This is a genomic window from Streptomyces sp. ATCC 21386 (genome assembly GCF_018728545.1).
Taxonomy (GTDB): domain Bacteria; phylum Actinomycetota; class Actinomycetes; order Streptomycetales; family Streptomycetaceae; genus Streptomyces.
On record NZ_JAAVVL010000001.1, the window covers coordinates 5,326,479 to 5,372,827 of the forward strand.

A 46,349-nucleotide genomic window follows, 5' to 3' on the forward strand; every position below is an offset into this window, starting at 1 on the left:
CGGTACGCGGACATCCGGGACGTGTACCAGAACCCGGCCGTCTTCAGCTCCGCCCGGGGCGTGCTGCTACGGCCGGCCGAGCTGGGGGAGGACCCCGGCAGCGGCCTCACCATGGCCCTCACCGACCCGCCCCGGCACCGCGCCCTGCGGGGGCAGCTGGCCGACCGGTTCAGTGAGCGGTGCGCCCGCTCACTGGCGGACGAACTGCGCGCCGAGATCCGCTCGGTGGTGACACGCGCCGTCGAGTCGGGCACCTGCGACGTCGTCCACGACATCGGTGCGCGGCTCTCCGGCCTCAACATCGGCAGACTCCTCGGCGTGCCGCCACGGGACCGGGAGCGGTTGCTGACCTGGACCACGGAGGCGTTCGCATCCGGCAGGCCACTCACCAGCCACGTCCCCCTCATGCGGTACTTCATCGATCTGATGTACGCGCGGATGGAGGAGCCCGCCGACGACGCGATGAGCAGGTTCGTCACCGAGGAGGTGCAGGGCGAACTGTCGACCGAGACCGAGATCCTGCTGGGTGTCGAGAACCTCGTGGGAGCCTCGGAGAACGCCGGTCTGTCGATGGCCGCCGGGATCCTCGCCCTCGCCGCGCATCCACGGCAGTGGGAACGGCTGGTGCGGGAGCGGGACGACGGACTCGTCAGGACCGCCGCGGAGGAGGTGCTGCGATGGACCAGCAGCGCCACGCACAGCATGCGGACGGCCACCGTGGACACGGTCCTCGGGGGCCGGCGGATCGCTGCCGGCGACCGTGTCGTGCTGTGGATCCCGTCCGCCAACCGGGACGAGTCGGCCTTCCCGGACCCGGACCGGTTCGACCTCGGCAGACAGCCCAACCGCCATCTGGCCCTGGGCACGGGCGAACACGTCTGCATCGGCAGCACCATGGCGCGCCACCAGACCCGGATGCTCCTGGAGACGCTCGTGGAGCGGGTCGCCGTCGTGGAACTCGTCGGTGACGCGGAGCCGCTGCGTTCGATCACGGTCAACGGCCCCGCTCACGCCGACGTGCGCCTGATCGCCCGCTGAGGTCACACGGGCCCGGTAACCCGCTGAGGTCACACGGGCCCGGTCGCCGGCGCGTTCTCCGTGGGGCCGGGCTCCGTCCACCGGGCACGCTGCCGGTGTTCCGCCCAGCGGACGGCGAACGGCGCGGCCAGGCCGGTCAGGGCGAACAGGACCCCGACGACGTACCACCCGGGGCGGCCCCAGGTGATGCAGAGCGAGATGATGAGGGCCGGTCCGAGGGCGTCGGCCAGCCCCGCGCCCAGGCCGAACACGCCCAGGTACTGGCCCGTGGCGTGTCGCGGGGCGAGGGCGAAGGACACCTCGAAGCCCGCGGCGGAGTACCACAGTTCGCCGATCGTGTGGATCACCGCGGCCGTGAGGAGCAGGGCCACGGCGGCCCACGCCGGTACGTCCGCCGCCGGCGAGATCAGCGAGCAGGAGACGAGGAAGGCCGCGCCCGCCCGGCGGTAGGCGTCGCCGCCGGCGGCGGGGGAGACGACGCTGCGGCTGGCCCGCACCTGGAACGCGATGACGATGACGGTGCTGGTGAGGATGGTGCCCGAGATCAGCCAGTGCGGCGCCGTGGTGGCGCCGACCAGCCAGAGCGGGATGCCCACGGTGAGCACCTTGAACTGCACGGCCATCACGCCGTCCAGGGCGGTGAGCAGCAGATAGGGGCGATCGCGCAGCGCGGTCCAGCGCGGCCCGTCGACGGCGGGGAGCGGCGCGACCGGCGGGAGGAGGACCAGGACCGCCGCCGCGAACACGAACGCGATCGCGTTGCCGACGACCATCAGCTGGTAGGCGGTGAGCGTGCCCACCTGCACCACCCAGCCCGCCAGCACGGCGCCGAGGGAGATGCCGAGGTTGGTCACCGCGCGCAGATAGGCGCGGAACTCCTGCGGCCGGTCCCCTCCGTAGTGCCTGATGAGCGGGGAGCGGGCGGCGGTCCCCGCCGTCTTCGCCCCCGCCGCCGCGCAGACCGCGAGCACGAACGGCCAGAAGCTGTCCGCCAGTACGAAACCGGCCGTCGCCGCGGCCTGCACCGTGAGGGTGACCGCGAACACGCCGCGCGCCCCGAACCGGTCCGCCAGATGACCGACCGTGACACCCAGGGCCAGCGCGACCAGACCCGCCAGCCCGAGACCGAGTCCCACCTGGTCCGCCGGAAGGCGCACCGCCTGCGTGAAGTACAGGACTCCGGCGGTCAGATAGAGGCCGCTGCCGATGGTGTAGACGAAGTTCGAGGCCGCGAGCACGCGTTGCGGGCGGGTGTCCGGGATCAGGCGGGGCACGGCGCGACTCCACATCACGGTCGGCGAGTACGGGCCCGGCAAGCTTTGTTGTGCAGTACCTGCCAAAGCAAGGGTGCCGTGCCGCCGGGCCGAACCATACCGCGCACGGCGCGGAAACCCGCTCGCGAGCCCGACGTCCGCCGACGACAATGCTGACCGACGACATGGCCGGCCGACGACATCGCCGGCCGACAGCATTGTTCCGGCCTACAGCATTGTTCCGGCCACTCCACCACTGACAGGAGCGTTCCGATGACCAGCCCGCAGCACGCCCACGCCGGCCTGGACGGCCTCGTGATGGGTGACGCGTTCGGCGACAGCTGGTTCACGCGCTCCGACGAGAACGCCGAGGAGCTCTGGACCGCACGCGCGCTCCGCCCCCGACCCTGGCCGTGGACGGACGACTCCGCCATGGCCTTCGTCCTGTTCGCCCATCTGACGGCCCACGGCGAGATCCGGCCGGACGCCCTCGCGGAGGAGTTCGCCGCCGAGTACGACCGGGACCCCGGGCGCAAGTACGGGCCGTCGATGCACGGTGTGCTGCGGGGCATCCGCGAGGGCGGTGACTGGCGGGCCGTCACCACCGCACGGTTCGGCGGGCAGGGCTCCTACGGAAACGGCGCCGCGATGCGTGTGGCACCGCTCGGCGCGTGGTTCCGCGAGGACCTGCCCGCCGCACGCGACCAGGCCACGCTGTCCGCGTTGACGACGCACGCGCACCCCGAGGCCGTGGCGGGCGCCGTCGCCGTGGCGGTCGCGGCGGCGCTGGCGGCTGCCGGCGAGGGCCAGGAGGCCCCGTCGCGCCCGGAGTTCCTGCGGGAGGTCGCCGACCACGTGCCGGACAGCGACGTGCGCTCCCGGCTCCTGGTGGCCGCCGGCTTCCCCGAGCGCACATCGGTCCGCCACGCCGCGACCGTCCTCGGCTCCGGGACACTGATCTCGGCCCCGGACACGGTCCCGTTCGCCCTGTGGTCCGCCGCGGGCCACCTGGACGACCTGACCGAGGCACTGTGGCAGACCGTCGCCGGCTGGGGCGACCGCGACACCACCTGTGCCATCGCGGGCGGCGTCGTCGCGTCCCGCACCGGCACGGCAGGCCTCCCGGCGTCCTGGCACGACGCCCGCGAGCCCATCCCCACCTGGAGCCGCTGGACTCCCCGGCGGCGATGACGACACGGCCCCGCCCCCGACGGCCGCGGCGAGTACTGACGGCTGCGGCCCTTGCCGCGGCCGTCAGCCCAGCCACACCCCGTCGCGCATGACGACCCTCCCGCGGAGTTCCGGCTCGCCACGCCAGGCGCGTACGGTCTCCGAGACCGCCCGACCTGCCCGCCCGCACGGCAGAGGGTGGCGCACCGCAACCGCAGTGGCCGAAAATGTGTCTCTCATCGCGCGCGGCGATTCGCCGGGGGGCGGGGCTTCGACGCACGGCGGCCTTGGGGGGCTGGAATGAACACATGGACACTGCCCGGATACACAGAGTCCCTCGAGCTCGGGTCCGGAGCGAGCGGGCGGGTGGTCCTCGCCGTGCACGAGGAGACCGGCGTGCCGGTGGCCGTCAAGTACCTCAGCGAGTCGCTGCGCGGTCGGCCGGGCTTCGTACGCGACTTCCGTACCGAGGCGCGGCTCCTCGGCGGGCTGGAGAGCCCCTTCGTCACCGAGCTCTACGAGTACGTGGAGGGCCCGGACGGTGCCGCCATCGTGATGGAGCTGGTGGACGGCGTCTCGTTGCGCGCCGTGCTGAAGCGGGAGGCCCCGCTCGGCCCCGAGGCCGCGCTCGTCATCCTCAAGGGATCACTGCTCGGCCTGGCGGACGCGCACCGCGTCGGCGTCGTCCACCGCGATTACAAGCCGGAGAACGTCCTGGTCGCGCCGGACGGATCCTCCAAGCTGGTCGACTTCGGCATCGCGGTGGACGCGGGGACCAGCCGAGGCGTGGCGGGAACCCCCTCCTACATGGCCCCGGAGCAGTGGACCGGAGCGCCCGCCTCTCCCGCCGCCGACGTGTACGCGGCCGCCGCCACCTTCTTCGAATGCCTGACCGGCCACAAGCCGTACCGCGGCGACAACCTCGCGGCGCTCGCGTTGCAGCACGTCGACGCGCCCGTTCCCGCCGACGAGGTGCCGCAGGCGGTGCGTGAGCTGGTGCGCCGGGGGCTGGCGAAGGATCCGGAGGATCGGCCCGCGGAGGCCGAGGCGTTCGTCAGGGAACTGGAGGCGGCCGCCCTCGCGGGCTACGGGCCCGAGTGGGAGGAACGCGGCCGTGGGCGGCTCGCCGCGCTGGTGGCCCTGCTGCCGTTGCTGCTGCCCTCGGCCCGCAGCAGCCCTCGAACCACCACCGACACCGCCCGCACGGTCCTGCACCGGGAACCGGGCCCCGGCGGCGCCCGGGCATGGCTGCCCGGCCGGTCCGGCATGCTCGTCTCCGGTGCCGCGTTGCTCCTCGGAGGCGTTCTCACCTTCGGACTCCACCACACCCCCGGCGACAGCACCGGTCAGGTGGCCCAAGCCCTGGCCACCACCAGCGCCGAAGGGAGTACGGGCACGGCGGCGCCGCCCCCGACGGACTCCGCCTCCCCGTCCCCGACACCCTCCGACTCGGCCGATGAGTCGCCGTCGCCCAGCCTGTCGCCCTCGGACGACACCCCCACCCCCACCGACGAACCCTCGCCCTCCGCCACCACGGAGGCGACCACCCAGACGACCGAGCCCGGCGCGGCGACCACCACCCCGGCCCCGACGACGACCTCCCCGACCCCGGTCAAGGACCCCGCCGTCAAGGATGTGGCGGTGTCGGGCTTCCGGCAGACCGGTCCGGCGACCGCCACGGCGACCATCGACGTCGTCACGGACGGCACCGGACCGATCTCCCTCACCGTCTCGTGGTTCGTGGGCGAGTCGAGCGGACAGTACGGCGCACAGGACGGCACGTCCCAGATCTTCCGACGCAGCGGCGCCACGCGGTACACGCTCACCGTCGACCACGCCTTCCGGGGCAGCGGTTGCTACTGGGCGGTGCAGGCCACGACCACCCCCGCCGCCGCGGACGGTGGCGCCTCGCAGCAGCTTCTGACCAGACGGTGTGTCATCGGATGACCCGGCACGACGACACCACACCTGCTTCGACGGGGGCCGACGAGCCCACGATGATGCTGCCTGATGCGCTGGCGCTGGTGGAGGACATCGACGCCGTCACGCAGGTGCCGGGGCGCCAGGCGTCCGACGAGCCGACCCAGGTTCTCCCGACCGCCGGCCGGTCCGCCCCCACCCTGGACCTCGGCCCGGCATCCACCGTGCGGCTGGGCCCCGCCACCACCCTTCACCTCGGCCCCGTCGAGGACGCCGTCCCCGATGCCGATGCCGATGCCGAAGCCGAAGCCGATGCCGAGGCGGACGCCGCCGAGTACAGCGCCACTGTCCTGGCCAGCCACTGGATCCAGCGACCCGAGACCGACGACACCCTCCCCGAGGCGACGCTCGCCGAGACGACCGTCGCCGAGAAGACCGTCGAACAGCCCGCCACAGCCGCGGTGAACGGCTCCACGCCGCCCGACCGTGTCGACGGCACGCTGCTGCGTTTCGGCCCCGGCGTGACCAATGTCGTCGCGCAGCGAACCCACCGCACGCTCCCCGCCCTGCAGCCGGCCCCCGTACCCCGGCGTCGACGGCTGCGCCGGCACGCCCTGCCCGTGCTGGTGCTCCTCTGCGTCCTCGCGTTCCTCGCCTGGCAACGGCTCGGGCCGCCCCTCCAGGTCGAGGCGGTGACGGTCACGGCCCGGCCCACGGTCCTGCGGTGCGACAGCACCGCGGACATCGTCGCCGTCGTCGCGACGAACGGCCGTCCGGGCACGTTCTCGTACCGTTGGATCCGCAGCGACGGGACCCGCTCGGGGGTCCTGCACGAGGTGGTGGTCCGGGGACAGCGTCAGGCACGCCTGCACCTGCGGTGGACCTTCCAGGGCGAGGGAGACCGCACGGCCCGGGCCGAACTGCGCATCCTCACCGCCGGCCCGCACACGGCCACCACCCGCTTCACCTACGACTGTTCCTGAGACGGTCCCCGACCGGCCGTGCGACGCGTCAGTCGCAGCTGGAGGCGCTCTGGATCATGACGCCGGTCACGGTGAAATAGGAGGGGTACTGGCGTCCCGTGCTCGGCTCGATGCATTCGTAGCCGGTCACGCCGTTGCGGAGGTACCTGAGCATCACCCGGTCGTCGTTGCGGGTGTTGAACACATAGGCCGAGCCCCGGCTCCTCGATCCCAGGTTCTGGTAGTGGTCGGTGACGTCCTGGTACGCGGCGGTCGGCGACTGCGACTCCCAGTGGGCGGCCGTGAGGTAGAAGCACACGCGAGGGTACGCGCACCCCTTGTAGGAGTCGGCGTGGGCCTGGGGCGCGGCGAAGATCGCCGAGCCGGCGACCATGGCGCCGACCATGGCGAAAGCGCGCTTGCTGAGGGAAAGGCGCATGTCTGCTTCCTTCTGTCGATGGGATGCCACGGGTCCCTGGCTCCGGTGATCGCGGAGAGGCCCGGTGGGCACCAGACATTGCCGACGATGATCCTTCTCAGCAAGGCGAACCGGGGTCCGGGGGACGGTGGGACACCGCGGTCGCCGCTGCCTGCCAAGTTCCAGGGACGCTGGGACGCCCGTGGGACGCCCGGCGGCCCCACTGCGTGGCGCTGCCGGCCATCCGCCTCACCATCGGGTTCCTCCTGATCGGCCGTGGCCGTCCCCGGCCGTATCGCCGCCGATCGCTTCCTGCCCTTCCTGCGCGCCCACCGGCTGGCACGGAGTGGGCGCCGCCGCCCGCACCCGCGCCCGTGAAGGGGAACCGCGAAAGGCAGACTGTCCGCATGACCCTCCACTGCATCGTGCTGGACGACTACCAGGACGCCGCCCTGACCCTGGCGGACTGGAGCCCCCTCGACGGGCACGTCGAGGTGCGCGCGCTCCGCGAGCACATCGCCGACCGGGACCGGCTCGTGGCCGAACTCGCCGACTGCGAGATCGTCGTGGCCATGCGGGAGCGCACCCCTTTCGACGCCGACCTCCTGCGCCGACTGCCCCGGCTCCGCCTGCTGATCACCACGGGCATGCGCAACGCCTCCATCGACCTCGCGGCGGCGCGGGCCCAGGGCGTGACCGTCTGCGGGACGGCGAGCAGCCCCACCCCGCCCGTCGAACTGACCTGGGCGCTCCTCCTCGGCCTCGCCCGGCAGGTCACCGTCGAGAACCGCGCCCTGCGCGAGGGCGGCCCCTGGCAGTCCACCGTCGGCCAGGACCTGCACGGCCGCACCCTCGGCCTGCTCGGACTCGGCAAGATCGGCACCCGGGTGGCCCGCGTCGCCACCGCCTTCGGCATGGAGGTCCTGGCCTGGAGCGAGAACCTCACCGCCGAGCGGGCGGCCGAGGCGGGAGCTCGACTCGCCGCGGACAAGATGGATCTCCTGGGCCGCAGCGACTTCGTCTCCGTCCATCTCGTCCTGTCCGACCGCACCCGGGGCCTGCTGGGGGAGCCGGAACTGCGCGCCATGCGCCCGCACGCCCACCTCGTCAACACCTCCCGCGCCGCCGTCGTCGACCGCACGGCACTGCTGCGCGCCCTGCGCGAGGGCTGGATCGCCGGCGCCGGCCTCGACGTCTTCGACAGCGAGCCCCTCCCCGCGGACGACCCCTTCCGCACCCTCCCCAACGTCCTCGCCACCCCGCATCTCGGCTATGTCACCGAGCGCAACTACCGCACCTTCTACGCGGAAGCGGTGGAGGACATCACCGCGTTCCTCGCCGACGCCCCCGTCCGGCAGCTGACGGGCGCGTAGCCACCGGCGCGTCAAGTCTCACGGAACGTCAACATCATCGGAGAGCAAGGCTGTTCGCCTGTCTCATGACCCGCCCGGACACATCCCTGATCCAGCAGCCGACCCCGAGGCCCACTCGGTGAAACCCCGTTGCCGACGGTGATCTCTCTCACTACGGTCGGCCCATGGCGGACGACGAACCCACACGCGCGGCACGGCTGCTGGACGCCCAGGCGAAAGCGGTACGGCTCTTCGCGGAGTTGGAGGAGCGCGGTCTCGTCGCCCCCGGCGAGGGCGAACGCGCGGTCAGCGACCGGATCCGGGACCTGGCGAACGAACTGTTCGGCACCACCCGGCACTGGCACAAGAGGATCGTGCGCTCCGGCCCGAACACACTGAAGCCCTACCGGGAGAACCCGCCGGACCGGGTGATCGCCGCGGACGACATCGTGTTCGCCGACTTCGGTCCCATCTTCGAGGAGTACGAGGCCGACTTCGGCCGGACCTTCGTCCTCGGCGACGACCCCGTCAAACACCGCCTCCGCGACGACCTGCCCCGCGTCTTCGCGGCGGGCCGGGCGTACTTCGAGGCCGACCCGGACATCACCGGGGCGCGGCTGTACGCCGAGGTGGAGAGGCTCGCCACCGGGGCCGGGTGGGAGCTGGGCGGCTGGCACGCCGGCCATCTGGTCGGCGAGTTCCCGCACGAGTGGATCGACGGCGCGGACGTGGAGTCGTACATCACCCCCGCCAACACGACACCGCTGCGCCGCACCGACAAGGCCGGGCGCCGCTGCCACTGGATCCTGGAGATCCATCTCGTCGACCCCGTACGCGAGTTCGGCGGCTTTCACGAGGAATTACTCACCCTCTGACCGGGCCTTTCATCCCCTTCGCGAACCTCGATGGCAGATCGGGGCAACCATCCGTGCCACTCGCGGGTCACATCCAGTGAGAGCAAAGCGCTCTCATGGCTACAAGGGGGAAATATGCGAAAGGTACGCAATGCCGTGACGGTGGGGGCGTTAGCCGCTCTGGCGGTGGGCGCCTCGACCGCGTTCGCCACGACGGCCTCCGCCGCGCCGAACGTCACCCCGCAGGGTGTCTGCGGCAAGGCCTACAAGACGGTGAACTCGGCGCCCGTCGGTTCGCTGGGCACCGTCTACCTGACCTACAACTCCTCGAACGGCGAGAACTGCGTCGCGACCATCCGTAAGAACCCGGGCACGCTCAAGCCCATGTCCACGTGGATCTACGTCCCCGCCACCGACGAGTACGCGGGCGACGCCGACGACTACTCCTCGTACGCGGGGCCGGCCTACGTCTACGGCAAGGGCTTCTGCGTGAGCTGGGGCGGCAGCATCGACAACGTGTACGTGTCGGTGGAGAACTCCAACTGCAGTTCCCTGAAGGAGACGCGGGTCACCGAGATCCGCTGACCCGGCTGACGCGCTGACTCGACCGGTCAGCTGATCAGCCTGTCACCGAGCCGTGAGTTCCCGAACCGGCCGCCTTTCCTGAGACGGACCCGGCGCGGGGACTCACGGCGCGTTGTTGAACGCGTTCAAAAAGAGCTACCCTGAGGTCGAGTCGATCGAGGGGGTTCAGATGAAGGTCGTACTACCCGGGGGAACCGGACAGGTCGGTGCCCTTCTCGACCGCGCGCTGACAGCGGCCGGCCACCAGGTCACCGTGATCACCCGACGCCCCACGCGGGCCCACGACATCGGCTGGGACGGGGCCACGCTCGGTCCCTGGGCCAAGGCGATCGACGGCTGCGACGTCGTGATCAACCTGGCCGGACGCAGCGTCTCCTGCCGCTACACCCCCGAGAACCTGCGGGCCATGATGGACTCCCGGGTGGATTCGACGAGGGTCGTCGGCGAGGCGATCGCCGCCGCCGCGCGGCCACCGCGCGTCTGGCTCCAGATGAGTACGGCGACGGTCTACGCCCACCGCTTCGACGCACCCCACGACGAGGCGACCGGCACCGTCGGCGGTTCCGAGCCCGGTGTGCCCGACTACTGGGCGTACAGCGTCGAGATCGCGAGGAACTGGGAGCGGGCGCAGGCAGAGGCGCCGACCTCCGCGACCCGCAAGGTGGCCCTGCGCTCGGCCATGGTGATGAGCCCGGACCGGGGCGGTGTGTTCGACGTGCTGTCACGACTGGTGCGGCTCGGGCTCGGCGGCCCGGTGGCCGGTGGCGCGCAGTACGTCTCCTGGATCCAGGACGAGGACTTCGTGCGGGCCGTGGAGTTCCTGATCGCCCGGGACGACCTCGACGGACCGGTGAACCTCGCCTCGCCCGGCCCCCTCCCGCACCGCGCGTTCATGCGACAGCTGCGCACGGCCTGGAACGTCCCGGTGGGACTGCCGGCGACCCGCTGGATGGCGGAGCTCGGCGCGTTCGCCCTGCGCTCGGACACGGAACTGCTGTTCAAGAGCCGCCGCGTCGTGCCGGGCCGGCTGCTCACCGCCGGGTTCTCCTTCACGCACCCCGACTGGGAGAGCGCCGCGGCGTCCCTGGTGCGGCGGGCCCGATCGGGACGACCCGCCGTGCCCCGCCAGGAGTCGTGACGGGGACGCGGCCGGTCGGCTCCGCTCCCGGTACCGCTGGTCGGACTCCCACGATCCGGGAGCGGATCGCCGCGCACGAGGGCCGACGGCACCCCGAATATCGCGTGCGGTGGCGTCGGCCGGCGTAGCAGACTCCCAGCCATGGTGGACATGCGCATGTTCCGGGACGAGGTCACCCGCTGGGCGGGCGGTGGCTCCGGCGGAGCCGCGAGGGAACTGGCGGAACCGCTCGGGGTGCACACGGTCGTCCTGCTGGAAGGGCTGAGCGACCTCGCCGCCGTCGAGGCGCTGGCCGAGCGACAGGGCCGGGACCTGACCGCCGAGGGGGTGTGCGTCCTGTCGATGGGCGGTGCGATGAGCGTCGGCCGCTATGCCGCGCGCCTCGGACCCTCCGGCCTCGGCCTGCGTCTCGTGGGTCTGTGCGACGAGCGCGAGAAGCCGTTCTTCGACCGGGGCCTCGCCCCGGACTCGACTCCGTGCCACGCCGTCTTCGTCTGCTCGGCGGACCTGGAGGACGAGCTCATCCGCGCGCTGGGCCCCGAGCGGGTCGAGGAGATCGTCCACGCCGAGGACGAGTCGCGCCCCTGGCACACCTTCCTGCAGCAGCCCGCCCAGCACGGCCGCCCCCGGCACCAGCAGCTGCGGCGGTTCATGAGCACCAGGAAGGGGCGCAAGATCCGCTACGGCCGCCTCCTGGTCGAAGCCCTCGCGCCCGAGCAGGTACCCGCCCCGCTGGACGATCTCTTCGCGCGCCTCTGAGACGGGGCACCGCGGTCCGCCGACCGGTCCCGGCCTGCTCGCGCGCCCCGGACCTGCTGTGACTTCGCCCACCTGCCCTTGCCCGGGCACGTGGCGCCTACCTACGTTCGGTCGCATGTCCCCCCTTCACCGAGCCCTTCCCGGCGGACCGGACGAGCCCGAACCGGACGAGCCCGAGGCGGCGGGCCCTCCCACCGCGGACGGCCCCGACGCCTCCCCGACGGTCGATCTGGACATCGATCTGACCTCGCACGAGATGCTCCGGCGCGCTCACGTCCTGGAGGCACTCGGCCCGGACTGGGACCCCGTCGCGGCCCTGCGCGACGAGCAGGCGGCGAACCGACTGCTCTACTCCGGTCTCGACGCCGATCAGCGGCGCGTGTACGACGAACTGGTCGCGGCCGGTGTGCTGCCGGGCGACGGGCCGGAAGACGGCGGCCGTCATGCTGCCGCTTGACCCACAGGCCGACATCGGGCGCCGCGCCTGGGTCGCCTGCCCGAACTGCGCCGACCACCAGGGATGCGCCACCTGCGAACAGGGCCGCACCTGCACCGCGCACTGGCGCTATCTGCTCTCCAACGTCGGCAGCCTGCTGCATCTGCAATGCCCGTCGTGCACCCACATATGGGCCCACGAGACCCACTTCGGCGCCACCCGCACCCCCTGGGAGCGCATCCGCAGCGGACTGCGACGCCACTGACCCGCCCCCGCCGCCGAGCCGACGCGACGGGGGCGGCCCGATGAGGCCGGACGGCGCAGGGGCGCCCGCTTTCGGATGACCTCACCGTCTGTCGCCGGGGACGGCGCAGGGCCGTGGCCGAGGATCTCGGTCGGCGGACATCCCTGCCTGCCGTTCGTCCGCCCGGAGGCAGCCGTGCACATCCTGCTCCTAGCCAGCGCTTTCAACAGCCTCACCCAGCGCGCCCACGCCGAGCTGCGCGACCGGGGCCACACCGTGGCGGTCGAACTGGCCCTGCCCGGCAACCCGTTGCCGCAGGCCGTACGGCGTCACGCGCCGGACCTCGTCGTCGCGCCCATGCTCAGGACGGCGATCCCCGACGAGGTGTGGTCGGCACACACCTGCCTCGTCGTCCACCCAGGGCCCGTGGGCGACCGGGGACCGTCCTCCCTGGACTGGGCGATCCACGAGGGCGCCGACCGGTGGGGCGTCACCGTCCTCCAGGCCGACGCGGAGATGGACGCCGGTGACGTGTGGGCCTCCGTGCCCTGCCGGGTTCCTCCGGTGGCCAAGAGCGAGCTGTACCGGGGCGAGATCGCCGACGCCGCGATCGAGGCCGTGCTGCTCGCGGTGGAGCGCTTCGCCGACGGCACGTACGTACCCCTCAAACAGGCCGGGTCGGGCACCTCCGACGCCCGCACGTGTACCGGGGCCGGTGCCGACGCGGACGTAGCGGCAGAGGGCGGAGCGGACGCCGAGGCCGAGGTCGGTGTCGCCCCGCCCGCCGGCCCCCGCACCCGTCCCTACCTCGACCAGACCGTCCGCCGGATCGACTGGGACGAGGACTCCACCCAGGACGTCCTGCGCAAGCTGCGGGCGGCGGACTCGCAGCCCGGCGTCCTGGACGTGCTGCTCGGCGGGGAGTGGTACCTGCACGGCGGCCATGCCGAGGGAGCACTGCGCGGGCGCCCGGGGGAACTGCTGGCCACGCGTGCCGGGGCGATCTGCCGGGCCACCAGGGACGGTGCCGTGTGGATCCCCGAGCTGCGGCCCCGGCGGATGCCCGGACAACCGCCCACCTTCAAGCTGCCCGCCGTACTGGCTATCGGCGGCCGGTTGCCGCCGCTGCCCGAGCACGCCCTGCCCCGCCTGCCCGAGAACCCGAGGCGGACCTGGTCGGACATCCGCTACCGGGAGGAGGGGAACGTCGGGCACCTGTCGTTCTCCTTCCCCGGCGGAGCGATGAGCACCGAGCGCTGCCGCCGTCTCCTGGACGCCTACCGCGAGGCATGCGCACGGCCCACGACGGTGCTGGTGCTGGGCGGTCAACGGGACTTCTTCTCCAACGGCATCCACCTGGGCGTCATCGAGGCCGCCGACGACCCAGCCGCGGAGTCCTGGGCGAACATCAACGCCATCGACGACCTGGTCGAGGCGGTCCTGACGACGACCGACCGGCTGGTGGTCGCGGCGGTCGCGGGCAACGCCTCCGCCGGAGGCGTGATGCTCGCCCTGGCGGCAGACGAGGTGTGGTGCCGCTCGGGCGCCGTACTGAACCCGCACTACCGGCTGATGGGCCTGTACGGCTCGGAGTACTGGACCCTCACCCTGCCGCGCCGCGTGGGGGCCGCGACGGCCGGACGGCTCATGGACGAGGCCCTTCCGGTGAGTCCGGCGAGCGCACTGCGACTCGGGCTCGTCGACCGGATCGTCGACCGAGACCCCGACGCCTTCGCGGGCGAGGTCGCCGGACTGGCGGCCCGGCTGGCCTCCCTTCCGGCGACGGCAGCACGGATCTCCGCGAAGAAGACCGAGCTGGACCGGCTGGAGAGCACGACCCCCCTGGCCGGCTTCCGCGAGCGGGAGCTCGCCCTGATGCGCCGGACCTTCGACGACCCGGACGCCCCCTACCACGCGCTGCGCCGCTCCTTCGTCCACAAGGAAAGGCCGTCGCACACCCCGTCGCATCTCGGCACGGCCCGGGTTGCGCGAACCCCCGCGATGCCCTCCGCCCCCCTCGTCACCGGAACGGCCCCTGCTGTCGTCCCCTCGCGGCCCCACGGCTGATACGAAGAAGAGCGACGGCCGAAATACAGGCTTTCATCCCTTACCTCCCCAGGAGGCTGTCCCATGACTGAGGCGACGCCGGGCACGATCGATGCCGCAGACGCGGGCGCTGCGCCCGCCGAAGAAACCCCCACGATCCACATCCTCTGGATCAACGCGGGCCTGAGCTGCGACGGCGACTCGGTCGCGTTGACGGCGGCCATGCAGCCCAGCATCGAGGAGATCGTGCTCGGTGTGCTGCCGGGGCTGCCGAAGGTCGCCGTGCACTGGCCGCTCATCGACTTCGAATGCGGGCCCATCGGCGGCTCGGACACATTCATCGAGTGGTTCTTCAAGGGCGAGCGCGGCGAGATCGACCCGTTCGTGCTGGTCGTGGAGGGCTCCATCCCCAACGAGTCGATCAAGCCCGAGGGCTACTGGTGCGGCTTCGGGGACAACCCGGAGACCGGTCAGCCGATCACCACCAGCGAGTGGATCGACCGACTCGCCCCCAAGGCACTGGCGGTCGTCGCCATCGGCACGTGCGCCACCTACGGCGGCATCCACGCCATGGCGGGCAACCCGACCGGCGCCATGGGCGTGCCGGACTACCTCGGCTGGGACTGGAAGTCCCACGCCGGCATCCCCATCGTGTGCGTCCCGGGCTGTCCGATCCAGCCGGACAACTTCTCCGAGACCCTCACCTACCTGCTCTACCAGGCGGCCGGCGCCGCCCCCATGATCCCGCTGGACGACAAGCTGCGCCCCACCTGGCTGTTCGGGGCGACCGTGCACGAGGGCTGCGACCGGGCCGGCTACTACGAACAGGGCCAGTTCGCGATGTCGTACGACTCGCCGACCTGCCTGGTCAAACTCGGCTGCTGGGGTCCGGTCGTCAAGTGCAACGTGCCCAAGCGCGGCTGGATGAACGGCATCGGCGGCTGCCCCAACGTCGGCGGCATCTGCATCGCCTGCACCATGCCCGGCTTCCCCGACAAGTTCATGCCGTTCATGGACGAACCCCCCGGCGCCAAGGTGTCCAGCGGCGCCAGCGGGGCGTACGGCGCCGTGGTCCGCAAACTGCGGTCGATCACCGCCAGGACCGTGGACAAGGAGCCCAAGTGGCGCCGTACCGGAGAGAAGATCACCACCGGCTACCGGCCCCCGTGGTGAGCGACCCCCAGGAGCGGCCGGTTCCCCTCCCCGCGCACCCCACCCCAACTCCCGCGCAGTGACGCAACGAAGGGCATCCACCCAGATGGCACCGAAGACGAAGACGGCCGACGACGGCAGTGGCCTGGTGGAGATGGCCTGGGACCCGATCACCCGGATCGTGGGCTCCCTGGGCATCCACACGAAGATCGACTTCAAGCAGAAGCGGGTCGCCGAGTGCTACAGCACATCGTCGGTCTTCCGCGGCTACAGCGTCTTCATGCGCGGCAAGGACCCCCGCGACGCCCACTTCATCACCAGCCGCATCTGCGGCATCTGCGGCGACAACCACGCCACCTGCTCCGTGTACGCCCAGAACATGGCGTACGGCGTGAAGCCCCCGCACCTCGGCGAGTGGATCATCAACCTCGGTGAGTCGGCGGAGTACATGTTCGACCACAACATCTTCCAGGAGAACCTGGTCGGGGTCGACTACTGCGAGAAAATGGTCAAGGAGACCAACCCCGGTGTGCTCGAACTCGCCGAGCGCACCGAGGCCCCGCACGCCGCCGAGCACGGCTACCGCACCATCGCCGACATCATGCGCTCGCTCAACCCCCTGGAGGGCGAGTTCTACCGCGAGGCGCTCCAAGTCAGCCGCTACACGCGCGAGATGTTCTGTCTGATGGAGGGCCGCCATGTGCACCCCTCCACGCTCTACCCGGGCGGCGTCGGCACCATCGCCTCCGTCCAGCTCTTCACGGACTACATGAGCCGCCTCATGCGCTACGTGGAGTTCATGAAGCGCGTCGTCCCTCTGCACGACGACCTGTTCGACTTCTTCTACGAGGCCCTGCCCGGCTACGAGGAGGTCGGCCGCCGCCGCGTCATGCTCGGCTGCTGGGGTGCGCTCAACGACCCCGAGTACTGCGACTTCACCTACGCCAACATGACCGACTGGGGACGGAAGATGTTCGTCACCCCCGGTGTCGTCGTGGACGGCAAACTGGTCACCAACGACCTCACCGAGATCAACCTCGGCATCCGCATCCTGCTCGGCAGCTCCTACTACGAGGACTGGCAGGGCCAGGAGCAGTTCGTCACCCACGATCCGCTCGGCAACCCGGTGGACCCGCGCCACCCGTGGAACCAGCACACCATCCCGGCCCCGCAGAAGCGGAACTTCGACGACAAGTACAGCTGGGTCATGTCCCCGCGCTGGTTCGACGGCAAGGACCACCTCGCCCTGGACACCGGCGGCGGCCCCATCGCCCGCCTGTGGTCCACCGCCCTGTCCGGGCTCGTCGACATCGGCTACATCAAGGCCACCGGCCACAGCGTGGTCATCAACCTGCCCCGCACCATGACCAAGCCGGAGACCACCTTCGAGTGGAAGATCCCGAAGTGGTCCAACGCGCTGGAACGCAACCGCGCCCGCACCTACTTCCAGGCGTACGCCGCCGCCGTCGCCCTGCACTGCGCGGAGAAGGGCCTCGCCGAGGTCCGCGCCGGACGCACCCAGACCTGGGAGAAGTTCGAGGTCCCCGACCAGGGCATCGGCGTCGGCTTCACCGAGGCGGTCCGCGGCGTCCTCTCCCACCACATGGTCATCCGCGACGGCAAGATCGCCAACTACCACCCGTACCCGCCGACCCCCTGGAACGCCAGCACCAGGGACACCTTCGGCACACCCGGCCCGTACGAGGACGCCGTGCAGAACACGCCCATCTTCGAGGAGAACACCCCGGAGAACTTCAAGGGCATCGACATCATGCGCGCCGTCCGCAGCTTCGACCCCTGTCTGCCCTGCGGCGTCCACATGTACGTCGGCGACGGCAGGACCGTGAAGTCGATGCACGTGCCCACCGGCCTGAGCGGACTGGGCGGATGAGCGCGCCGACGGCGACGGCGCCGGTGAACGCGGAGCAGACCGGACGCAAGGTCGAGGAGGTGCTCGACCGGCTCGCCGAAAGCGGCGACCCGGCCGTCACCGCTGCCGCCGAGGAACTCGTCCGTTGCCTCATGGACTTCTACGGGGCCGGCCTGGCCCGCATTCTCCACCTGCTGTCCTCCGCACCGGGCGACCCGTCGGCACGGCTGCTCGGTGACGAACTCGTCGCGAGCCTCCTGGTCCTGCACGACCTGCACCCCGAGGACCGCGACACCCGGATCGCCCGCGCCCTGGACACCGTCCGGGAGCACGCCCTGGACGTCATGGACCTGGACGAGACGACGGGCACGCTGAGGGTGCGCGCCCGGGCGTCCGGCGGCTGCGGCTGCGGCTCCGACGCGGACGCCCGGCAGGCGGCGGAGACGGCACTCGCCTGCTTCGCGCCCGAGGTCAGGGCCGTCCACGTGGAGACCGCCCCCGTGGAACCCCCGCTCCTGCAGATCGGCTCGGCGCCGACGGGGGCCCGATGACCACGACGACCGCGCCCACGCCGAACGCCGGTCCCGGGGCGGGCCTGCGGCGGTTCCTCACCGAACGTCCACCGCGCCAGGAGAGGTGCGAACTGTGCGCGGTGGTGGTGCCCGAGGACCACCGCCACCTGGTGGACACCGAAAAGCGCGCCCTCGTCTGCGCCTGCGGCGCCTGCGCGCTGCTGATGGAACAGCCGGGCGCCGCCGCGGGCCGCTTCCGCGCCGTCCCCGCCCGCTACCTCACCGACCCCGCACATCAGTTGGACGACACGGCCTGGGAGGCGTTGCAGATCCCCGTCGGCGTCGCCTTCCTCTTCCGCAACGCCGCGCTGGACCGGCTGGTCGCCCTCTACCCGAGCCCGGCCGGAGCCACCGAGAGCGAACTGGAACCGGCGACCTGGGAAGCCGTCCTCGGCGGCAGCCGCCTCGCCGGACTCCTCGAACCCGACGTGGAGGCACTGCTGCTGCACCGCACCGACGGCGGCGGCGAGTGCCACCTCGTCCCGATCGACATCTGCTACGAACTCGTCGGCCGCATGCGCCTGTTGTGGCAGGGCTTCGACGGCGGAGCCGAGGCCCGCGCCACCCTGGACACCTTCTTCGCGGACGTCGCACGGCGCGCCCGTCCCGTGGACGAGGCGGTGCGCCCATGACGGAGTTCTCCTTCGCCTGCACCGGCGTCCGCGCCGACCGGTACGCCGCCGGACCCACACTCGTGTTCCGGCTGCGCGTCACCGCCGCCGACAACGCCCATGTGCACGCCGTCGCGCTGCGCTGCCAGATCCGCATCGAACCGGCCCACCGGACGTACGAGCCGGCCGAGGCCGACGGGCTGACCGACCTCTTCGGCGAGCGCTCACGCTGGGGCAGCTCCCTCCAACCGGTGCAGTTCGCCCAGGTCGCGCTCATGGTGCCCAGCTTCACCGGGGAGACCGACGTCGACCTCGTCGTGCCCTGCACCTACGACATGGACGTCGCCGCCACCCGCTACCTCACGGCCCTCGCCGACGGTGAGGTCCCGCTGCTGATGCTGTTCTCCGGCACGGCGTTCACCGGCACCGGCGGGTTCCGGGTCGAACCCGTCCCGTGGGACCGCGAGGCCGCCTTCCGCATGCCGGTCGCCACCTGGCGGGAGATGGTCGAGCAGCACTTCCCCGGCTGCGGCTGGATCCGGCTGCCCCGCGACACCATGGACGCCCTCCTCGCCTATCGCTCCCGGCACGCGCTGTCCTCCTGGGAGGCGACCCTCGCGTCCTTGCTCGACGAGAGCCGCGCCACGGACGTGCCCGCGACAGACCCGTTCCGTGCGCTCACCGGCACCACCGGAAGGACCGACACGTGACCCTCACCGCGTTCGCCGCCGAGACCGAGGAACGGTTCGCCCTCGCCCGGCAGGTGGCCGACGCCGTCCTCTTCGAGGGCTATGTGCTCTACCCCTACCGCGCCTCGGCGGCCAAGAACCGGCTGCGCTGGCAGTTCGGGGTGCTCGTGCCGCCCGCCTGGGGCGCCGAGTGCGACGAACACGACTTCCAGCACACCGAATGCCTGATGGAGCCGAAGGCGGGCGCGACCCTCTCGGTGGAGGTGCGCTTCCTGCACGCCCGGCGGCGCACGGTGCAACGGGCGCGCCCGGACGGCGGCTTCGACACCGTCCCCGAACTCGACCTCGACGACCGGGTGCTGGTGCCCTGGGACGAGGGCGTCGAGGAACGCGTGGAGGTGATCGCACCGGTGGACCGACTCCTCGGCGACGGCGTCACCCACCCCTTCCACCTCCCGGCCCGGGAGGACACCGCGCCGGTCCTGGACGCGGCAGGCCGTACCGTCGGCCGACTCCTCCGGCGCCGCGAGGAGATCCACGGGACGGTGCGGTTGTCCGCCCGCGAACTCGACGGCCCCTACCGGACGTTGCGCCTGACCGCCGTCGTCGAGAACACCAGCGGCTGGACACCGCCCGAGGGACACGGCGCCGACCGGGACGCCGCGCTGCCGCACTCCCTGGTGGCCACCCACCTGCTCATGGCCCTCAGCGCCGGATCGTTCCTGTCGATGACCGATCCCCCCGAGTGGGCCAGGGACGCGGTCGCCGCCTGCCGCAACCTGCACACCTGGCCCGTACTCGCGGGGGAACCCGGCCGCGCCGACCTCGTGCTGTCCTCACCGATCATCCTGGACGACCACCCGGCCATCGCCCCGGAGAGCCCCGGCGCGCTCTACGACGCCACCGAGATCGACGAGATCCTCGCACTGCGCACCGCGGCCCTCACCGACGAGGAGAAGCGTGAGGCCCGGGGCACCGACGAACGGGCCGCCGCCGTCATCGAGTTGGCGGACTCGATGCCGCCCGAGGTCCTGGAACGGCTGCACGGCGCGGTACGCAGCCTGCGCGAGGTCACCGGCCCCGACCCCGCCGCCCCGGGCCCCGGCTTCACGGCAGTCGCCCCCGGTCTCGGCGTCGGCGGCGACGGTTTCCCCGACGAGTACGGGGTGCCGCGCCCGGACACCCCGTGGTGGGACCCGGCGAGCGACGCGGGCTTCGACCCGACGCGGGACCGCGTGGTCGTCGACGGCCGGTCGGTGGGCAAGGGCAGCCGCGTCGAACTGCGCCCGGGGCTGCGCCGCACCGACGCACAGGACATCTTCCTGCGCGGCCGCACCGCCGAGGTCGAGGCGGTGCTCCACGACGTCGACGGCGGGGTGCACCTCGCGGTCACGGTCGAGGGCGACCCGGGCGCCGACATCCGGCGCGAGCAGGGACGGTACCTGTACTTCCAGCCCGACGAGGTCACCCCGCTGGAGGACGACGCATGAGTCCCTCCCCTCTGCCGGGGCTCAGGACCCTGGTCGCCGGCATCGGCAACATCTTCCTCGGCGACGACGGCTTCGGCGTGGAGACCGCCCGCCGCCTCGCCGAGCGCGACCTGCCCGGCCACACCGAGGTCGTGGACATCGGCGTGCGGGGGGTGCACCTCGCCTACCAGCTCCTGGACGGCTACGACACCCTCGTCCTCGTCGACGCCACGGCACGCGGCGAGGCCCCCGGCACGCTGTACATGATCGAGCACGACGACACGGCGCCGGACCCGTCGCCGGGCACCCCCGCCCTCGACGGCCACCGGATGACCCCCGACACCGTCCTGGCGCTGCTGCACACCCTCTGCGCCGGGACCGGCGGCGACCCACCCCGCCGCGTCCTGGTCGTCGGATGCGAACCGGCCTCGGTGGACGAGCGCATCGGACTGAGCACACCGGTGTCCGCCGCTGTGCCGGAGGCCGTCCGGCTGATCGAAGAGCTGCTGCGGAACGGCGAGCCGTCCGTGGCGCGGGCCTCAACCGCTGAGGCCCCGACATGAGGAGAGACGGGATGAAGAAGATCGTCATCGGAGGAGCGGCCATGGCCGCCCTGGTCGCCGTCGCCGCCGAGGTCCTGCCGGACCTCAGGCGCTACCTGCGCATCCGACGGATGTGAGGGCACGGCCGTCGGCGGGTGTGCCGAACGGTTGCGTCGAACGGCGTACCCGCCGTGCCGTGACGGCGCGGCGGGCCGCGGGAGCGGCGCACGCACACCTGTAATGAACCCCGGCGCAAGGCAGGCGGCGGAAGGACCACAGACCCATGCACGAGATGTCCGTCGCGCTGGCCGTCGTCGACCAGGTCGCGGAGGCAGCCGGCCGGGCCGGAGACGTCACGGCGGTGCGTGCGGTCCGGCTCCAGGTGGGTGAACTGGCCGGTGTCGTCCCCGACTCACTCGCCTTCTGCTTCGAACTGGCCTGCGCCGGAACCCTGCTGGACGGTGCCGAACTGGTCACCGAGGCGGTGCCGGGGCGGGCCCGCTGCACCCCCTGTGCCCACGAGTGGGCCGTCGGCATGCCGCCCCGGCTCACCTGTCCCGTGTGCGGCGGTACCCGAACCGAACTGCTGGCGGGCCGCGAACTGCAGATCGTCGACGTGCGCTGGGAGGACGGCGGCCCCGCGCGTCCGGCCCCCCGCGAACCGATCTCCGAGGAGAGCTGAACCATGTGCCGTGTCGCCGACCTGCGCCAGGCCGTACTCGCGAAGAACGACGCGAGCGCCCACGAACTGCGCGCCGCCCTCACGGCCCGGGGCACCGCGGTCGTCAACCTGCTGTCCAGCCCGGGCAGCGGCAAGACCGCGCTGCTGGAACAGGAACTGTTGCGGGCCCGCGAGCGGTCGATCCCCGTGGCGGCGCTGAGCGCCGATCTCGCCACCGAGAACGACGCGATGCGCCTGGCGCGCTCGGGCGTGCCGGTCAAACAGGTACTCACCGACGGACTGTGCCATCTGGAGGCGGGGATGCTCGCCGGGCATCTGGACGGCTGGCTGCCCGACGACGTCCGGCTGCTGTTCGTGGAGAACGTCGGCAACCTCGTCTGCCCCGCCTCCTACGACCTGGGGGAGACACTCCGGGTCGCCCTCGCCGCCGTCACGGAGGGCGAGGACAAGCCGCTCAAGTACCCCACCGCCTTCGGTCTGGCCCAGCTGGTCGTGGTCACCAAGACGGACCTCGCGGAGGCCGTCGAGTTCAACGAGGTCGCGTTCCGCAAGAACCTGGAACAGGTCAACCCCGGCGTCGAGGTGATCCTGACCTCGGCCCGCCGGGGGTGGGGTGTCGGCGCACTGCTCGACCGGGCGCTGGCCACGGCGGACGGCTCACCGGCCCACGCGCCGGTCATGGCCCGGCAGTCCCACCACCACGGGCACACACACAGCCACGGCCACAGTCACAGCCACGACCACGCTCATGGTCACAGCCACGGCCACGGCCACGCGCACGGCCCTACGCCCACGCACCCGGAGGCCCCCGAAGCCATGGCCCACCCCCAGTCGTGAGCGCTCCGCAGGCCCAGGCCGTCGTCACCGAGGACACCCGGCTGCGGCGCCGCGTCACCGTCCGGGGCGTCGTCCAGGGCGTGGGCTTCCGGCCCTACCTGTACAGCCTCGCCACCGACCTCGCCCTGACCGGCCACGTGACCAACACCCCGGAGGGCGTGGTCGTGGAGGTCGAGGGCACCGCCTCGGCCGTGGCCCGGTTCTGCGACCGGATCGCCGCCGAGGCACCCCCGCTGGCCCGCGTCGACTCCGTCGACCATCGCGAGGTGCCTCCCGTCGGCGGCACGACGTTCACCATCCTCGCCTCCCACTCCGGGGGACCGGCCCGCACCCTGGTCTCCCCGGACACCGCCACCTGCGCCGACTGCCTCGCCGAACTGGCCGACACCACGAACCGTCGGTACCGCCACCCGTTCGTCAACTGCACCCACTGCGGCCCGCGCTTCACGATCGTCACCGGCGTCCCCTACGACCGGGCCCACACCACGATGGCCGGCTTCGCGATGTGCCTCGACTGCGCCCGTGAGTACGGGGACCCGGCCGACCGACGTTTCCACGCGCAGCCGGTCGCCTGCCCGGCCTGCGGCCCCCGACTGCGGCTGCTCGTCGCCGACGAGGGCGGACCGAGGAGCGCCGACGGCGGGGACCCGGTCGTCGAGGCGCGCGCCCTGCTGGCGCGGGGCGCGATCCTCGCCGTGAAGGGCCTGGGCGGCTACCACCTGGCCTGCGACGCCACCAACCAGGCCGCCGTCGACCTGCTGCGACGCCGCAAGGCGCGCGGCGACAAGCCGTTCGCCGTCATGACCGGGGTGACGGACGACATCCGGCACCTCGTGCGGCTCGGCCCCGAGGAGCAGCACCTGCTGGAGAGCCGGGCCAGACCGGTGGTCCTGCTGAGGCGGCGGCCACGACCGTCGTACGCCGTCGATGCCGTGCGGCCCGCCGACGCCGTCGCGCCCGGCAGTCCCGACCTCGGCGTGATGCTGCCGTACACGCCCCTGCACCATCTGCTGCTCGGCCTGCCCGGCGACGCGGACGGCTCTCGGCTGCTCGTCATGACCAGCGGCAACGTCTCCGGGGAACCGATCGTCACGGACGACACCGAGGCACTGCAGAGGCTCGCGCACCTGGCCGACGCCTGGCTCACCCACGACCGGCCGATCCACGTCCCCTGCGACGACTCCGTGGTCAGGGTCTGCGACGGCGAGCCGCTCGTGCTCCGCCGCTCCCGCGGCTACGCGCCGCTGCCGCTCACCCTCCCCCTGCCCGTACGGCCGGCCCTCGCCGTGGGCGGCGACCTGAAGAACGCCTTCTGCCTGGGCTCGGGCCGCCAAGCCTGGCTGTCGGCCCACATCGGCGACATGGACGACCTCGGCACCCAGCGCGCCTTCGAGCACGCGACGGCGCAGCTGGAGTCGCTCACGGGGGTGCGGCCCCGGACACTGGCGTCCGACCGGCACCCCGGCTACCGCTCCGCGCGCTGGGCCGAACGGAACGCGGCCGACCGGCCCCTCGTCCGTGTCCAGCACCATCACGCGCACATCGCCGCCGCGATGGCCGAGCACGGGCTCGACGGCACCCGGCCCGTCATCGGCGTCGCCTTCGACGGCACGGGCCACGGCGACGACGGCGCCGTGTGGGGCGGGGAGTTCCTGCTCGCCGACTACGACCGCTTCACCCGGTTCGGGCACCTGTCCTACGTCCCGCTGCCCGGCGGCGACGCGGCCGTACGGCGGCCGTACCGCATGGCGCTGGCCCATCTGCGGGCGGCCGGGATCGGCTGGGCCGACGACCTCGCCTGCACCGCGGCCTGCCCGCCCGACGAACTGCCGTTGCTCGAAAGGCAGTTGGAGCGCTCCCTGAACTGCGTCCCCACGTCCAGCATGGGCCGGCTCTTCGACGCCGTGTCCTCCCTCGCCGGGGTCTGTCACCGCGCCGGCTACGAGGCGCAGGCCGCCGTCGAGTGGGAGGCGGCCGCCCTGATCGCACCGGTCGAGGACACCACGGCGTACGCCTTCGCCCTCCACGACCCGGAGAACGGCAAGGCCGGCGCGGACGGCGAGGCCGGTGCCGTACGGGCCGATCCGGCGCCCGTGCTCGCGGCGATCGTCGACGACCTGCGCGCGGGCGTCGCACCGGCCCTGATCGCGGCACGTTTCCACCGGGGCGTGGCCGCTCTGGTGCACGCCATGTGCCGGCGGGCGCGGGAGCGGCACGGGCTGGACACGGTCGCCCTCACGGGAGGCGTGTTCGCCAACATGCTGCTCTCCACGGCCTGCGCCCGCGCCCTGCGCGGGGACGGCTTCACGGTCCTGCGGCACCGGTTGGTGCCGCCGGGCGACGGCGGGCTGGCCCTCGGCCAGCTGATGGTGGCCGCCCGGACCGCTTCCACTCCCACCGACTGAGCGACGCGCGACCCACAGCGAGGAGAGGTACATGTGCCTGGCGGTACCCGGCAGAGTGCTGGACATCGAGGAACGGGACGGCACCCGGATGGCCTCCGTCGACTTCGGCGGGGTGGTCAAGGAGGTGTGCCTGGAGTATCTGCCCGACCTGCGGGTCGGTGAGTACGCCATCGTCCACGTCGGCTTCGCCCTGCAACGGCTGGACGAGGAGTCGGCGCGGCAGACGCTCGAACTCTTCGCCGAACTCGGCATGTTGCAGGAGGAGTTCGGCGACGCCTGGGAGATGGCGGCCGCGGAGGCCGGCATGGACCGGAGGGCGCTCCCCTCGGAAGGGGCGCCCGCGGCGCAAGCTGCGGTGGCGGAGATGGCGGTGACGGAGATGGCGGTGGCACAGGCGGCGGTGGAAGAGGTGCGCGACCGGTGAAGTACATCGACGAGTTCCAGGACCCGGAGCTGGCGCGACGGCTCCTCGACGACATCCGTGCCACGGTGACCAGACCGTGGGCCCTGATGGAGGTGTGCGGAGGGCAGACGCACAGCATCATCCGGCACGGTATCGACCAACTCCTGCCCGACGAGGTCGAGTTGATCCACGGGCCCGGTTGTCCCGTGTGCGTGACCCCGCTGGAGGTCATCGACAAGGCGTTGGAGATCGCCTCACGGCCGGAGGTGATCTTCTGTTCCTTCGGCGACATGCTCCGGGTGCCGGGCACCGGCCGGGACCTCTTCCAGGTCCGGGGCGAGGGCGGGGACGTACGGGTGGTCTACTCGCCGCTCGACGCGCTGCGGATCGCCCGGCGTAACCCCGACCGCGAGGTGGTGTTCTTCGGCATCGGCTTCGAGACCACCGCGCCGCCCAACGCCATGACGGTCCATCAGGCCCGGAAGCTGGGCGTCGAGAACTTCAGCATGCTGGTGTCCCACGTCCGCGTACCGCCCGCCATCGAGGCGATCATGTCCTCGCCGAGCTGCCGGGTGCAGGGCTTCCTCGCGGCCGGACACGTCTGCAGTGTGATGGGCGTGGGGGAGTACCCGGAGCTCGCGGAACGGTTCCGTGTCCCCATCGTCGTGACGGGCTTCGAGCCGCTGGACATCCTCGAAGGCGTACGCCGGGCCGTCCGTCAGCTGGAACGCGGCGAGCACAGCGTCGACAACGCCTACGCCCGTGCCGTCCGCCCGGAGGGCAACCGGGCCGCGCGGGCCATGCTGGAGGACGTCTTCGAGGTCACCGACCGGGCCTGGCGCGGCATCGGGGTGATCCCCGACAGCGGGTGGCGGCTGTCGCCGAAGTACCGCGACCACGACGCCGAGCACCGCTTCGCGGTCGGCGGGATCCGGACGGTCGAGCCCGCCGAGTGCCGCAGCGGAGAAGTCCTCCAGGGGCTGCTCAAGCCGCACGAGTGCGAGGCGTTCGGCACCCTGTGCACACCGCGTACGCCGCTCGGGGCCACCATGGTCTCCAGCGAGGGAGCCTGCGCCGCGTACTACCTCTACCGGCGGCTGGACATGCCCGCTGCCAAGGCCTGGGAGGCGAGCCCCGTTGTCTGACACCACCGATCTCCCCGCCCCCGCCCCGCTCGACATCGAGGCGTGGACATGCCCGGCCCCCCTGCGCGACAGGCCCCGGGTCGTCATGGGCCACGGCGGCGGGGGAGCGCTCTCCGCCGAACTCGTGGAGCAGATCTTCGCGCCGGCCTACGGCGGCGATGTGCTCTCCCAGATGGGTGACGCGGCCGTTCTCGCGCTGGGCGGGGCCCGGCTGGCGTTCTCCACCGACTCCTACGTGGTGCGGCCGCTGTTCTTCCCCGGCGGCAGCATCGGCGACCTCGCGGTGAACGGCACCGTCAACGACCTCGCGATGCGTGGCGCCCGTGCCGCCTACCTCTCCTGCGGATTCATCCTGGAGGAGGGCGTCGAACTGGACGTGGTCACCCGGGTCGCCCAGGCGCTCGGCGCGGCCGCGCGCGCCGCCGGCGTGGAGGTGGCCACCGGCGACACCAAGGTGGTGGAGGCCGGCCACGGCGACGGGGTCTTCGTCAACACGGCCGGCATCGGTCTCGTCCCGGCCGGCGTCGATCTGCGGCCCCAGCGGGTCGTCCCCGGCGACGTCGTGATCGTCAGCGGCGCCATCGGCGTCCACGGGGTGGCGATCATGAGCGTGCGGGAAGGGCTGGAGTTCGGTGTCGAGGTCGAGAGCGACTGCGCGGCCCTCGGCGGTCTGGTCGACGCGATGCTCGCCGTCACCCCGGATCTCCACGTTCTGCGCGATCCCACCCGAGGCGGTCTCGCGGCCGCCCTCAACGAGATCGCGGCGGCCTCCGGCACGGGGGTCGTCATCAGGGAACGCGACGTCCCGGTGCCGTCGGCCGTGGCCAACGCCTGCGCCATTCTCGGCCTGGACCCCTTCTACATCGCCAACGAGGGCAAGCTCGTGGCCTTCGTCCCGCGCGAGCACGCCGACGCGGTACTGGAGGCGATGCGCGCCCACCCCCTGGGTGCCGACTCCGTGATCATCGGTGAGGCCGTCGAGGACCATCCCGGCATGGTCGTGGCCAGGACCGGCCTCGGCGGCACGCGGGTGGTCGACCTGCCGATCGGCGAACAACTGCCGAGGATCTGCTGACGCGGGCCGCGGTTCCGCGGTTTCCGCACGGCACCCACCGCCCCCGCGGCGGCCGCCCGGCGGTCTACGGGTCCTGCGGGTCCACGCCCGTCTTCGAGGCGGCGTCCTTGGTGCCGCTGGGACGCTGGGAGCGGCCCTTGCGGCCGGTGTCGCGGCGGCCCTTCTCGTCGGTGTCGCCGTACTCCTCGCCGCGCGCCCCGTGACTCTTCGCCGTGTCACCCGGGACGGATCTCGTCTCCTCGGCGGACTTCTTGCGTCCCCGGCCGGCCGCTTCCGCGTGCTCGGCCGTACGGAAGGAGCGCGGGGCGCTCGGGTTGTCCTGCTGACGGGTCTCGTCCACATCGGGCGACCAGCCGTGCTGCTCGGTGCCCCGGTGACGGCTCGGGCCCTTGCCGTGCGGCGGTTCGGACGAGCGTGGTTTCTTCGACATGGTCCCGACCTGTCTGTTCGTGGGCGACGGGGCGGCGCTCATGCGGCACCGCGATGTGTCGATTGTCCCTCTTTGTCATGGTTGGGGCACATCGAGTCCTGTGACCGCCGGGGTCAGGGGGTGAAGACCTCGTCGAGGCGGTCGATGGCCCCGTCGTCGCCGAGGTGGTACGTGAAGACGAGGCCCGAGTCCGGGTGGGCCTCCAGCCAGTCCAGGAACTCCTGGACGCCGATGGGCTGATTCGTCGTGCTTTCCACGATGGGCGTGGTCACGGTGATGTTCGCGGCCTGGTCCAGCGGGATGTACGTCTCCTTGCCGACCGTCTCGAAGGGGGCGCCGTCCGAGTCCGGGGTGCCGCATCCCCAGTTGCCGTGCTTGACGATCAGGCTCAGGGTCCCGCCTTCGGGCGTGTAGCGGTAGACCGCGATCTCGTCGGGGGAGATGGGCATCTTGTGATCGCAGTCGTCCCCGGCGTCACCGCCACCGCTGCCGTCCGCGCCACCCGAGCCCGTCGAGCCCGTCGTTCCGGAACCGGACTGCTCGGAGGAGGTGTCGGAGGCGGCTCCGGACTTCTCGCCGTCCTCCGCGCCGGCGGACGCCTTCGCGTCGGGCGTCCCGGCGGTGCCGCCGCTCTTCCCGCCGTCCTCGCCGTTCTCGCCGTCCTCGGCGTGCGAGCCGCTCGTCGCCGTCGCGCTCGCCTTCGCATCCCCGTCGGAGGCCTCCGCGCCGCCGTCACCGGAGCAGCCGCTGAGCCCCAGCGCTCCGGCGACACAGATGCCCAGCACGACCGAACGGGCGGCGCCGGGTCTGCGGCGGGTCTTCCTCGGCGTCTCGTTCATGATTCGTCCCCCTCCTGCTTGTTCGCGATCCCCGTGAGCCCCGTCGGCTCGGGAGAATGGGACGATTTTCGGCCGTCGGCAGTTGCACGTCCTGGCCGAATTCTGCACCTCGGCTTGCGCGGTGCCACCGGCGGGGCGTCGCGGGGCCGGACCGCGGCGCTGCGCGGTCCGGCCCCGCCGTGTCACCTCACGCCTCGCAGGCGGTCTTGGTGTCGCTCGTGTCGGCCCTGCAGGTGTCGGTGTTGGTGCCCCCGTTGAGGGAGTCGTTGCCGAACACGCCGTCCACGGCGTCGAGGGTGTCGTTCCCCGCCCCTCCGCTGTGGCTGTCGCTGCCGACACCACCGACCAGGGTGTCGTTGCCCGTGCCGCCCACCAGGAGGTCGTTGCCTCCGAAGCCGGACAGGACGTCGCCCGCCGTGCCGCCGGTGAGCGTGTCGCCGAACGGGCTGCCGTACACGATCTCGACGTCCGTGAGGACGTTGTCGCCCTCGCCGCCGATGCCGTCGTCGGCGGCGTTGTCGATGTCGACGACCACCCCGGAGGTGCTCTCCAGGTAGCTGGCGATGTCGCTGACGCCGCCCCCGCCGCTGAGCCGGTCCGCGCCCGTGCCGCCGATGAGGAGGTCGAAGGTGACGCCGCCGTTCAGGGTGTCGTTGCCCGTACCGCCGTTGAGGATGTTGCTGCCCGGGCTGGGGCCGCCGTTGATGACGTCGTTGCCGGACTCGCCCTTGAGGTCACCGCGGACGTTGCCGGTCTTGGTGATGATGTCGTTGCCGTCACCGGCGTTGACCACGACCGTGTCGGTGTTGAGGCTCACCGGGCAGGCCACCGAGCCGTTGACCTGGAGGGTGCAGCCGAGACCGGCGGTCAGGGTGTCGGCGGTGTCCTGGATGACGACATTGCTCCCGGACAGGCTGACCGTGATGTTGTTGGCGCGCCCCGCCGCCGCGTTGACGACCACGTTGGTCCCGCTCTTGGACACACCCGTGGCCGCGCTCGCGGGCCCTCCGGCCACCGTCACCGCGGAGGCGGCCGTCGCCGCGACCACCAGGACCCTGAGTAACGCTTTTCCTGCCATGGACTCCCTCTCGATTGCGTCCGTCGACCTGCCCGAGCACCGCCGGTGCTCGGGCGCCCCTACGGTCCCCGGCGGGCGCGGGCGGCGCATGGGGGAAGAGCCCCCATCTATCGGCGGAGTCGGGCCTGGCCCGCCGGGGGAGGGGACGGCGGCGCGGGGATGGGTGAGGGCCCTCTGAGGGCACTCGGCGGCGAGACGGCCGCCCGCGCCCGCCGGCGCGGAGCCGTGGACCTTCCGGACGGACCGGGGAGGGGGGTAGGAAGACGGAAGGAAGACAACGGGACGGGTGGCCGGAGAGGCGGCGCCCCTGCGGCACGAAGAGCGCCCTGGCAGGTGGCCCCGCAGCGCCCGGCGGGCTACCCCGGAGCGCGTCGGACGGCGGCGTGAAAACTTCTGCGAGTGCCCCGCGCGCGGGCTTGTATTCCGCCTGGGACGGTATCTTTTCGGGGCGGCAGGGATCTTCGCGACCGGCTTTGGTTGTCGGACGACAACTGCGTTAACCTTCACCGGATTTTCTCATCCGGCCGATCCGTGAACTGCGGAAACTCGGCCGGTGAGCGGGCCTTTCACGGCCCGGCGCGGGTTCCGAGTCCTCGGCGCGAGGGCTCTTGGGGAGCGGAACGAGGGTGCGCATGAGCGGCAAGACGACCGAGACGGTCGAACGGGCCCCGGGAGAGCAGGAGCTACGGCAACTCCTGGCCGGTCTGACGGCCGTGCGGGACGGCGACTTCGGCACCCGGCTGCCGTCCGACGGCGAGGGGCTGCTCGGCGACATCGCCACCGTCTTCAACGGCATGGTCGACCAACTGTCCGTGTTCACCTCGGAGGTCACCAGGGTGGCCCGCGAGGTGGGCACCGAGGGAACGCTCGGCGGTCAGGCCGAGGTACCGGGCGTCTCGGGCACCTGGGCCGATCTCACCGACTCGGTCAACGCCATGGCGGGCAATCTGACCACCCAGGTGCGCGACATCGCCCAGGTGGCGACGGCCGTCGCCAAGGGCGATCTGTCGCAGAAGATCGACGTTCCCGCGCGCGGCGAGATCCTCCAGCTGAAGGAGACCGTCAACACGATGGTCGACCAGCTCTCCGCGTTCGCCGACGAGGTGACGCGGGTCGCCCGCGAGGTCGGCAGTGAGGGACGCCTCGGCGGCCAGGCCCAGGTGCCCGGTGTCGGCGGGGTCTGGCGCGACCTGACCGATTCGGTCAACTTCATGGCCGGCAACCTCACTTCCCAGGTCCGCAACGTCGCCCAGGTCACCACGGCGGTGGCTCAGGGCGACTTGTCGCAGAAGATCACCGTGGACGCGCGGGGCGAGATCCTGGAGTTGAAGAACACCATCAACACGATGGTGGACCAGCTGTCCGGCTTCGCCGACGAGGTCACGCGCGTCGCCCGCGAGGTCGGCACCGAGGGACGGCTCGGCGGACAGGCGGACGTCCAGGGCGTCAAGGGCACCTGGCGCGACCTCACGGACTCCGTGAACTTCATGGCGGGCAACCTCACCGCGCAGGTCCGCAACGTCGCGCAGGTGGCCACGGCGGTGGCTCAGGGTGACTTGTCGCAGAAGATCACCGTGGACGCGCGGGGCGAGATCCTGGAGTTGAAGAACACCATCAACACGATGGTGGACCAGCTGTCCGGCTTCGCCGACGAGGTCACCCGCGTGGCCCGCGAGGTCGGCACCGAGGGCAACCTGGGCGGGCAGGCGATCGTCCGGGGGGCCTCGGGCACCTGGAAGGACCTGACCGACAACGTCAACGTCATGGCGTCCAACCTGACCGGCCAGGTCCGCTCGATCGCCCAGGTCGCCACGGCCGTCGCACGCGGTGACCTGTCCCAGAAGATCACCGTCGAGGCCAAGGGCGAGGTCGCCGCGCTGGCCGACGTCATCAACACCATGGTCGACACCCTCTCCGCGTTCGCCGACGAGGTCACCCGCGTCGCCCGCGAGGTCGGTACCGAGGGACGCCTCGGCGGCCAGGCCCACGTCCCCAACGTCGCGGGGACCTGGAAGGACCTCACCGACAACGTCAACTCGATGGCGAACAACCTCACCGGCCAGGTCCGCAACATCGCCCTGGTGACGACGGCGGTGGCGGGCGGTGACCTGTCGAAGAAGATCGACGTCGACGCCCGCGGCGAGATCCTGGAGCTGAAGACCACCATCAACACGATGGTCGACCAGCTGTCGTCGTTCGCCGCCGAGGTCACCCGGGTCGCCCGCGAGGTCGGCAGCGAGGGCCGGCTCGGCGGACAGGCCGAGGTGGAGGGCGTCGAGGGCACCTGGAAGCGGCTCACCGAGAACGTCAACGAACTGGCCGGGAACCTCACCCGGCAGGTCCGCGCGATCGCCGAGGTCACCAGCGCCGTCGCCGAGGGCGACCTGACCCGCTCCATCACCGTGGAGGCCTCAGGCGAGGTCGCCGACCTCAAGGACAACATCAACTCCATGGTGGAGTCCCTGCGCGAGACCACCCGGGCCAACCAGGAACAGGACTGGCTCAAGACCAACCTCGCCCGCATCTCCGGCCTGATGCAGGGCCACCGCGACCTGCCCGTCGTCGCCGAGCTCATCATGGACGAGCTGGCACCGCTGGCCTCGGCGCAGTACGGCGCCTTCTACCTCGCCGAGGACACCGAACGCGGCCCCGAACTGCGGCTGGTGGGCTCCTACGGCTACCCCGACGACACCGACCGGCCCGAGCGCATCCCCGTCGGCCGATCACTGGTCGGGCAGGCCGCACGCAACCGCCGTCCCATCAGCGTCGAGGAACTGCCGCCGGGCTATGTGACGATCTCCTCCGGACTCGGACAGGCCGAGCCCAGCGCCCTCGTGGTGCTGCCCATCGTGGTCGAGGACCAGGTCCTCGGCGTCATCGAACTGGGCTCCGTCACCCCCTTCACCCAGATCCACCAGGACTTCCTCGCCCAGCTGATGCCGACCATCGGCGTCAACCTCAACACCATCGTGGCCAACGCCCGCACCGACGAACTGCTGGGCGAGTCGCAGCGGCTGACCGCGGAACTCCAGGCACGGTCCGAGGAGTTGCAGGTCCAGCAGGACGAACTGCAGCGCTCCAACGCCGAACTGGAGGAGAAGGCCTCCCTGCTGGCCTCGCAGAACAGCGACATCGAGGCCAAGAACCTGGAGATCGAACAGGCACGGCAGGAGCTGGAGACACGCGCCCAGCAGCTGGCCCTGGCCTCCAAGTACAAGTCGGAGTTCCTGGCGAACATGAGCCACGAACTGCGCACCCCGCTCAACAGCCTGCTGATCCTGGCCCAGTTGCTCGCCCAGAACCCCTCGCGCAACCTCACGCCCAAGCAGGTCGAGTACGCGGGCATCATCCACTCGGCGGGCTCGGACCTGCTGCAGCTGATCAACGACATCCTCGACCTGTCCAAGGTCGAGGCCGGCAAGATGGACGTCGCCCCCGAGCGGGTCCCGCTGCGCAAGCTCCTCGAGTACGTCGAGGCCACGTTCCGCCCGATGACGACCCAGAAGAGCCTGGACTTCACGGTGGCCACCGCACCGGGCACACCCGCCGACCTGCTCACCGACGACTCCCGGCTGCGGCAGATCCTGCGCAACCTCCTGTCGAACGCGGTCAAGTTCACCGAGGAGGGCGGTGTCACCCTGCGCATCGAACCCGCCGTGGACCGCGAGATCCCCGTGGGCGTCCTGCGCGGCGGTCCCGTCGTTGCGTTCCGGGTCGAGGACACCGGCATCGGCATCCCCCAGCAGCAGCTGGAGACGATCTTCGGGGCGTTCCAGCAGGCGGACGGCACCACCAGCCGCAAGTACGGCGGCACCGGCCTCGGCCTGTCGATCACCCGGGAGATCGCCCATCTGCTCGGCGGCGCCGTCACCGTCGACAGCACACCCGGTCAGGGCAGCACCTTCACCCTCTACCTGCCCGTGGCCCGCGACGACTTCGAGGAACAACTCGACGGCGACCACCGGCCGACGGAGCACCCTGACCCCGCCGGCCGTGAACTCCCCTCCGCGTCCCGGCCGGACACCGCGTCCCCCGCGGTGCCCGAGCAGCGCCGACGCCGTCTGCTGGTCGTCGAGGACCGCCCCCGCGGACTGCTGACCCTCGTCGCCGAACGCGCGGTCGCCGACCTCGCCTCCGACGGCGACCCCCTCGGCGCGATCGACATCATCACCGCCGTCGGAGCACAGGAGGCCGCGAGCACACTGGCCGCCGAGCCCTGCCACTGCGTCGTCCTCGAACTCGCCATGCCCGACGACGAGGGCGCCCGGCTGCTGCAGGCCATGGAGGGCGACTCGGCGCTCTCCAGCGTGCCCGTACTGGTCCACACCGGCCACCGGGTGGACCTGGCGCACGAGCAGACGCTGCGCTCCCGCGCGGACGGCCGGCCGCTGGACTTCCTGTCCAGCCTGGACGAACTGCGTGAACGCATCACCCTGCACCTGTCCGCCGAGGAGCCGGGAGACGTGCTGTCCCTCGTGCGCGCCGAGGAGACCCAGCTACCGGCCGCGCAGGTCGTCGACGGCGCCTTCCGCGGCCGCAAGGTCCTCGTGGTCGACGACGACGCCCGCAACCTCTTCGCGCTCAGCGGCATGCTGGAGCTCCACGGCTTCCACGTCCTGCACGCCGACAACGGCCGCCGGGGCATCGAGATGCTGCTCGCCCACCCGGACGTCTCGCTGGTCCTGATGGACGTGATGATGCCCGAGATGGACGGCTACACCGCCACCTCGGAGATCCGGGAGATGCCCCAGTACGCCGAGCTGCCCATCATCGCCGTCACCGCCAAGGCCATGCCCGGAGACCAGGAGAAGAGCCTGGCGTCCGGTGCGAACGACTACGTGACCAAACCGGTCGACATGGGTGACCTCATCGGCCGCGTCCGACGGTGGCTGGCCGTATGACCGGGCGCCGCACCGCCGCGCGCACCAGCCCACCGCGTGGCGTCCCGGGACGCCCGAGCCGAGGAACAGGTCAACCGTGAGCAACCCCAGCCAGTCGGCCGAAGCGCAGCACGCCGACGCCCCGCCCGACGAGCCGTCGGTCGACGCCGCGTGTGAGGAACCGTCGGCCGGTGCCGCGCTCGGCGAGCCGTCCACCGGAGCTGTGCCAGGCGGGCCGTCGGCCGACGACCCGCCCACGGCCGGCCCGGCCGCCCTGGAAACGAAGGGGCAGTCCACGCCCGTCGGCCGGCTCGCCGCGACCGTGGAACGGCTGCGCCGCGAGGTGCAGGCCGCCCACGCGGAGGCGGACGGCCGTGCCGTGATCGAACTGGCCAAGGGCATCCTCGTCGAGCGGCTCGGCTGCGGACCGGCCCAGGCCGCCCTGCAACTCGCCGAACTGACCGAACAGGCGGGCGTGACGCCTCTGGAGTTCGCCGTCGAGGTCATCAACCAGGCCGCCCGCGACCGGCTCTCCGAGATGACCACCGCCCTGCTCGCGACCACCACGAGCCGGGACGACGCCGACGACCCACCGGGCGGCGGCTCCCTCGCCGTACGGTTGCGGACCGCCGAGAGCGCCGCACTGGCCGCCCACGACGCCCAGGCCGTGGCCGACTCCCTCCTGGAACACGCCCTGGCCCCGCTCGGCGCCGAAGCCGTGGCCATCTGGGCGCTGGGCGCCGACGGCTCCCTGACCCTGGCCGGCAGCGCCGGCTTCTCGGCCGCCGAGGCGACACGCTGGCGGTACGTCCCGCCGGGCGTCGCCACCGTCGCCCGTCGCGGACTCGGGGACCGAGCCGGCCAGTGGATCGGCTGCCTTTCGCAGACCGGCCTGCCCTCCATCGGCCGCCACCACCATCCCGACGGCGGCCGGGCCGCCGTCCCCGCCGGCACCGGCGGCCGCATCCACGGAGTGCTGGAGATCGTCTGGCCGACGCCGCTGGAGGCCCAGCCCCCGCAGATCGTCCGCCAGGTCGAGGCCCTGGCGGAGCTGTGCGCCCACACGCTCGGCACCTTCGTCCCGCCCCACGGCGAGGCCGAGGCGCGGGCCGCCGGGATCCTGCCCGACGTCGCCGAACTGATGGACCTCGCCGACGGGCTCCACGACCCCGCGCTGGTGCTCGTCCCGCACCTGGACGGCACCGGGGAGCTGGTCGATTTCCGCATCCACCACGCCAACAGCCGCTTCCTCGACCCGGCCGGCCGCCCCCGGGGTGTCGTCAACGGAGCCCTGCTCCTGGAGACGTATCCCATGGCCGCCGGCGAGAGCGAACTGTTCGATCAGGTCGAACGTGTCTACGCCACCGGCGAGCCCTTCCGCGCCCGCCGGATGCGGCTCACCTCCCTCGTGGAGGACGTCCCGCTGGCGGCCGTCGCCGACATCAACATCACCCGCCACGGCGGCAGCGTCCTGCTCATCTGGCGGATAGAGGACGAGACCGCGCGGCTGGCCAGCCTGCTGCAGCACGCCCAACGCCTCGGCCGTATCGGCGGGTTCGAGGAGAACCTCGTCACCGGCGAGATCACCTGGAACGGCCAGCTCTACAGCCTCTACGGCAAGCCCTCCATCAGCGGACCCGTCCCGCTGGAGGACCTGCCCGCCCACGCCCACCCCGACGACGCCGTCGCCATCGGCCGGTTCCTGCGGACCCTGCTGCACCACCGTCGCTCCGCGTCCGCCGCCTTCCGGCTCCAGCGGCCCGACGGCGTCACCCGGCACATCCGTGTCGTCGCCGAGCCCGTCCTCGACTCCGACGGCCGGCTCCTCCTCGTCCGGGGCGCCTACCAGGACATCTCCGCCCACCACTGGACGGAGGTCGCCCTCGCCGCCACCCGCGACCAACTCGCCCACTCCGAGCAGCAGGCGAGCGAACGCGACCGGCTCACCCTCCAGCTCCAGCACGCGATCATGCCCCCGGCCCAGGCCCCCCTGGAGGCCCCCGGACTGCGCGTCGCCGTCCGCTACCGGCCCGCCGAGACCCAGCACCTGGTGGGCGGCGACTGGTACGACGCGGTCGTGCTGCCCTCCGGGCTGGTGCTGCTGTGCGTGGGAGACGTCGCCGGCCACGGCATAGAGGCGGCCACCAGCATGGTCGTCCTGCGCAACGCCCTGCGCGGTCTCGCCGTGACCGGCGCCGGACCGGGCCAGCTGCTGGCCTGGCTCAACATGGTGGCCCACCACCTGACGGGCTCTGTCACCGCCACCGCCGTCTGCGGCCTCTACGACCCGCACCGCCACACCCTGCGCTGGGCCAGGGCGGGCCATCTGCCGCCGGTCCTGGTACGTGCGGCCGAGGCGACACCGCTCCCCCTGATCAAGGGCCTGCTGCTCGGCGCCCTGCCCGAGGCGACGTACGAGGAACACGAACTGCAACTGGCCGTCGACGACACCCTGCTGATGTACACCGACGGTCTGATCGAACGCCGTGACCGCTCCGTGGAGGAGTCCCTGGCCCAGCTGCTCACCGCCGCCCGGACCGTGCCCCCCACCCTCGACCAGCAGCTGGACCGCCTCCTCACCTACAGCAGGTCCGACACGGACGACGACACCTGTCTCGTGGGCGTCCGGGTGGCCCAGGTCCTGCCGGCCTGATCACCGCCGACAGGGTGACCGCCGGGCGACGGAACGTCTGCGGGCGCCGTCGGCGGGCACTCGGTGTGTACAGAGTCGGCGTCGGACGGGAGAACGGGGAAGTCGGTGACGAGCAAGAAGACGGACACCGGGGCGACAGGTGTCAGGGCGAAGGGCTGGGCGCATTCGTTTCCCGTGTCGGGAGGCGTGCACGCCGGGCGGCGGTGGACACGAAGGCAGCTGGAGTTCCTGCCATGGACCGCGGACGAGCCCGAGACGGTGGACTCCGTCGTCCTGGCCGTGTCCGAACTCCTCACCAACGCGCACGTCCACGCGCACAGCGACGCGCGACTGATCCTCACCTGGGACGGCGACTGCCTGCACGTGAGCGTGCACGACGAGGACCCGACGCTGCCGCGCCAACGCACACCGAAGCCGGGGGAGGCCTCCGGTCGCGGCGTGGGCATCGTACGGATGCTGGCGGACACGCTGGAGGTGAGGTGCCAACGTCACGGCAAGACGGTGTCGGCCTGCTTCCGTCCGGCGAGCGCCGCCCGCCCCGCTGCCGACCCGCCGGATGCCGACCCGCCGGACGCCGACAGGCCGGACGCCGGTCGTCTGGACGCCGATCGTCTGGACGCCGATCGGCCGGGCAGCGACCCGCCGGACGTCGGCTGATCGCTGTCGCACCGGCGGGTTATACGATGACGTGTCTGCCGCCCGCCGTCGCGTAGGGACGGTGAGCGGGGGCCGGTAAGCGCCGTACGGCGGCGCATGGGAAGCAGGGGGAGAGAACGTGGATGCCTCCCATGACGCGCACGAGCCGGGGTCGGCACGGTCGTCCGAGGGCACGGCGCTGGAGATCCGCGCTCTGCCGGGCCGCCCGGGGATCCGAGCCGCTGGAGAGATCAACGTGACCACCCGCTCTTTCTGGGAACACGCTCTGAAGGACCTGGCGAACGCCCACACGGACGTCTCCTTCGTGGAGCTGTCCGAGCTGATGTCCATCGATGTGGGCGGTGCGGCGGCGCTGGCGGTCACCGCGCAGCGACTGCCGACGGGCCGGATCGTCGTGGACCGTCCACCGCCGGAGCTGGAGCGGATCCTGGACATGTTCTGGCCCGGCCTTTCGATGATCGAGGTGGCGGGGCGATGAGTACGGCCACGAGCAGTGAACACGAACCCTTTGTGCACCCTGCGTTGTTCTACCGGGGCAGGGAGCAGTACACGGCGGGCACGGTGCCGTTCCTGCTGGCGGGACTGTCCGCCGGCGAGGCGGTCGCGGTCGCGGTTCCGGGCCCCAACCTGCAGCTGATCAAGGCCGCGATGGGCGCGCGCGGCGCCGAGGTCGAGTTCCTGGACATGACCAGGGCGGGCCGCAACCCGGGGCGGATCATTCCCGGGGTGCTGCGCGCCTTCGCCGACGCCCACCCGACCGGCCGGGTGCGGATCATCGGCGAACCGATCTGGGCCGACCGCTCGGCCGTGGAGTACCCGGCCTGCGTCCAGCACGAAGCCCTCATCAACGCGGCCTTCCAGGGCCGGCACGTGACGATCCTGTGCCCGTACGACGCGGACGCCCTCGCCCCGGAGACGCTCGCCGACGCCCATGCCACCCACCCCGTCGTCATCGACGCCGGTGTCGAACGCGCCAGCGACACCTACGATCCCGAACGAATCGTCGCCCACTACAACCAGCCGCTCGCCCATCCGCCAGGAGCGGCTGCCCTCTCGTTCGACGCGGACGCACTCCCGTCGGCCCGTTCCTTCGCGGTCCAGGAGGCGCGGCAGTTGGGCCTGACCGGTGACCGCTTGCAGGATCTGACACTGGCGGTGGCGGAGCTGACCACCAACAGTGTGGTGCACGGCGGTGGAACGGGCACGCTGCGCGTCTGGGCGGAGGGGCTTCAGGTCGTGTGCGAGGTCCACGACCGAGGCCGCCTGGCCGACCCCCTGGCCGGCCGCAAACCCCCGGCACGAGACCAGTTGGGCGGCCGCGGTCTCCTGCTCGTCCACTACGTCGCCGACCTTGTGCGCCTCCACACCACCGAGGCCGGCACCACCGTCCGCTTCTACCTGGACCTCTGACCGCGCCGCCCGGCTCGCGAACCGCGCGGGGTCAGTAACTCAGCGCGTCCTCCGCCGTTCCGAGGAAGCTGGTGACCGTGCCGTCGTTCACGGTGACAGGGCCGTCGGTGATCGTCACCGTAGCCGGGCTCTCGGCTGCGGTGAGCGCGATCTCCACCTGGTGGGCGGTCTTGCCGCCCTCGGTGCCGAGGCCCGCGAACAGGATCCCGGCGTAGGCGATGTCGCCGGCGTTCAGCAGCCAGTCGTCGACGGTCGGGCCGCGGTGCTCCGCCGCCCCGTCGAGCTCCGGAATCGTGATGACCAGGTCGTTGGCCGCCAGCAGGCAGGGGTCGCCGCTGTTGTTGGTCGCGGTCAGCAAGGCGTGGTTCGCCTCCTTGGAGGCGACGGTGACGTTGTAGCTCAGGTCGGTCGTCTCGCACATGCCCACGCCACCGTCCTGGTCGTCGTCCGTGCCGGACCCTCCGGACCCGGATGTGCCGGTCCCGGACTTCCCGGTCCCGGACTTGCCGCTGCCCGACTTCCCGGATCCGGACTTCGACGGCGGCGGGGTGCTGCCCCCGTCGGCGGAGTCGTCGCCCTGGCCACCCGGTTCGGCCGTCGCGGACGCCTCGGCGTCCGTGTCCGAACCGGCTCTGGACGGGCTCGCCGACGCTCTCGGCGAGGCCTTGTCCGTGTCCTTGCCCGTGTCGCACGCGGTCAGTGCCACGATGCCGAGCGAGCAGGCGGCGAGTACGGCGGTGAGACGGCGCGAACGAACCGTGTGAATCATGAGGAACCCCCCGAGAGTGTGAACGTCCGGGTGATCGTGCCTCATGGGAGCGCTTCCTCCACCCGCTCGCACCGAGAGGAAACTGTCTGCGGACAGCACTGTGACACTGTGACCGAGCCGGCGGATCGACAACGCCCACGAGATCGACGGCACGGTGGATTTCGGCCGATCCGGTCGGCCTGATCGTTTCTGAGTACGCGTACTCAGGCCCCGCGACGATCACTTGGGCAGACTGTGGCGTCCATGACAGGCGAGTGAGGGAGTGGACGTGAACAGGACGAGAGAAGCCCTGGCTGTGTCAGTGCTGACGGTCTGCGTGCTGGCGGGATCCGGCGTGGGGTCCGCCGCCGCGGCCGGGGACCCCCTGCTGCCCCACCCCGGCCCGGAGGGCCTGGTGTGGGTGGAGGAACAGGTCGGCGACGGTGGGGTGGCGTCGGGAGGCGCCTGGGAGAGGCTGCCGACCGTCCTCACGGTGGCGTGCGAGGGCGGCGGTGACGTGCGGGTGACGATGAGATCGCGGGAGACGGAGGTCGCCGCGTTCACGGTCGACTGCCCGGCGGGAACCGCCGGCGTCGGCTCGGTGACCATGGACCCCGGCGTGGTCCGGAACGGCTCCTTCACCATCGGGGTCGACGCGTCGTCCGAGACGATCCGCTGGGCACTGACGGTGACCCAGCCGGAATAGCCGGAATAGCCGGAACGGGGGGCTAACCGTCGGCATAGTCGGAGCACATCGGAAGCGACCCGGCGGCGTGCGACGGCACGGAGGTCTCATGTCCCGGCTCCCGCGCCCCGGTTGGACCGTCGACACCGCATGATGGGCACATGAGCGATCACGAACTCCCGGCAGCGGTGGACTCGGCGGCGCTGCTCGACCTCTCCCGAGGCCACCATGGACGCACCGTACAGCCGGTGGGCACGCGGGAGGTGGGCGGCCATCTGGTCAAGGTGTACTCACTGGAGGCGCCGGGCCGCAGCGTCACCGAGCAGGACACGGCCGGCGCCCTGCGGGTCGCCGCGGCGCACCTCGAACTCGGGCGCGTCCGCGGGTCGCTCGGGCTCGCCACCCTGATCGTGCACGCGGGCGGCGACGGCGACTACGTCCTGGTCCACACCTGGATCGAGGGCCACATGTCCGACCTGGCGATCTTCACCGGCCCGGCCGGGCGGCCCGACCTGCTCCGCCCGGGACGTGCCGGCCTCGCCCCCTGCGTCTGGGAGGCGGCCGTCATCGCCCACGAACGGGACGCGTTCTCCCGGCACGTCCTCGACGGCACCGCTCCGATCGCCGACCGGCTGGCCGCCTGGCAGGACGACACCCTGACGGGCGGCCTCCGGTGACCGGTGCTCCGGTGGGGCGGCGGAGACGCGCGTGGAGGGCGGTCGGGCTGGTCGCCCTGACCGGTGCGGCGGTCGCCCTGAGCGCCTGCGGTCCGGAGGGCGTCGACGCCGACGCCTCCGGCGACCGTGAGACGAGGTACAGACGGGTCATCGAGGATCCTCACCCCAGCCCCGCCGACGTGATCGAGGCGGCCGGGGCTCCCTCCGGTGTGGCGAGCGCGGACGACGGCTCGCTGCTCCTGACGTACGAAGCCGACAACGTCGAGGACGACGAGGGCCCGGCCGCGACCGCCTGGCGCATCGTCGGCCCCGACGGCCGTACGGTCGCCGAGCACGCGGAGCATGCCGACGCGGAGGATGTGACGCCGGCCTTCACGGGGGCGAGCGGCGGATTCGTGCAGGTACCGGGGGACGGGGGAGCGTACCTCCTCGACGTCCGGGGGAAGCGGCACGGGCTCACCCTCAGCGAGACCCCGTTGCGCACCCGCCCCGGCGACGTCCTGCTCTCCGAACGGGAGCCGGCCCTCGTCTACCGTCCCGCCACACGCACCGCGGCACCACCGGCCGGACTGCCGGAGGAGGCCGTCGACTTCGCCGTGGACGAGCGGGGCACGGTCTGGAGCCTGGAGCAGTCGCTGTCCGCGAAGCCGCACCGCGTCGTGTGGCAGCGGGCGGGCCGCACGCTCGGCTCCGAGGCGGTCCCGACGTCGTACGGTGTCGCCGCCCTCGCGGCGCGGGGTGGCACGGCGGTCGTCGCCCTGGAGACGGACCAGGGTCTGCGCGGCCTGCTGCTGACGTCGGACGGCGGCCAAGAGTGGCGCACGGTCCTCGCGGGCGGAATTCCCTGGGCCGATCTGAGCCATGGCCCGGGGTTCCTGGTCCTGGAAGTGCTCGCGGACGGACGGGTCCTGGTCGGAGGGGAGGGCGGCCGTCACTGGCTGGCCGACGACCCCGCCGGAACTTCCTTCCGCGAGATCAGGACCCCGGCGAGGTTCACGTCGCTCACCGTCGAGGGCAACACCCTCCACGGCATCGTGGACGCGACGACGGCGACGTACGACCTGGTGCCGGACGAGGGGCTGTGGACCTCCCGCGACGGCGGACGTGCGTGGCGGCGCGCGGCGGGATAGACGCACCGCGACGCCCGGCTGTCCGCCCGCCGAAGGACGCCGGGCACCCCGTTCCGGGGCCGGTTCAGTCGTGGTCGGGGCAGGGCGGACGGTGGTCGAGGCCCGGGAAGTGGCGGGTCCACTGGGCGGAGGTGAGAGGGGCGTCGACGTGGGTGCAGGCGTGGGCGCGTACCCAGGAGACGTCGGTGTTCCAGATCTCGATCGTGTGGTCGTTGCTGAGGGTGGCCACGGTGTCGGACCCCGCAAGGGGCAGGACGACCGCGAGGCCGCCCGAGAGTCCGGTCAGCAGGGCTCGTTCGCTGGGGTGTGAGCGGTCGGTCGCCTTCCACAGGCGTACGGTGCCGTCCTGTCCGGCGGTGATCACCTCACGGCCGTCCCGGGTGAACTCCACGTACCCGATCATGCCGGTGTGGGCGTGGAGCCGGCCGAGCCTGCGGTGCGCGCGCGGATCGGCGACGTCCCAGAGGCGCGCCGTGCGGTCGTCGCTGCCGGAGACGAGCGTACGGCCGTCCCGGCTGAAGGCCAGTCCGACGACGAAGTCGTCGTGGTCGCGGAGCACTGCGGTCGTGGAGGCGTGGCGCGGGTCGGTGACGTCCCACAGGCGGACGGTGCGGTCGTCGGAGCCGGAGGCCAGGGTGGAGCCGTCGGGGCTGAAGGCGACCGGTTTGACGTTGAGCGCGTGGCCGGTCAATTCTCCCAGGAGGCGGGGGCGGCCGAGGTCGCGGACGTCCCACAGCCGGACGGTGTCGTCGTAACTGCTGGTGGCGAGCGTGCGGCCGTCCGGGCTCACGGCCAGGGAGAAGACGAACTCGTCGTGGCGGCTGGGGGTGGTCGACCGCAGGCGCGGTCGGGCGGGGTCGGCCACGTCCCAGAGCCGGATCGCGCCGTCCTCGCCGATACCGGCCAGTACCCCGCCGGGGCCGAAGGCCAGCGTGTGGGCGCCCTCGGGGTCGCCGTCCTCCGTGCCCAGCGGACGGGGGGCACGGGGGTCTGCCATGTCCCACATCCGGAGACTGCCGTCGTCGTGCGCGCTGGCGAGCCTGCGGCCGTCGGGGGTGACGGCCAGGGCGTGGACATGGCGGGCCAGGGTGTACGGGGCGACGCTGAGCAGCCCGTTGCGGGTGGCCCGGTTGGCTTCCAACCGGTAGGCCGCCAACGCCAGTTGCACGGCGAGCGAGCGGTCGCGAGTACGCAGGGCCGCCGCGTTCTCGACGGCCTGGAGTGCGAGGAGATGGTTGCGCTGCGCGGTGACGGTCTGCTGGGAGCGCAGCGCGTGACCGACGGCGGCCGCGGCGCACAGAAGCAGGACGACGAGGGCCGCGACGAGGCGGCGCAGCCGGCGGACGCGGTGGCGGGCACGCCGTGTCTGCGCCTGTTCCGCGGCCTCGCTCGTCTCCAGGAAGGCGCGTTCCCGGGCGGTGAGCGTCTCCTTCGGCAGGTCCCTGGCGGCGGCCAGACGCAGGCCCCGGTACAGGGTGTCCGGGTCGCGGTGCAGGGACTCCCAGACCGTGGTGGCCTCGGTGAGCGCGCGGTGCAGGCGCAGCCGGTCGCGGTTCTCGCCCAGCCAGCCGCCGAGCCTGGGCCAGCAGCGGATCAGGGCCTCGTGGACGATCTCGACGTGGTCCCGGTCGACGGTCAGCAGGCGTGCCCGGGTGGCTTGTTCGAGGACGAGCGCCGTGTCGTGGCTGTCGTCGAGCTCATGGCGCGGCACACGGCGTTTGGTGTCCTCGGTGCCCTCGCCCAGGGCGATGAGGCGGAGGAACAGCAGTCGGGCGACGGTCTGCTGGGAGTCGTTCAGGGACGCGTGGAACGCCTCGGCGGTCTGCGCGAGGGCGCCCTCGAAACCGCCGGCCGCCTGGAATCCCGCGAGGGTGAGGGTGTTGCCGCGCCTACGGCGCCAGGTCTCCAGAAGGGCGTGCGAGAGCAGGGGGAGAGCCCCGGGTCGGCCGTGGGCGTCGGCGGTGAGCGCCGCGAGAAGGGCGCCCTCGACGGTCAGCCGGACGCGGGCGGCCGGCTGGACGATCGTCGCCCGCAGCTCGTCGAGCGTCATCGGACCGACGGGGACGTGCGCCTCCGCCAGGGCATCGACGAGTGCGGGCAACCGGGTGCAGTGCGTGTAGAAGTCCGACCGTACGGCCAGTACGACGCGGCAGCGGCTGTCGGCGGCGTGCGCGGCATGCAGAAGGGCCGAGACGAACACGTCACGCTCCTCCGCGTCGGAGCAGAGGGTGAACACCTCCTCGAACTGGTCCACGACGACGAGGAGTTCGTCTGCCGAAGCCGGTGAGCGGGCCAGGATCTGGCGTACGACACGGTGCAGCGTGCGCGGCTCCGAGGCGAGTTCGTCCGCGACGGCTCCCGGCGTGAGACGGGCACGGGCCGCCAGCTGGATCGCACATTCCTCCAGGGGGCGCGCGCCGGGAGTGAACACCAGGGCCGGTTCACCGGGGAATTGGGGGAGCACGCCGGCGCGCAGCACCGAGGATTTCCCGGATCCCGAGGCGCCGAACAGAACGAGAAATCTCTTTCTGTTCAGGTGTTCGAGGATTCTTCCGGTCAGATTCTCCCGGCCGAAGAAAGCGTCGGCGTCCGACTGTTGGAAAGGGGCCAGACCGGCATAGGGCGAGATGGCCGTGGTCTCCTCGACACCGGGGGGCGCCGAGGCGGGGATGTCGCTCCCGGTGGCGCACGCGGCGGCCGTGGCGTGCCAGAACAGCTCCCATTCCCGCACGTCACCGCCACAGGCGCGGACGTAGGCGAGGGTGACCGCCAGTGACGGCAGTTGACGTCCCGACGCGGCCCCGGAGAGGGCCGCGATCGAATAGTGCGCCCGCCGTGCGAGGTCCCGATAGGTGGGACTTCCGGACTGCTCCCGCAGTTTTCGCAACCGCGCCGCGAAATCCCGCAGTGGACCACTCTCCGCTTCCAGCGGTCGCTCTCCCCGTGGCACCCGAAAACGCACCTCCCTCTGCGCCATTCGGGATTGTTCACCATGCGTTTGTTCAGCGCCAGCCCGCCGATCGTGAACAACGCACGGCGGCTACAAACGGACCGTCGACTCCCGCACCGGGGAAACGGCGCGTCGACTCCCGCACCGGGGAAACGGACCGTCGACTCCCGCGCCGGGGAAACGGCGCGTCGACTCCCGCACCGGGGAAACGGCGTGTCGCCCTCCCGCACCGAGGAAACGGCGTGTCGCCCTCCCGCACCCAGGGCCCGATCCGTGCCGCCGTCCGGTGCCGCGACCACCACCACAACCGATCCAGGAGGACCTCATGAACGCCTACACACGTCACTGCGCCGCTCGAATGCTCGGGGGCGCGGCGACCCCGCCCCCGCTCTCCGGCCCCGATCCGGTCGAGAGGAGCGAGCGCCGCGACGCCCCTGACCGGCTGGGGCACTTCACCGCCGATCAGCTCGGACGGCTGTGTGAGGTGGCCGGCATCGGAGCGCGGCAGCGGGCCACGCACCAACGGGTGCTGTCCGAACTCCTGGGCCCGGCCGCCGCGCTGCCCCTGACCGACCCGCCGCCCTC

At 72.1% G+C, this 46,349-nt stretch carries 41 protein-coding genes and 2 pseudogenes (1 of these 43 only partly in view); 35 read left to right on the plus strand and 8 right to left on the minus strand.

Annotated elements, in window-relative coordinates:
* Positions 1 to 1,038 carry the 3' portion of a cytochrome P450 gene (locus GWK25_RS22670; protein WP_215452446.1) on the plus strand. 150 nt of this gene lie to the left of the window's left edge, so the window shows 1,038 of its 1,188 coding nt (coding positions 151–1,188); its start codon lies off the left edge, out of view; the stop codon is at positions 1,036 to 1,038.
* A 29-nt stretch (positions 1,039 to 1,067) separates the two neighbouring features.
* Here GWK25_RS22670 and GWK25_RS22675 read toward each other — a convergent pair whose 3' ends face one another.
* On the minus strand, positions 1,068 to 2,312 hold the full coding sequence (locus GWK25_RS22675; protein WP_215452447.1) for an MFS transporter: 1,245 nt from the start codon (positions 2,310 to 2,312) through the stop codon (positions 1,068 to 1,070).
* A 252-nt stretch (positions 2,313 to 2,564) separates the two neighbouring features.
* Between GWK25_RS22675 and GWK25_RS22680 the strand changes: the two genes are divergently transcribed.
* Complete coding sequence (locus GWK25_RS22680; protein WP_215452448.1) at positions 2,565 to 3,482, plus strand: ADP-ribosylglycohydrolase family protein; 918 nt, start codon at positions 2,565 to 2,567, stop codon at positions 3,480 to 3,482.
* A gap of 63 nt (positions 3,483 to 3,545) precedes the next feature.
* On the opposite strand, the pseudogene GWK25_RS43615 reads toward GWK25_RS22680, so the two are convergent.
* Positions 3,546 to 3,635, minus strand: a pseudogene (locus GWK25_RS43615) (pyridoxamine 5'-phosphate oxidase); the annotation flags it as partial.
* Between the two features lie 126 nt (positions 3,636 to 3,761).
* On the opposite strand from GWK25_RS43615, the gene GWK25_RS22685 reads away from it, so the two are divergent.
* A complete protein-coding gene (locus GWK25_RS22685; RefSeq protein ID WP_215452451.1) occupies positions 3,762 to 5,408 on the plus strand; it encodes a serine/threonine-protein kinase in 1,647 nt (548 codons plus the stop codon).
* Entirely contained in the window at positions 5,405 to 6,364 is a 960-nt protein-coding gene (locus tag GWK25_RS22690) for a hypothetical protein (protein WP_251828989.1), read from the plus strand. The genes GWK25_RS22685 and GWK25_RS22690 overlap by 4 nt, the downstream gene beginning before the upstream one ends.
* A 28-nt stretch (positions 6,365 to 6,392) precedes the next feature.
* Here the strand turns inward: GWK25_RS22690 and GWK25_RS22695 are convergent, their stop codons facing one another.
* Positions 6,393 to 6,782 carry a hypothetical protein gene (locus GWK25_RS22695; RefSeq protein WP_215452455.1) on the minus strand — a complete coding sequence of 130 codons (390 nt, stop codon included), beginning with the start codon at positions 6,780 to 6,782 and terminating at the stop codon, positions 6,393 to 6,395.
* 386 nt (positions 6,783 to 7,168) lie between these two features.
* Between GWK25_RS22695 and GWK25_RS22700 the strand changes: the two genes are divergently transcribed.
* The 22 genes from GWK25_RS22700 (at position 7,169) to hypE (ending at position 27,627) form a co-directional block, all read left to right on the plus strand.
* Positions 7,169 to 8,134, plus strand: coding sequence for a D-2-hydroxyacid dehydrogenase family protein (locus tag GWK25_RS22700; protein WP_215452457.1), 966 nt, complete (start codon positions 7,169 to 7,171; stop codon positions 8,132 to 8,134).
* Between the two features lie 164 nt (positions 8,135 to 8,298).
* Positions 8,299 to 8,988 carry a M24 family metallopeptidase gene (locus tag GWK25_RS22705; RefSeq protein ID WP_215452460.1) on the plus strand — a complete coding sequence of 230 codons (690 nt, stop codon included), beginning with the start codon at positions 8,299 to 8,301 and terminating at the stop codon, positions 8,986 to 8,988.
* Between the two features lie 114 nt (positions 8,989 to 9,102).
* Positions 9,103 to 9,552, plus strand: coding sequence for a spore-associated protein (locus tag GWK25_RS22710; protein WP_215452462.1), 450 nt, complete (start codon positions 9,103 to 9,105; stop codon positions 9,550 to 9,552).
* Between the two features lie 169 nt (positions 9,553 to 9,721).
* Positions 9,722 to 10,690 (plus strand): TIGR01777 family oxidoreductase, encoded by a 969-nt coding sequence (locus tag GWK25_RS22715; RefSeq protein ID WP_215452464.1) that lies wholly within the window; start codon positions 9,722 to 9,724, stop codon positions 10,688 to 10,690.
* A gap of 141 nt (positions 10,691 to 10,831) precedes the next feature.
* Positions 10,832 to 11,449 (plus strand): TOPRIM nucleotidyl transferase/hydrolase domain-containing protein, encoded by a 618-nt coding sequence (locus GWK25_RS22720; protein WP_215452467.1) that lies wholly within the window; start codon positions 10,832 to 10,834, stop codon positions 11,447 to 11,449.
* 115 nt (positions 11,450 to 11,564) lie between these two features.
* Complete coding sequence (locus tag GWK25_RS22725) at positions 11,565 to 11,906, plus strand: DUF6400 family protein (RefSeq protein ID WP_215452469.1); 342 nt, start codon at positions 11,565 to 11,567, stop codon at positions 11,904 to 11,906.
* On the plus strand, positions 11,893 to 12,150 hold the full coding sequence (locus GWK25_RS22730) for a hypothetical protein (protein ID WP_215452470.1): 258 nt from the start codon (positions 11,893 to 11,895) through the stop codon (positions 12,148 to 12,150). Before GWK25_RS22725 ends, GWK25_RS22730 begins: the two co-directional genes overlap by 14 nt.
* 174 nt (positions 12,151 to 12,324) lie before the next feature.
* Positions 12,325 to 14,196, plus strand: coding sequence for a hydrogenase maturation protein (locus tag GWK25_RS22735; RefSeq protein WP_215457519.1), 1,872 nt, complete (start codon positions 12,325 to 12,327; stop codon positions 14,194 to 14,196).
* Between the two features lie 63 nt (positions 14,197 to 14,259).
* Positions 14,260 to 15,348, plus strand: coding sequence for a hydrogenase expression protein HypE (locus GWK25_RS22740; protein ID WP_215452471.1), 1,089 nt, complete (start codon positions 14,260 to 14,262; stop codon positions 15,346 to 15,348).
* An 85-nt stretch (positions 15,349 to 15,433) separates the two neighbouring features.
* Positions 15,434 to 17,218: a nickel-dependent hydrogenase large subunit gene (locus GWK25_RS22745; RefSeq protein WP_215452472.1), complete on the plus strand. Its 1,785-nt coding sequence runs from the start codon at positions 15,434 to 15,436 to the stop codon at positions 17,216 to 17,218.
* On the plus strand, positions 17,215 to 17,748 hold the full coding sequence (locus tag GWK25_RS22750; protein WP_215452473.1) for a hypothetical protein: 534 nt from the start codon (positions 17,215 to 17,217) through the stop codon (positions 17,746 to 17,748). Before GWK25_RS22745 ends, GWK25_RS22750 begins: the two co-directional genes overlap by 4 nt.
* Entirely contained in the window at positions 17,745 to 18,401 is a 657-nt protein-coding gene (locus GWK25_RS22755) for a DUF5947 family protein (protein WP_215452474.1), read from the plus strand. The genes GWK25_RS22750 and GWK25_RS22755 overlap by 4 nt, the downstream gene beginning before the upstream one ends.
* On the plus strand, positions 18,398 to 19,090 hold the full coding sequence (locus GWK25_RS22760; protein WP_215452475.1) for a DUF6084 family protein: 693 nt from the start codon (positions 18,398 to 18,400) through the stop codon (positions 19,088 to 19,090). Before GWK25_RS22755 ends, GWK25_RS22760 begins: the two co-directional genes overlap by 4 nt.
* Positions 19,087 to 20,559 (plus strand): hypothetical protein, encoded by a 1,473-nt coding sequence (locus tag GWK25_RS22765; RefSeq protein WP_215452478.1) that lies wholly within the window; start codon positions 19,087 to 19,089, stop codon positions 20,557 to 20,559. Before GWK25_RS22760 ends, GWK25_RS22765 begins: the two co-directional genes overlap by 4 nt.
* Complete coding sequence (locus GWK25_RS22770; RefSeq protein ID WP_215452480.1) at positions 20,556 to 21,101, plus strand: hydrogenase maturation protease; 546 nt, start codon at positions 20,556 to 20,558, stop codon at positions 21,099 to 21,101. The genes GWK25_RS22765 and GWK25_RS22770 overlap by 4 nt, the downstream gene beginning before the upstream one ends.
* Positions 21,102 to 21,112: 11 nt before the next feature.
* Complete coding sequence (locus GWK25_RS44795) at positions 21,113 to 21,217, plus strand: hypothetical protein (protein ID WP_371271399.1); 105 nt, start codon at positions 21,113 to 21,115, stop codon at positions 21,215 to 21,217.
* A gap of 146 nt (positions 21,218 to 21,363) precedes the next feature.
* Positions 21,364 to 21,762 (plus strand): hydrogenase maturation nickel metallochaperone HypA, encoded by a 399-nt coding sequence (locus GWK25_RS22775; protein WP_215452482.1) that lies wholly within the window; start codon positions 21,364 to 21,366, stop codon positions 21,760 to 21,762.
* Between the two features lie 3 nt (positions 21,763 to 21,765).
* Positions 21,766 to 22,599 (plus strand): hydrogenase nickel incorporation protein HypB, encoded by an 834-nt coding sequence (gene hypB / locus GWK25_RS22780; protein ID WP_215452484.1) that lies wholly within the window; start codon positions 21,766 to 21,768, stop codon positions 22,597 to 22,599.
* On the plus strand, positions 22,596 to 25,004 hold the full coding sequence (gene hypF, locus GWK25_RS22785) for a carbamoyltransferase HypF (RefSeq protein ID WP_215452489.1): 2,409 nt from the start codon (positions 22,596 to 22,598) through the stop codon (positions 25,002 to 25,004). Before hypB ends, hypF begins: the two co-directional genes overlap by 4 nt.
* A gap of 31 nt (positions 25,005 to 25,035) precedes the next feature.
* Entirely contained in the window at positions 25,036 to 25,428 is a 393-nt protein-coding gene (locus GWK25_RS22790) for a HypC/HybG/HupF family hydrogenase formation chaperone (RefSeq protein WP_251828991.1), read from the plus strand.
* Positions 25,425 to 26,552 carry a hydrogenase formation protein HypD gene (gene hypD, locus GWK25_RS22795; RefSeq protein WP_215452492.1) on the plus strand — a complete coding sequence of 376 codons (1,128 nt, stop codon included), beginning with the start codon at positions 25,425 to 25,427 and terminating at the stop codon, positions 26,550 to 26,552. The genes GWK25_RS22790 and hypD overlap by 4 nt, the downstream gene beginning before the upstream one ends.
* Positions 26,545 to 27,627: a hydrogenase expression/formation protein HypE gene (hypE, locus tag GWK25_RS22800; protein ID WP_251828992.1), complete on the plus strand. Its 1,083-nt coding sequence runs from the start codon at positions 26,545 to 26,547 to the stop codon at positions 27,625 to 27,627. The genes hypD and hypE overlap by 8 nt, the downstream gene beginning before the upstream one ends.
* Positions 27,628 to 27,691: 64 nt before the next feature.
* Here the strand turns inward: hypE and GWK25_RS22805 are convergent, their stop codons facing one another.
* The 3 genes from GWK25_RS22805 to GWK25_RS44320 all read right to left on the minus strand — a co-directional run bounded on the left by GWK25_RS22805 (position 27,692) and on the right by GWK25_RS44320 (position 29,974).
* Positions 27,692 to 28,057 (minus strand): hypothetical protein, encoded by a 366-nt coding sequence (locus GWK25_RS22805; protein WP_215452494.1) that lies wholly within the window; start codon positions 28,055 to 28,057, stop codon positions 27,692 to 27,694.
* A 113-nt stretch (positions 28,058 to 28,170) separates the two neighbouring features.
* Positions 28,171 to 28,896 carry a hypothetical protein gene (locus GWK25_RS22810; RefSeq protein ID WP_215452497.1) on the minus strand — a complete coding sequence of 242 codons (726 nt, stop codon included), beginning with the start codon at positions 28,894 to 28,896 and terminating at the stop codon, positions 28,171 to 28,173.
* Between the two features lie 187 nt (positions 28,897 to 29,083).
* The gene (locus GWK25_RS44320) at positions 29,084 to 29,974 is read right to left on the minus strand and encodes a calcium-binding protein (RefSeq protein WP_215452500.1); all 891 of its coding nucleotides are present in this window, start codon (positions 29,972 to 29,974) and stop codon (positions 29,084 to 29,086) included.
* A gap of 632 nt (positions 29,975 to 30,606) precedes the next feature.
* Between GWK25_RS44320 and GWK25_RS22820 the strand changes: the two genes are divergently transcribed.
* The 5 genes from GWK25_RS22820 to GWK25_RS22840 all read left to right on the plus strand — a co-directional run bounded on the left by GWK25_RS22820 (position 30,607) and on the right by GWK25_RS22840 (position 39,574).
* Positions 30,607 to 34,875 (plus strand): HAMP domain-containing protein, encoded by a 4,269-nt coding sequence (locus tag GWK25_RS22820; RefSeq protein ID WP_215452502.1) that lies wholly within the window; start codon positions 30,607 to 30,609, stop codon positions 34,873 to 34,875.
* Positions 34,876 to 35,077: 202 nt separating this feature from the next.
* Positions 35,078 to 37,507 (plus strand): SpoIIE family protein phosphatase, encoded by a 2,430-nt coding sequence (locus tag GWK25_RS22825; RefSeq protein ID WP_374105783.1) that lies wholly within the window; start codon positions 35,078 to 35,080, stop codon positions 37,505 to 37,507.
* Between the two features lie 105 nt (positions 37,508 to 37,612).
* Positions 37,613 to 38,164, plus strand: a complete 552-nt coding sequence (locus GWK25_RS22830) for an ATP-binding protein (RefSeq protein ID WP_215452504.1) — start codon at positions 37,613 to 37,615, stop codon at positions 38,162 to 38,164.
* 118 nt (positions 38,165 to 38,282) lie between these two features.
* Positions 38,283 to 38,642, plus strand: coding sequence for an STAS domain-containing protein (locus tag GWK25_RS22835; protein ID WP_308404291.1), 360 nt, complete (start codon positions 38,283 to 38,285; stop codon positions 38,640 to 38,642).
* Complete coding sequence (locus tag GWK25_RS22840) at positions 38,639 to 39,574, plus strand: sensor histidine kinase (RefSeq protein WP_215452505.1); 936 nt, start codon at positions 38,639 to 38,641, stop codon at positions 39,572 to 39,574. The genes GWK25_RS22835 and GWK25_RS22840 overlap by 4 nt, the downstream gene beginning before the upstream one ends.
* Before the next feature lie 31 nt (positions 39,575 to 39,605).
* Here GWK25_RS22840 and GWK25_RS22845 read toward each other — a convergent pair whose 3' ends face one another.
* Positions 39,606 to 40,343 carry a DUF4232 domain-containing protein gene (locus GWK25_RS22845; RefSeq protein ID WP_215452506.1) on the minus strand — a complete coding sequence of 246 codons (738 nt, stop codon included), beginning with the start codon at positions 40,341 to 40,343 and terminating at the stop codon, positions 39,606 to 39,608.
* 295 nt (positions 40,344 to 40,638) lie between these two features.
* Here GWK25_RS22845 and GWK25_RS22850 point away from each other — a divergent pair, with 295 nt between their 5' ends.
* From GWK25_RS22850 to GWK25_RS22860, 3 genes are all read left to right on the plus strand, one after another.
* Positions 40,639 to 41,028, plus strand: coding sequence for a hypothetical protein (locus GWK25_RS22850; RefSeq protein WP_215452508.1), 390 nt, complete (start codon positions 40,639 to 40,641; stop codon positions 41,026 to 41,028).
* A 140-nt stretch (positions 41,029 to 41,168) separates the two neighbouring features.
* The gene (locus GWK25_RS22855; protein WP_215452512.1) at positions 41,169 to 41,684 is read left to right on the plus strand and encodes a hypothetical protein; all 516 of its coding nucleotides are present in this window, start codon (positions 41,169 to 41,171) and stop codon (positions 41,682 to 41,684) included.
* Positions 41,685 to 41,695: 11 nt separating this feature from the next.
* On the plus strand, positions 41,696 to 42,814 hold the full coding sequence (locus GWK25_RS22860) for a hypothetical protein (protein WP_215452514.1): 1,119 nt from the start codon (positions 41,696 to 41,698) through the stop codon (positions 42,812 to 42,814).
* Between the two features lie 64 nt (positions 42,815 to 42,878).
* On the opposite strand, the gene GWK25_RS22865 is transcribed toward GWK25_RS22860, so the two are convergent.
* Complete coding sequence (locus tag GWK25_RS22865) at positions 42,879 to 45,701, minus strand: hypothetical protein (protein WP_215452517.1); 2,823 nt, start codon at positions 45,699 to 45,701, stop codon at positions 42,879 to 42,881.
* A 388-nt stretch (positions 45,702 to 46,089) separates the two neighbouring features.
* Between GWK25_RS22865 and GWK25_RS22870 the strand changes: the two are divergent.
* Positions 46,090 to 46,349, plus strand: a pseudogene (locus GWK25_RS22870) (hypothetical protein); the annotation flags it as partial.

Bases quoted from the DNA above. Each gene is read 5' to 3' on its own strand.
- GWK25_RS22770 (WP_215452480.1), top strand. From the start codon at position 20,556: ATGAGTCCCTCCCCTCTGCCGGGGCTCAGGACCCTGGTCGCCGGCATC.
- GWK25_RS22775 (WP_215452482.1), top strand. From the start codon at position 21,364: ATGCACGAGATGTCCGTCGCGCTGGCCGTCGTCGACCAGGTCGCGGAG.
- GWK25_RS22750 (WP_215452473.1), top strand. From the start codon at position 17,215: ATGAGCGCGCCGACGGCGACGGCGCCGGTGAACGCGGAGCAGACCGGA.
- hypB (WP_215452484.1), top strand. From the start codon at position 21,766: ATGTGCCGTGTCGCCGACCTGCGCCAGGCCGTACTCGCGAAGAACGAC.
- GWK25_RS22755 (WP_215452474.1), top strand. From the start codon at position 17,745: ATGACCACGACGACCGCGCCCACGCCGAACGCCGGTCCCGGGGCGGGC.
- GWK25_RS22855 (WP_215452512.1), top strand. From the start codon at position 41,169: ATGAGCGATCACGAACTCCCGGCAGCGGTGGACTCGGCGGCGCTGCTC.
- GWK25_RS22710 (WP_215452462.1), top strand. From the start codon at position 9,103: ATGCGAAAGGTACGCAATGCCGTGACGGTGGGGGCGTTAGCCGCTCTG.
- GWK25_RS22725 (WP_215452469.1), top strand. From the start codon at position 11,565: ATGTCCCCCCTTCACCGAGCCCTTCCCGGCGGACCGGACGAGCCCGAA.
- GWK25_RS44320 (WP_215452500.1), bottom strand. From the start codon at position 29,974: ATGGCAGGAAAAGCGTTACTCAGGGTCCTGGTGGTCGCGGCGACGGCC.
- GWK25_RS22845 (WP_215452506.1), bottom strand. From the start codon at position 40,343: ATGATTCACACGGTTCGTTCGCGCCGTCTCACCGCCGTACTCGCCGCC.
- GWK25_RS22790 (WP_251828991.1), top strand. From the start codon at position 25,036: ATGTGCCTGGCGGTACCCGGCAGAGTGCTGGACATCGAGGAACGGGAC.
- GWK25_RS22805 (WP_215452494.1), bottom strand. From the start codon at position 28,057: ATGTCGAAGAAACCACGCTCGTCCGAACCGCCGCACGGCAAGGGCCCG.
- GWK25_RS22730 (WP_215452470.1), top strand. From the start codon at position 11,893: ATGCTGCCGCTTGACCCACAGGCCGACATCGGGCGCCGCGCCTGGGTC.
- GWK25_RS22680 (WP_215452448.1), top strand. From the start codon at position 2,565: ATGACCAGCCCGCAGCACGCCCACGCCGGCCTGGACGGCCTCGTGATG.
- GWK25_RS22720 (WP_215452467.1), top strand. From the start codon at position 10,832: ATGGTGGACATGCGCATGTTCCGGGACGAGGTCACCCGCTGGGCGGGC.
- GWK25_RS22715 (WP_215452464.1), top strand. From the start codon at position 9,722: ATGAAGGTCGTACTACCCGGGGGAACCGGACAGGTCGGTGCCCTTCTC.
- GWK25_RS22685 (WP_215452451.1), top strand. From the start codon at position 3,762: ATGAACACATGGACACTGCCCGGATACACAGAGTCCCTCGAGCTCGGG.
- GWK25_RS22695 (WP_215452455.1), bottom strand. From the start codon at position 6,782: ATGCGCCTTTCCCTCAGCAAGCGCGCTTTCGCCATGGTCGGCGCCATG.
- GWK25_RS22745 (WP_215452472.1), top strand. From the start codon at position 15,434: ATGGCACCGAAGACGAAGACGGCCGACGACGGCAGTGGCCTGGTGGAG.
- GWK25_RS44795 (WP_371271399.1), top strand. From the start codon at position 21,113: ATGAAGAAGATCGTCATCGGAGGAGCGGCCATGGCCGCCCTGGTCGCC.
- GWK25_RS22740 (WP_215452471.1), top strand. From the start codon at position 14,260: ATGACTGAGGCGACGCCGGGCACGATCGATGCCGCAGACGCGGGCGCT.
- GWK25_RS22760 (WP_215452475.1), top strand. From the start codon at position 18,398: ATGACGGAGTTCTCCTTCGCCTGCACCGGCGTCCGCGCCGACCGGTAC.
- GWK25_RS22840 (WP_215452505.1), top strand. From the start codon at position 38,639: ATGAGTACGGCCACGAGCAGTGAACACGAACCCTTTGTGCACCCTGCG.
- GWK25_RS22700 (WP_215452457.1), top strand. From the start codon at position 7,169: ATGACCCTCCACTGCATCGTGCTGGACGACTACCAGGACGCCGCCCTG.
- GWK25_RS22810 (WP_215452497.1), bottom strand. From the start codon at position 28,896: ATGAACGAGACGCCGAGGAAGACCCGCCGCAGACCCGGCGCCGCCCGT.
- GWK25_RS22705 (WP_215452460.1), top strand. From the start codon at position 8,299: ATGGCGGACGACGAACCCACACGCGCGGCACGGCTGCTGGACGCCCAG.
- GWK25_RS22820 (WP_215452502.1), top strand. From the start codon at position 30,607: ATGAGCGGCAAGACGACCGAGACGGTCGAACGGGCCCCGGGAGAGCAG.
- GWK25_RS22690 (WP_251828989.1), top strand. From the start codon at position 5,405: ATGACCCGGCACGACGACACCACACCTGCTTCGACGGGGGCCGACGAG.